This window comes from Pelagerythrobacter sp. Soil_C_18, from assembly GCF_057657235.1.
The window spans coordinates 110,579-165,447 of record NZ_JBDGIU010000004.1; the positions used below are offsets into that span (position 1 = coordinate 110,579).

A 54,869-nucleotide genomic window follows, 5' to 3' on the forward strand; every position below is an offset into this window, starting at 1 on the left:
GGGCATTGCCCGCGGTTATCAGACCTTCGCCAAGGCGCCTTCGCTGCCCGAGGGTGTGCGCGAGATGGACGTTCCCGATCTCGCCAGTTTCGAACCGGCCCAGGGCCGCGAGGAAGAACCGAGCCGGTTCCAGCCACGCATCGCGTTTGAGCGGGACCGCAGTATCGGCCGCGCGCCGCGCACGCTCGAAGGGTTGGGCGATCAGTCCGTCGATCTCGGCGGCGCCTACCGCGTTACCCGCAATCTGGACGTCACTGCGGGCGTGCGGCTGTCGCAGGATCGCGACCGGCTCGCCCCGCTCACCGACATGGAACAGGACAGCCAGGCGGTCTACGTCGGCACGCAGTTCCGCTTCTGACCGTCATCGGCACCTGAATTCGTCTGCAAGACCCCGCTCCCGGCGGGGTTTTTCTTTTGTGTCGCGCAGCCTTCGCGTAGACCTTCGGGACCCACAAAAATCAGGCGGAGAGACAAGTCCATGGCTCGCGTTGCAATCGTCACCGGCGGAACCCGCGGTATCGGCGAGGCGATCAGCCTCGCGCTCAAGGCGCAGGGGCGCACGGTGGTCGCCAACTATGCCGGCAACGACGAGAGAGCGCAGCGCTTTTCCGCTGAGAACGGCATTCCGGTCTACAAGTGGGACGTGGGCGATCACGAGGCATGCCAGGACGGCTGCAGGCGGGTGACGGAGGAGGTCGGGGACGTCGACATCGTCGTCAACAACGCCGGCATTACCCGCGACGGCACGCTGCACAAGATGACGTACGACGACTGGAACGAGGTCATGCGGATCAACCTCGGCGGATGCTTCAACATGGCCAAGGCGTGCTTCCCCGGAATGCGCGAGCGCGGCTGGGGCCGGATCGTCAACATCGGCTCGATCAACGGCCAGGCCGGGCAGTACGGTCAGGTCAACTACGCCGCGGCCAAGAGCGGCATCCACGGTTTCACCAAGGCGCTGGCGCAGGAAGGTGCGCGCTCCGGTGTTACCGTCAACGCGATCGCCCCCGGCTATATCGACACCGACATGGTCGCAGCGGTGCCGGAGCCGGTGCTGGAGAAGATCGTAGCCAAGATCCCCGTCGGGCGCCTCGGCCAGGCGGACGAAATCGCTCGCGGCGTCGCCTTCCTTACCAGCGACGAGGGCGGCTTCGTCACGGGCTCGACGATGAGCATCAACGGCGGCCAGCACATGTATTGACGATGGCGAGCGGCTAGCTCGGCCGGCGGGTTGGCGGCTCTCGAGCCGACAAGCCCGTTCGACGTCACGGCGGCGGCTCGCCATCGCCTTGGCTGGAATTGCCGGCGCTTTCCGACGCGGTACCGTCAGGAAATCCAGTAGCCGACCACCCGCCAGCTCGAACCCTCGCGAACCAGCGTCACGGTTTCCGTGACCTCGGCCTTGTTCGCGAAGCTCGTGCGGAACTTGATCATCTCGTAACCATAAGGCGGCGCCGGCACGCCTTCCTGGCTGATCGGGGTCCGCGAAAGCACTTTGCCCAGCGGGGGCCGGGCCTGCTCGGAAACCGAAGCCCATTTCTCGCTCGTGTTCAGTTCCTTGAAGGCCCGGCCGGTCTCGTTCCAGCTTTCATCCCAGCGCCCCTGATCGACGAGGGTAAGCCATTGCCGCGCCGCCTCCATGATTTCGTCCCCCACTTCCGCAGCGGGAGCGTCGGCATCGGCCGGGGCCGCCTGGCTGCTCCCCGCGGCGGGTTCGGCGACTTGCGACAGGGATGTGAGCGCGAGCGTTGCGAGAACGAGAGACATGAGCATTCCTCCGATGATCCAGAAGCGGCGGGACCTCGCATCGAGACCATTCGCCACTGCTCCATCGTGTCCCACGCCAGGGGCTGGTCCGGCTGCCCCCATTTGCTTGCCCGCAAGAAAATTGGGCCCTTCGCCCTCTTTGTCGAGAAGCATTCGCGCCGCCTCGCGGCTGCTGGAAACTTCCATCTTCCGCCGCGCGTGGCGCAGGCGCTCGTTCACCGTGTGGACGGAAATTCCGAGGCGCCGCGCCAGCGACTTCGCGTCATAGCCGCGGACGATCAACCGCAGCGTCTGCTTCTCTTTTTCGGTGAGAGCCTGATATCCTTCCGACATTCGCTCGCCCGCGTTCGCATGATCTGATCGAGCACGAAGCCTAGGCGGCGCCCGGGGAGGGAACCACCCCAAAAAAATCGTATCGGCGCGCGCATCGGGGCGGCCGGAACTTGACCGCATGCGACGCCGCCGAATACCCAACCGCAATGGAGAACTGTACGATCCGGCCGGTAGATCCATCGGAAGTTGAAGCGCTCGCGGAGCTCGCCCGGCGAACCTTCGCTGCCGCCTTCGCCAGCGGCAATGCCCCCGACGATCTGGCGGCCTATGTAGAACGCGCGTTCGCAGTCGAACGTATGGCAGCGGAGCTCGCGGCACCTGATTCCCATTTCCTCTTCGCGGAAGTCGAAGGCGAACTCGCCGGCTACCTCAAGATCAACACAGGCGACGCGCAGACGGAACAGGTCGACGGCGAAACGCTGGAGGTCGAGCGCATCTATGTAGACGCGCGGCAGCAAGGGCGGGGAGTCGGCAAGGCGCTGCTCGATTTCTCGCTGGAAGAAGCGCGTCGTCGGGGCTGCGATACGGTGTGGCTGGGCGTTTGGGAGAATAACGCCAAGGCGATCGCTTTCTATGAACGGCAGGACTTCGTGCCCTTTGGAAAGCACGACTTCACTGTCGGTACCGATGTCCAGACAGACATTCTGATGCGCTGCGCTCTGCGCTAGCCTTCGCCGCGAAAGTGCATCTCCCTCGCAGCGGCTTTTCGAGGGCCGGGTTTAGGGCTTCTCGTGGAAGCTCTCGCCCCAGATCGTGTAGATGAAAGTGGCCGACCAGGTGATGAGCATGAACCCGGCGAGCGAGAACAGCATCACCACCATCCGGATCGGACCTTCCGTATCCACTTGGGCGAAGCCGAGGGTGACGAACGAGATGCCTGCGACGTAGAGATAGTCCGCCGGCGCCCCTTCGAACGCCGCGCCCAGCGAACCGGCGCCCGGTATCAGGAGCAGAAGCCACAACACCAGCGCCCCGATCGCGATTTCGATGAGGTGGAGAAGGCCGAGGCTCCAGAACGTCACGACGACGCTCATGTGCGGATGACGCCGACGCTCTCGCTTGCCCCAGCCGATCACTCGCAACCCGCCCATATGAAGCGCGCCTAGCAGCGCGAATAGCGCCACGCCGCCGGCGAGAAAGAGGGCTTGGCTTGCGATCATGAAATCTAAGTGAAGAAATGCCGGCGGGCAGGCGCGGGTTCCCTGCGGCGCTGCCAGCTCAAGGCTCCGCGAAGCCCAGCGCGCGGACTTCGAGCCGGTGGCGGCGCGGGTCGTCCTTGAAGAAGAGTCCGGCGTTCCGTGTCGATTCCCCGGGGACGTAATCCACGGTCGCCGTGCTGGTCGTAGCCGTCCCGTCGGATTTGGTAAGCTCTCCTTCGATCTCCACGGCGGCCGCCGTGGCGGACGAACGATTGTGCAGCTCGACCTCTACCACGTAGCCGGCCTGAACGGGCGTGATCCGGCTGACCGTCGCCTCGACCGCGGGCGGCGCACCGTTCGGACCCATCAGCCCCTCCCACGCCAGCGCGCCGAGCACTGTCAACGTCAGCAAAAGCCCGACCGCGGCGGATATCCATTCGAGCAGCGGAGGTTGCGACCGCTGCTTGCGGTGCCGCTTTCCCGATTGCTCCTCGTGTCCGGCCTGCGTCATCGGCTTCCCCTTCAGACCACCAGCCGCGCAATCGCCGCCCCGACTGCTGACGGAAACGCGAGAACCGCCGTCATGGAGGCAATCTGTGTCAGGTCTGCACCATCCATCCGTCCGAAGGTCCACAGCACATAGAGGCTGACGAGCAGCGCGATACCGTACCCTGCAATCGTGTAGCTGATGAAAACCCGCCTGAAGCCGCTCCCTTCAGGCGGCTGTTCCTGCCCGGCGAAGCCGACGCCGTAAACAAAGGCGTGGAGGATCAGAAGCGAGACCAGCACCAGCGCGATGCCGTGCCAGGGCGACATCTTGAAGCCGATCAGGATCATCTCTTCGGTCGGCGCGAGGTTGAAGGCCAGGAACAGCGCCCCGGCCACCATCAGGAACAGCTGCCAGCCATAGCCGCCGCGACGCTCGGCCACGTCGCGCTCCTCGTCCTCCTCCTCGTCCGTCTTGCCTCTCATCTGCTGGCGCGCGATGATCGCGCCAAAGCTGGCCGGAACGCTTTGCACGGCGATCTTGCCGACGATCTCACCCAGCGGCATGCCGGGCAGCAGAATTCCGAAGATAGTGAGGGTGACGGCGGACGCGATCACACCCACCCCGTAGGCGGCGAGCGCATCCAGCAGATCCTCCTTGGAACTCGCCGTCTCCTCGAAGCCGGAGAACCGGGAGAGACCTACCAGGATCGCGAAGTTCACGAGGAGGAAGAGGATCAGGCGCGTGCGGTCGAGATAGAAGCCGAGGAACCACATCTCCATCGTCATCAGGTTCGGCAGGCCGAAGATGATCGCGCCGCCGAACGCGCGGGCCAGCCCGATCGCGTATTTCCTGTTGGGGTGCTCGTTCGCCGCTTGGCTAGCCATGCGAACCCCTGTCGCGGTCCAGGAACATCATTGTAGAGGCAGAACGGGCCGATGGCGTGAGCGGTTCCTCCCGTCATACGCACCTGCGGGCGGGCCTAGAAGCGGGAGAATCCCGCCAACGAGCCCATCACGGGCAGCCGCCCGTCGGGGAAGAAGCGCGTGAGGCCGGCAAGCACATCCTCGCCTGGCTCCCGACTTCGAGCGATGCGACCGTGCAGTTCGCCCCGATGGCTTGCCTGAAAGGTCCGCTGTCGGGCGTGATGGCCATCACGTCGCGGCAAAGAATCTGTTCGGACACGGACTGTTCTCCCGATCACGAAGGGAAGGCCGATCTAGGAAACGCCAAGTCAGGCGAGCAGAGACTTTACGCGCTCGACAGCTTCATCAGGACGAGGCCGCTCAGGATAAGCGCTGCGGCAACGAGGCGGACGGCGGTCACGCTTTCACCCAGAAAGACGATACCCACGACAAAAGCGCCAAGCGCGCCGATGCCGGTCCACACCGTGTAGGCAGTCCCTAGCGGCAGACTGCGCATCGACCATGCGAGCAGTGCGAAACTGGCCGCCATGGCGACGAGCGTGACCAGCGAAGGGCCGAGGCGAGAGAAGCCTTCCGAAAGCTTCATCGAAAAGGCCCAGACGACCTCGAGCAACCCGGCGACAAAAAGTACCAACCAAGCCATAGCAGCCTCCATCACAAGCTGCCGGGGCGTCCCGGTCTTCATCATCCCCATGTTGGGGCGAGGACGTGGCCTCGGGGAGGCTATCTAGGGTGGCGCAGCAGCCGGTCAATGCCTTGGTCACCGCCGGCAACCAGCTGCCGCAGGACGTCCGGGCCTGACTGCGAAGCCGTTCCGCATTCAGACTGAACAGGCACGTCAAGTACGCGCAGACGTGCTAGGCCGGCGCGATGTCTGCTCCTTATCACCCGCCGGTCAAACGCTCGGTCGAGATCGCCGGGCACAAGACATCGATCAGCCTCGAGCCGCTGTTCTGGGACATGCTGCGCGCAGCGGCAGAGCGCGAGGCGGTACCGCTTAATGCGCTCGTGGCGCGAATCGACGAGGAGCGGATCAGGGCCGAGCACCCGCCCGGCCTCGCAGGCGCGATCCGCATTTGGCTGGTGGCATCCACGCGGGACTAGGGCAGGCGAACGCGTCGTCCGCTGCCCGCCTGCCGCACGCCGCCTAGTAGGTCGCTGGCGGATCGCTCGCTGGAAAGCTCTGGTCGCTCGCCTCGTCGGCCTTGCTCCAGCCGCGCTTCGGTTTGTCGCGCATCGACTCGGGCCCGGCGTCACGCACGTTCGCGTTCCCCTGGTTCCCGGCGAAGGCTGCGCGGTCGTCCCCCTTGTGCTTTTCGTAGTACTTGTACCCGGCGTATCCGAGCGCTCCGAGTGCTGCCAACTTCAGTAATGCCATGATCGAACTCCTTTCCCCTGGCCAACGCGGCATCGGGCGGAAAGGTCCGCGGCGCCGAAGCTACTCGTCGCCGATCCGTTCGACCTGCGCGCCGACCAGAGCGAGCTTCTCCTCCAGCCGCTCGTAGCCGCGGTCGAGGTGGTAGAGACGGCGCACCTGCGTCTGCCCTTCCGCTGCAAGGCCGGCGATGACCAGGCTCATCGAAGCGCGCAGGTCGGTCGCCATGACTTCGGCGCCGGTCAGCCGCTCGACTCCATGCACGATCGCGGTGCGGCCCGAGGTCTCGATGTTCGCGCCCATGCGGTTGAGCTCCGGCACGTGCATGTAGCGGTTCTCGAAGATCGTCTCGGTCAGCACGCTGGTGCCTTCGGCGCGGGTGAGCAGCGCCATGAGCTGCGCCTGCATGTCAGTCGCGAGGCCGGGATAAGGCGCGGTCGAGAGATTCACCGCCCGAAGCCGCCCGTTGGCCCCGACGCGCACGCCTTTCGCCTCGCTTTCGACGTGAATGCCGATGTTGCGCAGGGCGTGGAGCGTCGCCTGCATCTCCTCGGCCTTCGCGCCTTCGAGCAGAACGTCGCCCCCGGTGATCGCCGCCGCGCAGGCGTAGGAACCCGCTTCGATCCGATCCGCCATTACGCGATAGGTCGCCCCATGGAGCCGCCGCACGCCGTGGATCGTCAGGTCGGACGTGCCGATGCCTTCGATCTGCGCGCCCATCGCGACGAGCAGGTTGCACAAGTCGACAATCTCGGGCTCGCGCGCTGCATTGAACAGGCGTGAGGTGCCGTTGGCGAGAACCGCCGCCATCAGCGCGTTCTCGGTTGCGCCGACCGAAACGACCGGGAAGTCGAACTCCCCGCCGGGCAGCCCGCCGTCCGGAGCGCGTGCGCGGACATAGCCCTGCGCCAGCTCGATCTCCGCGCCGAACGCCTCGATCGCCTTGAGGTGCAGGTCGATCGGGCGGTTGCCGATCGCGCAGCCGCCGGGCAGCGAGACGGTCGCCTCGCCCATCCGCGCCAGCATCGGGCCGAGCACGAGTATCGAGGCGCGCATCTTGCGCACCAGTTCGTAGGGCGCGACGGTCGAGGTGATCCGCGGCGCTTCCAGCGTCATCACGCGGCCGAAATCCTCGGGCCGCGTTCCCTGGATCGAGGTCGTGATCCCGAACTGGTTCATCAGGTGCTGGAAGCCGTCGATATCCGCCAGCCGCGGCAGGTTGCGCAGCGTCAGCGGTTCTTCGGTCAGCAGTGCGCAGGGGATGAGCGTAAGCGCAGCGTTCTTGGCGCCGGAGATCGGGATCGTGCCCGAGAGCCGCTTGCCGCCTTCGATGATGATCTTGTCCATGGTCGAGCGTTTAGCGTGAATCGATGCTCCCGCAAGTCGCCGGTTGCGCTGGTCCCGCGCGCTACCTATCCAATTGTCATGAGCGCACGAAAACCGATCCGGAAGGCCGTGTTTCCCGTTGCCGGCCTGGGCACCCGCTTTCTCCCTGCAACCAAGGCGATTCCGAAGGAACTGCTGCCGATCGTCGATCGGCCGCTGATCCAGTACGCGGTGGACGAGGCGCGCGAGGCGGGGATCGAGCAGATGATCTTCGTCACCGGGCGCGGCAAGACGGCGATCGTCGAGCATTTCGACACCGCCTTCGAGCTGGAAACCACTATGCGCGAGCGGGGCAAGAGCCTCGACATCCTCGAACCGACGCGCTTCCCGCCCGGCGACATCATCACCGTGCGCCAGCAGGTCCCGCTCGGGCTCGGTCATGCGATCTGGTGCGCCCGCGCGATAGTCGGCGACGAACCCTTCGCGATCCTCCTTCCCGACGAGCTTATGGTCGGCGAACCCGGCTGCATGAAGCAGATGGTCGCGGCTTACGAAGAGGTCGGCGGCAACCTCATCAGCGTGCTGGAAGTGCCGCGCGAGGAAGTATCGAGCTACGGCGTGATCGATCCGGGCGAGGAGCGCGGCACGCTGACGGAAGTCCGCGGCCTGGTGGAGAAGCCGCCGATCAACGAGGCGCCCTCGAACAAGATCGTTTCGGGTCGCTACATCCTCCAGCCCGAGGTCATGCGCACGCTGGAGGATCAGGAGAAGGGCGCGGGGGGCGAAATCCAGCTGACCGACGCCATGGCGCGGATGATCGGCGGCCAACCGTTCCATGCGGTGACCTTCGCCGGCCGCCGTTTCGACTGCGGCAGCAAGACCGGCTTTGTCGAAGCAACGCTCGCCCTAGCGCTCGAACGCGAGGACATGGGCGAGGAAGTCCGCGCGATCGCCAAGCGGTTGCTGGGCTAAGCGTCCTCGCGCGCCGTGGCGGCATATTCGTCGCGCAGTTCGCGCTTGTAGAGCTTGCCGTTCGCCTCGCGCGGGAGGTCGGGGCGGAAATCGAACTGTTTGGGCATCTTGATTCGGGCGAGCTGGGGCGCAAGGAATTCGCGGAGATCGGCCTCGAGCGCCGCGCCCGCATCCGCCATGTCGCGCGGCTGGATCACGGCGACGACCCTCTCCCCCAGATCCGGATCGGGCACACCGATCACTGCCGCATCCATCACTTTGTCATGGGTGACGAGCAGGTTCTCGATCTCCTGCGGATAGATGTTCACCCCGCCCGAGATGATCATGTGGCTCTTGCGGTCGGTCAAGTAGAGGAAGCCGTCGTCGTCCACGTGCCCGATGTCGCCCAGGGTCATCCAGCCTTCGGGATGCATCGCCTCCGCGGTCTTGGCCGGATCGTTGTGATAGGTCGGGATCGTGTCGTTCTCGAAATAGATCAGCCCGTCGGCGCCAGGCGGCAGCTCCTCGCCCTCGGACCCGCACACGTGGATCTTGCCATGGAGCGCCGGGCCGACCGAGCCGGGGTGCGCAAGCCAGGCATCGCTGCGGATCAGCGTCATCCCGATGCCCTCCGATCCGGCGTAGTACTCGACCAGGATCGGCCCCCACCACTCGATCATCGCCTGCTTGACCGGAATCGGACAGGGCGCCGCGGCATGGATGGCGCGCTGATGGCTCGAAAGGTCATAGCGGGCGCGCACGGCATCATCGATTTTGAGCATGCGCACGAAATGGGTCGGCACCCACTGGCTGTCGGTCACCTGGTATTTCTCGATCGCGGCCAATGCGGCCTCAGGATCGAACTTCTCCATGATCACCACTGTGCCGCCGAGCCGGTGGACCGTGCAGCACCAGGCGAGCGGCGCGGCGTGATAGAGCGGCGCGGGCGAGAGGTAGACCAGCTCCCCGTCCGCCGGCATGCCCGGCCCCATCACCGCGAGCATGACCAGCGCGTGCGCCGCCTGAACGTCGTCGTCCTGCGGGCGCGGGGGGCGTATGCCCTTGGGCCGCCCGGTCGTGCCCGAAGAATAGAGCATGTAGAGCCCGGGGCAGGGGTCGGCGATCGGTTCGAACGGCTGGACCGCAATCGCCGCTTCGAGGGCAGCGTCCCCGTCCCCGCCGAGCACGAACACGGGCAGATCGGGGCATTCGCGGCGAACACCCTCGGTCACCTCGGCAAACTGCATCGAGGTGATCAGCAGCTTCGCACCGCTGTCCTTCAGGATGTAAGCGACCTCAGGCGCGGTGAGGCGGGTCGAGACGGGGACCAGCATCGTGCCCGCGCGCTGCGATCCCCACACGAGCTGGAGGTAGAGCGCGTTGTTCTCCATCAGCAGGCCGAATGCGTCATCTCGCCCCAGGCCCTGTGCGCGCAGGAAGTGCGCAAAGCAATTGGCGGTGCGATCGAGCTCGGCATACGTAACCGTCTCGCCGGAGCCTGCGACCACGATCGCGGGGCGGTCGGGACGCGTTTCGGCGTGGGTAATGGGATGCATCGTCGGTTTCTCTCCACTCACGGCGCCCTGCCGGCGTCTCGTTGTGATTCGAAACCTAGCTGCCCGGGCCGCGGCAGCAAGAAAAAAGGCGGCGGGATCGCTCCCGCCGCCTTTTTGTCAGGCATCCTCTCCCATGCCTGCCTCCCGCCCCTCACGCGAGGCGCGAAATCTATTCCTCGCCGCCGCCCATGCCGCCGCGGCCAGTCGCCAGTGCGAAAGCCTGCTGCGCTTCGGTTTCGACCATGTAGGGGATCGGATTGACCGCCTCGCCGTCGATGCGGATTTCGTAGTGAAGGTGCGGGCCGGTCGAGCGGCCGGTCGAGCCGACGTAGCCGATCAAGTCGCCCTTCTTGACCCGCTGACCATCGGCCACGGCGAGCTTCGACAGATGCGCAAAACGCGTCTGGAGCTTCGCACCATGTTCGATCTGGACGTACAGGCCGTAGCTGCTGAACCAGTCGGCGCGGCCGACGATACCATCGGCCGTGGCATAGACCGGAGTGCCGGTCGGAGCGGCAAGATCGACACCCTTGTGCGAACGACGGCCGCCGAGCACCGGATGGGTACGCATGCCGTAATCGCTGGTAAGCTGCGCACCGTCGAGCGGCATGCGCGAGGGGACCGAAATACCGGTGCTTGCGATCGGCTGCGCGGCGCGGTCGCCGTCCAGCGAGCGCCAGCTTGCAAAGAGTTCGCGAAACTGCGCATCCCCGCTCACCGACTTCTGCGCGTCCTGCACGGGCGCGGTCATGTCGGCTGCGGCTGCGGCGCTCGAATTGGCCAGTGCCGGACCTGCGGCGATGGCGAGAAACGCGGCGCCTGCCGCTGCCGCGGCTTTGGCGATCCGCCGATTTCTGAGAGTTGCGACCAAGATCCCGTCCTCTTGTTTGCGACCTTGAGCCGCAGCGATCCGTGCACGCCGGGACCCGTCACCGGCGCGAAATTTTATGCGAGACTTGGGAACCCTCCTCCGTCTCAGTGATTGGGGGCCTAACCGGGGGTGGGTTTAACTGGCAATAGCAGCGTAGAACTCTCGCGATAAACCGGCTGCCGAACGCGCCGAGTCGTTGAATGGTGGCTTCAACGTGCCGCGAAAGTGCCTTTCCACCAGCGTTTTCCAACACTTCTCAGGCATTTCGCCCGCTTCGTCGCAGCTTGCGATAAAGTGCTTTGTGCCGAAGCGGACGTGGCGAATCTCGTCGTCAAGGATTCGCTGGAGGATTCGGGCGCCGTCTTCGTCGCCCTGCGCCCGCACCCGGTCACGCGTTGCCGGCGTGACGTCGAGCCCGCGCGCCTCCAGCACCATCGGCACTACGGCGAGCCGCGCACGCACATCGTGCCGCGTGTCGTGCGCGGCCTGCCACAGGCCCCCGTGCGCCGGCAGCGCGCCGTAATGGCTGCCGAGGCGGCGGAGCTTGCGGTCGAGCAGAGCGAAGTGCATCGCCTCGTCGGCAGCTACCGAAAGGAAATCGCTCACGAATTCCCGGCCCATAGCCGCCCCGAAGCGGCCCGCCATGTCGAGCGCAAGGTCGATCGCGACGAATTCGATGTGCGCCAGCGCATGCCACAGCGCGATCCGCCCGCGCTCCGATCCGGCCTTGCCGCGCTTCGGCATGCGATTGGGCGGGAGCAGTTCGGGCCGTTCCGGCGCAGCGGGGCGTTCGGGCATCGCGGTATCGAAGCGCCAGTCGAGCCGCCCAAGACGCCAGCGGCGCGCGACATCGCGCGCCGCAAAGACCTTGGCGGTCGGCTCGCCGGTCAGCAATGCGCCGCGGATCGCCGCGGCGACCGATTCGCGCCTCTCGCTCAAAGCGCCTTCGCCGCCTCGAGCACGTCCGCGGCGTGGCCCTTGACCTTCACCTTGCTCCAGACGCGGGCGATCTTCCCGTCCGCATCAACGAGGTATGTGCTGCGGACCATCCCAATGAAGGTCTTCCCGTACAGCTTCTTCTCGGTCCAGATCCCGAGCGTGTCGGAGAGGCCGCCTTCCTCCGCGTCGGTCGCGAGCGGGACCTTCAGGTCATGCTTGGCAATGAAGTTGCGGTGCTTCTGCGGCGAGTCCTTGCTCACCCCGAGCAGCGCGACACCGGCCTTCTCGAATTCGCCGGCAAGCGCCGTGAAGTCCTTCGCCTCGGTCGTGCAGCCGGGCGTGTTGTCCTTCGGATAGAAGAACACCACCAGCTTGCGCCCACGATAGTCCGAGGGTTTCACGGTGCCGCCGTCGGGCGTCTCCATCGCGATGTCGGGCATCGATTCGCCGGCTTTCGGAAAGTCGCTCATTGCTGGGTCTCCAGTTTCTCTTCGAACACCTCGCGCCAGGTGGCGGCAACGCATTGCCGCGCCTCTTCCAGCCGGCGCAAGACCTCGTCGAGGCTTTCGCACCGGCAGGCGCGGGCCAGCGCGCGACCGGCGGCTGGCGTGGGCTGGTCGAGATCGGGTGCGAGCAGGCGGCCCGCCACGAGCAGGCGTGTCATCATCCGCTCGGCCTCCGCCATTTCGCCGGGCAGGCTCCCGCGCTCGATCAGGCCGGCGATGGCCTGCCCCAGATCCGGCAGGATGCAGGCCTGGTCGCGCAATTGCAGGTAGTGGATCAGGAACTCCAGATCGACGAGCCCGCCGCGCAGCAGCTTCGCGTCGAGCGGCCCGCGCGGCGGCTTGTTGGCGGCCATCTCGCCGCGCATTCTCAATACGTCCGCGCGCAACTTTTCAGGATCGCGCGGGCGTAGCAGCACGTCCGCGATTGCACTTTCGAGCGCAGCCCGTGCCTCGGGCGAGCCGACCAGTGGCCGCGCGCGGGTGAGCGCCATGTGCTCCCAGGTCCAGGCATCCTCGCGCTGGTAGCGGGCGAAGCTGTCGAGGCTGACCGCGAGCGGCCCCTGTGCGCCCTGCGGGCGAAGGCGCGTATCGACTTCGTAGAGCGCGCCTTGCGCCGTTGGCACGCTCAGCGCGCCGCTGACCCGCTGCGCGAGGCGGTTGAAGTAGAGCGTCGCGCCGAGCGGCCGCGCACCCTCAGATTCGGCGCCGTGATCGCCGGTGAAGAGATAGACGATGTCGAGATCCGACGCATGCGTCAGGGCGCCGCCGCCGAGCCGCCCGAGGCCGAGCACCAGCAGCTCTCCGCCGGGCACGACACCGTGCTTGACCGCGAAATCGTCCTGGGTCGTGCGCGCGGCGATCGCCAGTGCAGCCTCGGCGGTTCGCGACAGCGCGGCTGCGACATCGAGCGGATCGTGCTCGCCCTGGATAAGCTGCACGCCCAGAGCGAAGCGCGTTTCGCCGGTGACCACGCGAATCCGGTCGAGCGCGCGCTCGTAGTCGTCGCCGGTCTCGCCGCGGGCCATGCGCTCCGCCAGCGCGGGAACGTCGCCGGGCAGGTCGAGCGCGCTCTTGTCGATCAGCGCATCGAGCAGCTCGGGTCGCCGTGCGAGCTGCTCGGCAAGCGGCGGCGCCAGCGTCAGCACGCCGACGAGCTGGTCGAGCAGCGCCGGGCGCGCGTCGAGCAGGCGGAACAGGTTGATCGCGCTCGATGCCTTGGCGATCAGCTCCTCCCACAGCAGCAGGGCGCGGCGCGGGTCGGGCGCTTCGGCCAGCGCATCGAGCAGGCGCGGGAGCAGCGCGTCGAACGAGGCGCGCGCCGCCTCGCTGCGCAGCGCGCGGATGTGCCCGTCGCTCCAATTCGCGATCCGTTCGGCGAGCGCCTCCGGCTCCTCGAAACCGAGCCGTTGGAGCCGGGCGGGCAGACTCTCGCTTTCGGCCGGTGATCCACCGCCACCGCCCGGCCGGTCGAGCAGCCGGTCGAACCGCGCGGCGACCTCGGCGCAGAGCGGCGTCAGCTCCGCCAGCAGCGCCGCGCCATCGGCCAGGCCGTCGAGCCGGGCAGCCCGATCGAGCGCTTCCCCGGCGGGCAACGTGTGCGTCTGATGGTCCTCAAGCATCTGCAACCGGTGCTCGACGGTACGCAAGCGGTCGTAGCTGCGGCCGAGAAGCTCGGCGTCCTCGGATGCGATAAGGCCGGCCGCGGCAAGCGCATCGAGCGCGGCACGAGTCTGCCGGATACGCAACGAGCGGTCGCGGCCGCCGTGAATCAACTGGTGCGTCTGCGCGAAGAATTCGATCTCGCGGATCCCGCCCCGGCCTTGCTTGAGGTTGAAGCCGGGCGCGGGCTCCGTCGGGCCCGAATACCGGTCGCGGATGCGCGAGGTCAGCCGGCCGATCTCCTCGATCGCGCCGAAATCGAGACTTCGCCGCCAGACGAACGGGCGAATCGCAGCCAGAAAATCCTCGCCCTGGCCGATGTCTCCCGCCGCGGCGCGCGCGCGGATATAGGCCGCGCGCTCCCACGCCAGCGCAGAGCTCTCGTAATGGCTGAGCGCCGCATCGCACGAAATCGCCAGCGGGCTCACTTCGGAAGCCGGGCGCAGCCGCAGATCGACCCGGAAGACGTAGCCCTCCGCGCTATTGGCCGAGAGCATCTGGACGATCTCGCGGGCATAGCGCTGCGCCGCCTCGCCCGGCTCGTCGCGTGCGCGGCGGGGCAGCGTCGCCGGGTCGTAGAGCAGGATCGGGTCGATATCGGAGCTGTAGTTGAGCTCGCCCGCCCCATGCTTGCCGAGCGCGAGAGCGATGAACCCGGCCGGCGCGGCGCCCTCGACGCGGCGCGCGACCGCCTCCGCTATCGCGCGGTCCAGCGCACGGTCGGCGAGGTCCGACAGTTCGGCCATCACTCGCTCGAGCGGGAAGGCCCCGGCGAGATCGCCGACCGCAAGCGCCGCCGCAAGTCCCAGCCGTTCGCGCCGCAGCGCGATCTCGCAGGTCGGCGCTCCCGCTTCGCGGGCCCAGGCGAGCGCCGCATCGCCGTCTCCATCTCGCAGCAGTGCTTCGAGTTCCGGCTGCCGGTCGAGCGCGCGCGCGAGAAAGGGCGCGTTGGCACGAGCTCGCGCGATCGCATCCTGCCAGTCACCCGTCATTCCCGCTCCCTGCCCGGTGTGCACACCATGCACAAGCACGGGTTGCCGCGGCGCGCGGGACCTGCCAAGTTTTGTGGCAATCGCAGTCTTGAGAGAGTTTTCGCAATGATCCGCCGAATCCTAGCCGCCACCGCCATGCTGGCGCTCGCCGCGTGCAACGTCGCCGTGGGAGAGCCGGAGGGCGACACGTCGCTCGACCTCCCCGAAGTCGAAGTGTCCGAAATCTCCATCGAAACGATGAAGGAGGCGACACGCACCCTTTCGTCGGACGAGTTCGAGGGCCGCCTGCCGGGCACCGCCGGCGAGGAGAAGACCGTCGCCTATATCGCGGAGCAGTTCGAGAAAGCCGGGCTCGAGCCGGGCAACAACGGTAGCTGGTTCCAGGACGTGCCCCTGGTCGAGATCACCGGACGCGATTTCGCGCCGCTGACCGTGAAGGCCGACGGTGAGACGATGAACTTCGACTTCGGCGAGGATTGGGTCGGCGTTTCCTACCGCGAAATGCCGACGACGAAGATCGAGAACAGCGAACTCGTGTTCGTCGGCTACGGCATCAACGCGCCGGAGAAGAACTGGAACGACTATGCCGGGATTGACATGACCGGGAAGACCGCGGTCATCCTGATCAACGACCCGGACTACGAAGCCGAGGCGCTCGAAGGCACGTTCAACGGCAAGGCGATGACCTACTATGGTCGCTGGACCTACAAGTACGAGGAAGCCGCCCGTCAGGGCGCGACGGGGGCCATCATCGTGCACGACACTTATCCGGCGTCCTACCCCTGGACCACGGTCAAGAACAGCTGGTCGGGCCCGCAGGCCTATGCTCAGCGGGAGGGTGGCGGTGCCGACCAGACTGTCATGAACGGCTGGGTGCAGAAAGCGGTCGCCGAGCAAATCCTCGAGGCGACCGGACACAACCTGACCGAACTTTCGGCCGCCGCGAAGAAGGAAGGCTTCAAGCCCGTGCCGCTCGGCGCGACCGTGTCGACCGCCTTCGAGAACGATGCCCGCACCTTCACCTCGAAGAACGTGATCGGCATCCTGCCCGGTGCAGAGCGCCCCGAGGAATACGTGCTCCACACCGCGCACTGGGATCATCTTGGCCGCTGCGCCCCTGGCGAGGAGGACGAGATCTGCAACGGCGCGATCGACAATGCGACCGGCACCGCCGCGCTGATCGCGCTCGCCGAAGCGCACGCCAAATCTGGGCCGGCGGATCGCAGTCTGGTGTTTCTTGCCGTCACCGCCGAGGAGCAGGGCCTGCTCGGCTCCGAATACTACGGCGCGAACCCTGTCTTTCCGCTCGAACAGACGGTCGGTGGGGTGAACATGGATGCGCTCTCGCTCGCCGGCCCGGCGAACGACGTGACCGTCGTCGGCCCCGACAAGTCGCAGCTCGATGACTTCCTCACCGCCGCGCTGACCGCCGAAGAGCGCGTGGGCACGCCGAACCCCTCGCCCGAAGCGGGCTACTACTACCGCTCGGACCACTTCAGCATGGCCAAGCGCGGGCTGCCTATGCTCTACGTCGACGGTGGACAGGATCTGGTCGAAGGCGGCACCGAGGCGGGCGCGGCCTACGAGGCGCGCTACCGCGACACGGCCTATCACGCCGCAGGTGACGAGTACGACGAGAACTGGGACTGGTCGGGCGTCGAGCAGGACCTGCGCCTGTTCTACCGCCTCGGCCGGATGCTCGCGATGTCGACATCGTGGCCCAATTGGCGCGAAGGCGACGAATTCCGCCGCATCCGCGACGAGGCCTGCGCGGCGGACGGCGGCTGCTGACCCCACGCGCCCGTTCGGAGCGACTTTCGATGGCTATCTCGATGCCCCCCGAATGGGCGCCGCAGGCGTGGCTGTGGATCGGCTTCCCCCACGACGCGAACGAGTGGCCGGGCTATCTCGGCCGCGCGCAGGAGCAGATCGCGGCGTTCGCCAACGCCGTGGCCGAAAGCGGGCAGGAGGTTCGCCTGCTGGTGCGCGATGGGGCGAACGAGGCGCGGGCACGCTCGCTCGTCTCGGGCGCGGTCAAGCTCGAGCGCTGCAGCTTCGGCGACGTATGGCTGCGCGATACCGGGCCGCTCATCCGCACCGACGGGTCTGCGCTGCGCTGTCTGTTCAACGGCTGGGGCGGCAAGTACCTGATGGAGGGTGATCAGACGATCGGCGCCGCGCTCGCGAACGAAGCGGGGCTCCCGGTCGTCGGAGCGGACTGGATCCTCGAAGGCGGGGCGATCGACGGGGACGGGACCGGCCTCGTCGTCACGACCGAACAGTGCCTGCTCAACCCGAACCGCAATCCCGAGCTCTCGCGCAAGGAGATCGAGGCACGGCTCGCAGGCGATCTCGGGTTCGATCGCGTGCTGTGGCTCGGCGAGGGACTGATCAACGACCATACCGACGGGCATGTCGACAACCTCGCCCGGTTCGTTGCGCCGGGCCGCCTCGCGCTACCGCGCGCCACGGGCAGCGATGATCCCAACGCCGCGATCTACGCCGATGCGAAGCGCCGGGCCGAAGCTTTCGGCGTCGAGGTGGCAGAGATCCCTTCCCCCGGGCTCATCACCCGGGGCGATCTCGTCGAGCCGGCCAGTTACGCCAACTTCGCGATCACCACGAACCTCGTCGTCGTGCCGACGTTCGGCTCGATCCACGATGCGGACGGCGTCGCTGCTATTGCAGCGCTGTTTCCCGACCGCGCGACGATCGGCCTTCCCGCCGATGCGGTGCTTGCGGGCGGCGGCGGCTTTCACTGCGCCAGCCAGCAGATGCCGGCGCTTTGATCCGGTCTTTAACACTTCCTTAGCGGCCGCGCGCGCACCTTCAGCCGCATGGCATATGCGATCGTTCTCGCCCGCAGGCATGGACACCGCGCGCTCGATGCGCTGCGCGCGGCCGTCGTGGCAGGATGCGCGCTTGCGCTGATCGCGGCCGACGCTGCGCTGCCCGGCCTGCCCCTATAGCAGCTTGACCAGCGCGGCGAGCGCCGCTGCTGCCAGCACCACTGCCACGAAGACCCGCCACACGGTATCTTCGATCCGGCCGAATGCGAGGCTGCCCAGCCAGTTGCCGAGCAGCACGACCGGCAGAAGCAGCGCGCCGAGCGCAAGCTGACGCCAGTGCAACTCTTCAAGGAGCGCGCCCGAAGCAAGCCCGGCCGCCGAGGCGAAGGTGAAGATCAGGATCATCGACGCCTTCGCCGTCGCCCGCGGTATCGCGCGCCCGACGTAGTACGGGACCACAGGCGGGCCCGGCATTCCCGCGAATCCGGTCAGAAACCCGCTCGAAAGCCCGGTCAGCGCGGTCGTCGCCTTGCCCGGAAGATCGGCCGGGCGAGACGGGAGCAGGATGGCTGCGAAGGCGGAGAGCGCGACCAGCGCGATCAGCAGCCGCGCGAGCGGCGCGGGCGTTGCGGACAGCACCGCCAGCCCCGGCAGCGTCGCGAGGAGAACCAGCCCCGCAATGATCCAAGCGGAGCGCTCCGCGTGCTGGCGCAGGCGCCTGAACTCGCTGAGGCCGAGCAGCAGCGAGACGGTGTTGGTCACCAGAACCGCCTCGACCGGCGTGAGTGCCAGCGCGAGCACGGGCACCAGCAGGATCGCCATGCCGAACCCGGTCAGGCCGCGCACGAACGCGGCGCCGAGTCCGCTCGCCAGCGCCACTCCGATCTGCAGCACGGTGAAGTCGGCGATCATCCGTCCCTCGACCCACGATCGCTGCCTCCGGCATAGCGCAACCGAACCAGCGGATAGGGCCGGCCCTGTGGATCGGTTTCCGATCGTCCGATCCGCACGAAACCCCGCGCCTCGTAGAATGGCAGCGCATTGCTGGCCTGCTCGCTTGCCTCGACCGTTGCGTGCGGCGACAGGGTGAGCGCATGCTCGATCAAGGCCGTGCCATAGCCCTGCCCGTGCGCCGCCGGATCGACGAACAGCGCATCGATCTCGTTACGCTCCATCACAAGGAAGCCGAGAACATGTCCGTCGCCATCCTCGGCCAGCCACAGCTCGGCCTGGGGCAGGAACTGCTCCGCCACCATGCGGTCGATCTCGACGCGATCCTCGGGCGTCAGGAAACCATGCGTCGCATCGACCGCGGCGCGCCAGATTTCGAGCGCACGCGGAACGTCCGCTGGCAATCCTTCGCGAACCTTCACCGCAGGTCGGGCGGGGTCGCAGCCTCGCGAAGCATCGCAATCGCTTCGTCGAGCGGCATGACCTTCTGTTGTTGCTCGCCCAGCGTGCGCACCGCGACGGTTCCTTCCTCGGCCTCGCGCTTGCCGACCACCAGCAAGTGCGGAACTTTGGCGAGGCTGTGCTCGCGCACCTTGTAGTTGATCTTCTCGTTGCGAAGATCCGCCTCGACCCGGATCCCTGCCGCTTCGAGCCTGCGTACGGTGTCTTCCGCGTAGGCATCGGCATCGGAGACGATCGTCGCCACGACCGCCTGGGTCGGCGCAAGCCACACGGGCAGGCGGCCCGCGAAATGCTCGATCAGGATGCCGATGAAGCGTTCGTAGGACCCGAAGATCGCGCGGTGGAGCATGATCGGGCGGTGTTTCTCGCCATCCTCGCCGATATAGCTCGCGTCGAGCCGATCAGGCAGCACGCGGTCGGACTGGATTGTGCCGACCTGCCAGGTGCGGCCGATCGCGTCGGTAAGATGCCATTCGATTTTGGGGGCGTAGAACGCGCCTTCGCCGGGCAACTCGCCCCAGCCGTATTCGTCATTGGCGAAGCCCGCTTTGCTCACCGCGTCGCGCAGTTCGCTCTCGGCCAGATCCCATACCTCGTCGCTACCAAATCGCGTCTCTGGGCGCAGGGCGAGCTTGATCTCGTAGGTAAAGCCGAAGTCCTTGTAGACCCGGTCGGCCAGTTCGCAGAACTTGCGCACTTCCTCCACGATCTGGTCCTCGCGGCAGAAGATGTGCGCATCGTCCTGGGTGAACTGGCGCACGCGCATCAGGCCGTGGAGCGCGCCGTGCGGCTCGTTGCGGTGGCAACAGCCGTTCTCGTAGAGGCGCAGCGGCAGGTCGCGGTAGGACTTGATGCCCTGCTTGAAGACCAGCACGTGCGCCGGGCAGTTCATCGGCTTGAGCGCCATCCAGTCGGCCGCGTCGGAGACCAGCGGGCCTTCGTCATCGACGTTCGGCACCTCGTCGGGGATGACGAACATGTTCTCGCGGTACTTGCCCCAATGGCCCGACTGCTCCCACTGGCGCGCGTCCATCACCTGCGGCGTCTTGATCTCGCGGTAGCCGGCACCGTCGATCGCGCGGCGCATATAGGCCTCGAGCTCGCGCCACACGCGGTAGCCCTGCGGGTGCCAGAAGACGCTGCCGTGCGCTTCTTCCTGCAAATGGAACAGGTCCATCTCGCGGCCCAGCTTGCGGTGGTCGCGCTTGGCGGCTTCCTCCAGCCGGTGGAGATGCGCGTCGAGCTGCTTCTTGTTGAGCCAGCCGGTTCCGTAGATGCGCGTAAGCTGCGCGTTGCGCTGGTCGCCGCGCCAGTAGGCGCCCGCGACGCGCATCAGCTTGAAGGCGTTGGGATCGAGCTTGCCCGTGCTGGCGAGATGCGGCCCGCGGCACATGTCGAGCCAGTCCTCACCCGACCAGTAGACCGTCAGTTCCTCATCATCGGGCAGCTCCTTCGCCCATTCAGCCTTGAAGGTCTCGCCTTCGGCTTCCCACTTCTCGATCAGCGCCTGGCGGCTCCAGACCTCGCGCCGCAACGGTTTGTCGGCGCGGATGATCTCACGCATCTTCTCCTCGATCGCCGGCAGGTCGTCCATCGAGAAGGGGTCGCGCGTGTCGGGCGCCTTCACGTCGTAGTAGAAGCCGTCCTCGGTCGCGGGGCCGAACGTGATCTGCGTTCCGGGCCACAGCGCCTGCACCGCCTCCGCCAGCACGTGGGCGTAATCGTGACGGACCAGTTCGAGCGCGTCTTCCTCGTCGCGCGCGGTGATCAGCGCGAGTTCCGCATCGCCTTCGAAGGGGCGCATGATGTCGCGCACTTCCCCGTCTATCCGCGCGGCGAGCGCGGCCTTGGCCAACCCCGGGCCGATCGCGGCGGCGATATCGGCCGGCGTGGTCCCGGGCTCGACCTCGCGCACCGAACCGTCGGGCAGGCTGATCTTGAGCAGTTCCGTCATCGTTTCGTACCGTTCCTTTGGCGCGGCGCTATCGGCGGCGTCCAGTTGAGGGCGCCATGGCACAGCGCGCCCCGCGCTTGAAGAGCGGCGTTGATGTTGATCGCGATTTCAGGAGGAACGCCGCACCGCCCGAAACCGGGCGGCGGCAGATCGCGTCAGACCGCGACCGACCGCCCCCGGAGGGCCCGGGTGGTGGTAGTCGTGGCGGTGATCGGCAGCGCGTTCATGGCGGCCGAGATACCCGCGAAGGGTTAACGGTTCAAGTCGCCACTGGCATGTAAGTCTACCGGCTACCGCTGTGGCAAGCTTGCACGCCATATTGTCGTGGACGCTTGACATTCGGCAGAGCAGCGTCTAGGTTGCTTTACATTCTAGCAACGGAGCTTGACCATGGCCACTCTACGACCGTACCTCTGGGCCCTTGCGGTGATCGCCGTCGGGATTCTCAACATTCTCGATGTCCTGCCCGACTGGACCACCATCGCCGCCGTTCTGACGCTCCCATTCATGGCCGCGACGACGGGCAATCGGTGCGGCACTACCGGAAAGGCCGGATGACCGCCCACCGCACCCGCCACGCTGGCCGTTCACGCTGGTTCTGGGCGGGGCTGATGTTCGCCTCCTTCGGCGCGATTGCCGCGCTCAGGATTACCGATGCGATCGGAGAGACCACCGGATTCATCCTGATGGCATGCGCCATGGTGCTGATCGTTCCCCTCACCCGCGCCGGCCTGGCGCACCAGCGGACCACCGGACACCTCAGCCCCGCCGTGGCGCGCTACACGCGCCGCTTCATGATTGCCTCGCTGGGATACATGCTCGGCCTTGGCATCGCGATCACGCTCAGCGAACGGATGGAACTTTCAGGCGCGGGTGCCTTCGCGATCGCCCTGCTGCCGGTGCTGCCGATCTTCGCCATGATCTGGACCATGGCGCAATATCTGATCGAGGAAGACGACGAGTTCCTGCGCCATCGTGCGACCATGGCGTCGCTGTTCGGCCTGGGCCTGGTGCTCGCCGCTGGCAGCTTCTGGGGCTTTCTCGAGACTTTCGGCGTCGCGCCGCATATCGATGCCTGGTGGACCTTCCCCGTCTGGGCGATCGGCATGGGGATCGCGCAATGCTGGATGAGCTGGCGCGGCCGGGCCGGGGCCGAATCGTGAAGAACCGCCTCAAGGTCCTGCGGGCCGAACGCAACTGGAGCCAGCAGGATCTCGCGCAGCGACTCGAAGTCTCCCGTCAGAGCGTGAATGCAATCGAGACCGGCCGCTACGATCCGTCCCTGCCACTCGCGTTCCGTATCGCGGCATTGTTCGGCATGCCGATCGAAGCTATATTCATGCCGGATTGAGAGAGAGCCATGACGCGTATCGCCACATTGCTGCTCGCCTGTCTCGTCCTTGCGGCGTGCGGCGACCGCGCCGAGGAGCCGCCTGCGCCGTTCGACGTGCCCGAACTCTATTGATCCGGTTGCCATGCTCCACATCTAGGGGGCATGGCTTCGGAAATGAGCGACATCCAGCATCACGCCATGCCCGACGGGCGCCGCATCGCCTTTCGCCTGCATGATGGCGTGGGTCCGGCAATCGTGTTCCTTCCCGGCTACATGTCCGACATGGCGGGCGGGAAGGCGACCGCGGTGTTCGACTGGGCCCGCCGCAACCGGCGCGCCTGCCTGCTGCTCGATTACTCGGGGTGCGGGGAAAGCGACGGCGATTTCGCCGACGGCACGCTCTCGCGCTGGCGGGAGGAAGTGCTCGCCCTGATCGGGGCGAAGATTTCAGGCCGGGTGATCCTCGCCGGTTCGTCGATGGGCGGATGGCTGATGCTGCTCGTCGGCGAAGCCCTCGGCGAGCTGCTTGCAGGCGTCGTCGGTATCGCGGCGGCGCCGGACTTCTCCGACTGGGGCTTCGATGCCGCACAGAAGGCGGAGCTGCGCGAGGGGCGCACGATCTACGAAATGAACCCCTACGGCCCAGAATCGACGCCTACACATGGCGGGTTCTGGCAAGATGCCGAGACGCTGCGCGTGCTCGATCACACGATCGCGATCGATTGCCCGGTGCGCCTGCTCCACGGCCAGCGCGACGCAGACGTGCCGTGGGACGTGAGCCTGCGCACTGCCGACGCTCTGCGTTCCGACGATGTACAGGTGACGCTGATAAAGGACGGGGACCACCGCCTGTCGCGCGAGCAGGATATCGCGCTGCTGCTGCAAACGATCGCCTCGTTCCCCGCCGAATGACTGGATCCCGCGCCTCATGACCCCACTCATCGTTTTCCTGCTCCAAGTCGGTCCGATGCCGACCACCGAGCCGATCTCGCCGATTCCCGACGAGCTCTACGAACAGCGCGAACGCACGCGCGCCCGGCAAAACGCCTATGTCGAGGTTCTTCCGCCGACTAGCCGACTGGCCCAGTGCCTCACCCGCACGCGGCAGGACGCGGGCGGTGCGGCGAACGAGGCCGAAGCCTGGCTGACGGAGGCGAGCGGCGGGGAGCGCGGCGATGCGGCGCAGTGCCTCGGAGTGGCGCAGGCTCAGCTCGGCCAGCAGAGCGCTGCGGCCGAAACCTTCCTGCAGGCGCGCAACGCCACGCCGAGCAGCGACCATCGCGCGCGCGCGCTGCGCGGCGGGCTGGCAGGCGGCGCCCTGCTGGCCCGGGGCGACCCCGCGGGCGCGCTCGCCATTCTCGACGCGGCACGGACCGACGCACAAGCGGCAAGCGGCGAGGCGGCTGCCGGACAGGATGCCATTCTCGGCCAGATCGCGATCGACCGCGCGATCGCACTCGTCGTGCTCAACCGCGTCGACGAAGCCGTAGTCGCGCTGGGCACGGCGCGCACGGCGCTGCCCGACAACGCGCAGGCCTGGCTGCTGTCGGCGACCCTGTCGCGGCGGCTCGGGAACCTCGATGAGGCGCAAGCAAGGATCGAGCGCGCGGCCATACTTGCACCGCTCGACACCGCCGTCGGGCTCGAAGCCGGCGTCATCGCCGCCATGGCCGGGCGCGACGATGCCGCGCGTAAAAGCTGGCGTTCGGTGATCGACGCCTCCCCCGGCAGCGAAGCCGCTGCGACCGCGCAAGCCTATCTCGACCAACTGGACATGCCATGACCGATTTTGCCGTTCTCGATCTCGTTCCCGTGCGCGAAGGCGGCACGCTGGGGGAGGCGTATGCCGCCACCGTCGACCTCGCCCGCGCGGCCGAGGCGGCCGGATGCAAGCGCTTCTGGATTGCCGAACATCACGCGATGGAAGGTATCGCCGGCGGCGCGACTTCGGTCGTGATCGCCCATGTCGGCCATGCGACCTCCAGTATCCGCATCGGCGCGGGCGGCATCATGCTGCCCAACCACAACCCCTTCATAATCGCCGAGCAGTTCGGCACGCTTGCTGCGCTATTCCCGGGGCGGGTCGATCTCGGGCTCGGCCGCGCGCCGGGCGCCGGGCCTGAGCTGCAACGCGCGCTGCGCAAGGATCTGCACCGCGCGGCCGAGCTCTTCCCGCAAGACGTGGTCGAGCTGCGCGCGCTGCTGACCGGCGACCCCGAAGTGCCGATCAGGGCAACGCCTGGGTTCGGCGCCGAGGTGGATCTGTGGATGCTGGGATCGAGCCTGTTCGGCGCACAGCTCGCCGCACGGCTGGGCCTGCCATACGCCTTCGCCAGCCATTTCGCACCGACCCATCTCGACGCCGCGCTGGAGCTCTACCGCCGCGACTTCCGCCCGTCAGAAGCGCTCGAGCGGCCCCACGTCATGGCCGCGATGACCGTGTTCGTCGCCGAGAGCGAGGAAGAGGCCGAGCTGATCGCATCGTCCCAGGCGCAGAGCTTCGTGCGGCTGCGCACCGGCAATCCCGGGCGTCTCCCGCCGCCGGTGCCGGGGTACCGCGACAGTCTGCCTCCGCAGGCACGCGCCATCCTCGATCACATCGGAGAAGCTTCCGCAATCGGAACACCCGAGCAGGCCAGGGCGAAGATCGCGGCGTTCGTGGCCCGAACGGGGGCCGACGAGATCATGATGTCGGGCGCCACGTACGACCCGGCAGCGCGCGTGAGATCGCTCGAACTTCTGGGCGATTTCATGCGTTAGCCGAGGGCGCACGCCTTGTGGTAAAGGGGCGGCCGAGCCGGCTTGCGGCGCGAACGATTTGGGCGTAGGCGCGCAACATTATTGCCGCACGTTGCGGTATGCAGTGGCCGGGCCCCAATGCCCGATGGAGCGATTTCGATGGGTTCCAACGCAGCCGCGTCTTCCGACACACCCCGCCGCCGGCTGGCTGACAGTTCTTCCCTCGCAGAGGCGCTGACCACGCGAATCTGCGAGTCGCTGCTGCCCGGCGACACGCCGTTCGCGACCGACAAGGTGCGCGAAGCCGCGGCCTTCATGCTCGACGCCGCGAGCCGGCGTGCGCCGGGAGAGGTCGCGATCGCGCTTGCCTCGGCCACCGATGGGCGCCGCTTCATGCGCATTGCGCTGATCAACGACGACATGCCGTTCCTGGTCGACTCGGTCGCCGCGACGATCGCGGCGCAGGGTCTCGCGATCGACCGCCTGGTCCACCCGGTGGTCCACGTCCGCCGCGATGACGAGGGCGCGCTGAAGGCGATTGCGGGCGAGCGGGGTGACGACACTCGACGCGAGTCGATGATCTATGTGGAGACGGTGCGTATCGACGCACGCCAGCGCCGCGAACTGGAACGCGCACTGCGCGTCACGCTGACCGACGTCCGCGCCGCCGTGGCCGACTGGCCCAAGATGCGCGAAGCCATGCGCGCCGACGCCGCCCGGATCGACGACGCCGAAGGCGCCGAGCTCCTCCGCTGGCTCGAAAGCGGTATGCTGACCCAGCTCGGCCATGTCACGCGCTACCGCGACGGCAGCCATTCCGACCTGCTCGGCATCTGCCGCAAGAGCGCCAAGCAGATCCTCGCCGACGCTTCCTACGAGCGCGCGTTCGCGTGGTTCGGCGCAGCCGACGACGGGTACGAGCTGCTGATCATCAAGGCCAACCGGGTCTCCAACGTCCACCGCCGCGTGCCGCTCGACCTGTTCATCGTGCCGGTGCGCGAGAACGGGGACCTGGTGGCGCTCTCGATTCATGCCGGCGTCTGGACCAGCGCGGCGCTTGCCGCTGCCCCCACCCAGGTTCCGCGCCTGCGCGAGCGGCTGACCGGACTAATGGAGAAGTTCGACTTCGACGCCGGCGGCCACGCGGGCAAGGCACTGGCCCATGCGCTGACGGCGCTGCCGCACGATCTCGTGATCGGCTTCCCGGACGAGGACATAGAGCGCGTCGCGACTGCGATGATGAGCCTCGTCGATCGCCCGCGCCCGCGCCTCGCGCTGGTCGAGGCGCCGCTAGCGCGGCATCTCTTCGCCTTCGTATGGATGCCGCGCGACATGCTCGCCACCCAGGTGCGGCTTCGTATCCAGGAACTGCTCGAAGAAGGCGCGTGTGCGACCCTGATCGACTGGAGCCTGCAGGTCGAAGGCGGCAATCTTGCCATGCTCCGCTTCGTCCTCGACTTGCGCGGCGGAGAGGTGGCGACGCCCGAGCGCGAGCTCGAGACGCGGCTCCAGACGATGCTGCGCGGCTGGGCCGAAGCGGTCGAGAGCGAGCTCGCCCAGCAGATGGAAGCGGGCCGTGCCGCCGCCATCGCGACGCGCTTCGCCGAAGCGTTCCCGCAGCCCTACCGGAACAAGTACGGCGCGGCCGAAGCCGCGCGCGATATCGCGCGCATGCGGCACCTTTCGGTGACCGACGCCGACGCTCCGAGCGGAGCGGCCACGCAGCGCGATGCGCGCCTCTACACGCTCGACGACGATGCCGAGGGGCATCTGCGACTCAAGATCTACGAGCACGAAGGCGCGCTGCCGCTGTCCGACGCGGTGCCCGCGCTGGAGAACTTCGGCTTCCGCGTCCTCGCCGAAATCCCGACCGCGCTCGACGAGGGGCGGCTCGGCACGATCCATGATTTCACGCTGGCATTGCCGGAAGGCGACACCGCCGCGCCGCTGCTGGCATGGGCGGACGCGATCGAACAGGCGATCGCCGCCGTGCTCAACGGCCGCGCGGAGGACGATTCGTTCAACCGCCTGGTGATCGGCGCCGGGCTCGGTGCCGACGAGGCGAACCTGCTGCGCGCGTTCTATCGCTATCTGCGGCAAGCGGGCGTCAGCTTCACGATCTATACCGTGGTCGACGCGCTCGACCGGGCTCCGACGGTCACTCGCGCGATCGCGAAGCTCTTTGCCGCCAGGCACGATCCCGCCTTCGGCGGCGACCGCGAAGCCGCGGAGAAGGACGCGGCCGCCGCGATCAAGCAGGGTCTCGCGAACGTCGCCGCGATCAACGACGACCGCCTGCTGCGGCTCTATGACGCGCTCGTGCGTGCGATCCTGCGCACCAATGCTTTCGCCCCCGCGGCGCAGGAAGCGCTGGCGTTCAAGATCGATTCGGCGCTCGTCCCGGCGCTGCCCAGGCCCATTCCGTGGCGCGAAATCTTCGTCTACTCGCGGCGGGTGGAGGGCATCCACCTGCGCGCAGGGCCGGTCGCGCGCGGCGGTCTGCGCTGGTCGGACCGGCGCGACGACTTCCGCACCGAGGTTCTCGGCCTGATGAAGGCGCAGCGCGTCAAGAACGCAGTGATCGTGCCGACCGGCGCCAAGGGCGGGTTCTACCCCAAGCAGCTTCCTGCGCCGGAGAAGGACCGTGCCGCATGGGCCGCGGAAGGCCAGGCGAGCTACGAGATCTTCATTCGCACGCTGCTGTCGGTGACCGACAACATCGTGGACGATAGGGTCGTCCATCCCGATGCGGTCTTCATCCGCGACGAAGAGGATCCCTATTTCGTCGTCGCCGCCGACAAGGGCACGGCGCGCTTCTCCGACGTGGCCAACGCGATCGCGCAGAAGCAGGACTTCTGGCTGGGCGATGCCTTCGCCAGCGGCGGTTCGAACGGCTACGATCACAAGGCGATGGGGATCACGGCGCGCGGCGCCTGGGTCTCGGTCCAGCGACACTTCCGCGAAATGGGCGTCGACGTGCAGACCGAACCGGTGCGCGTCGCCGGCTGCGGCGACATGTCGGGCGACGTGTTCGGCAACGGCATGCTGCTGTCGAAGGCTATTCTGCTCGTCGCCGCCTTCGACCACCGCCACATCTTCATCGATCCCGATCCCGATCCGGCCGCGAGTTGGAAGGAACGCAAGCGCCTCTTCGACCTGCCGGCGTCGAGCTGGGAGGACTACGACAAGGCGCTGATCTCCAAGGGCGGCGGCGTCTGGCCGCGAACGATGAAGCGCATTCCGCTGACCGCCGCGGTACGCAAGATGCTCGACATCGATGCCAAGGAGATCGAGCCCGAAGCGCTGATTTCCGCGATCCTCAAGGCTCGGGTGGACCTGATCTGGTTCGGCGGCATCGGCACCTATGTGAAGAGCGCTCTCGAGAACAACGTCCAGGTCGGCGACCCGGCGAACGATGCGCTGCGCGTCAGCGCGGCGGAGATGCGCGCGCGGGTGATCGGCGAGGGCGCGAACCTCGGCGTCACCCAGGCCGGACGGATCGAATTCGCGCTCGGCGGCGGGCGCATCAACACCGACTTCATCGACAACTCGGCGGGCGTCGACTGCTCGGACAACGAGGTCAACATCAAGATCGCGCTTGCCGGCGCGCGCCGTGCCGGCCGTCTGTCGGAACCGAAGCGCAACAAGCTGCTGCTCGAGATGACCGACGAAGTCGCCGCGCTGGTGCTGGAGGACAACCGGCTCCAGACGCTGGCGCTGTCGGTCGCCGAACTCGGCGGCGCCAAGGCGACCGCCTCGCAGGTGCGGCTGATCGAAACCCTGGAAGATCGCGGCTACCTCGACCGGCGCACCGAAGGCCTCGCCGAGGGCGAGACGCTGACGCGGCGCGCCAGCGACGGTGCGGGCCTGACCCGGCCCGAACTGGCCGTGCTGCTATCCTCGACCAAGCTCGTGCTGCAGGATGCGATCGAGCAGAGCGGACTACCCGACGATCCGGTGCTCGAACCCGATCTCCTCGAGTATTTCCCCGCGCCGATGCGGAGCAAGTTCAAGGCGCAGATCCTCGATCACCGGCTCCGGCGCGAGATCATCGCCACCAGCGTGGCGAACCGGATTACCAACCGCCTTGGCTTGGTCAATCCGTTCGAGCTGGCCGAAGAGGAAGGCACCGAGCTGGCTCAGGTCGCAGCGGCGTTCGTCGCGGCCGAGAAGCTGTTCGGGCTGGAAGCCCTGTGGGACCGGCTCGACTACGCGGTCATGCCCGAAGTCGCGCGAATCACGCTGTTCGACCGCGTGGCCGCTGCGATGCGCAGCCAGATGGCAGATCTTCTGCGTGCCGGTGCGGGCCGGGCCGGGCCGTCCAGGATCATCGCCGAACTGTCCAAGGGCGTGGGCGAGCTTTCCTCCGGCACCGAAGGCCTGCTGGCCCCCGAATCGCGCCAGCAGTCGACCAAGATGCGCGCAGCCTTCGTGGAGATGGGCGCGCCCGAGGAGATCGCGGCCGAGGTCGCGCACCTGTTCGACATGGACGGCGCGGTGGGGCTCGCCAGCCTCGCGCGCGATGCCGACATCGGTGCGCGCAAGCTGACCGGCGCCTTCACCGACCTCGGCGCGCGTCTGGGGCTCGATTGGGCGCAGGGGACGGCTGCGCTGATGGATCCGTCGGACGTGTGGGAACGCCTGCTCGTGGCCGGGCTCGCGCGCGATTTCCAGCAGATGCGGCTCGATTTCCTGCGCCGGCTCGCCCGCCGCAAGGATGCGAAGAAGGATCCGGTCGGCGTCGTCGGCGCTTGGGCGGAGGAGAATGCCGCCGCGATCCGGCAATTCCGCGCGATGATCGGACGGGCGCAGGCGCATTCGCCGGTGGCGCCCGCAATGCTGGCGCAGATCGCGAGCCAGGCGCGCAATTTGCTCGGGCGATAGGCGGGATCGTTCTCCGCATACCCCCAAGCGAGGGTTGACCCGGCAGCGTATTTGCCCAAATCCCGCCGGGCATGAAACGCGCTGACATAGTGATCGTCGGCACGGGGCATGGCGGCGCGCAAGCCGCCATCGCCCTGCGCCAGAACGGATTTGCCGGCTCGATCGCGATGATCGGGCGCGACAGCGAACCGCCGTACGAACGGCCGCCGCTGTCGAAGGAGTATCTCGCGGGCGAGAAGCCGTTCGAGCGGATCTGCATCCGCCCGCCGCAGTTCTGGGCCGACAAGGACATCACGCTGCGGCTGCGGACCGCGGTTGTCGCAGTCGATGCCGCAGCGCACGAGATCGTCCTCTCCGATGAAAGCCGCGTCGGCTACGGTCAGCTCATCTGGGCAGCGGGCGGCGATCCGCGGCGTCTGTCGTGCCCCGGCGCCGACCTCGCCGGCGTCCACTCAGTGCGGACCCGTGCCGATGTCGATCGGATGATGGCGGAGCTCGAGGCGGGCGCCCGCCGCGCGGTCGTAGTCGGCGGCGGCTATATCGGACTCGAGGCCGCAGCCGTGCTGCGCAAGCTCGGCTGCGAGGTGACGCTGGTCGAAGCGCTGCCGCGCGTGCTCGCGCGCGTTGCCGGGGAAGAGCTCTCGCGCTTCTACGAAGATGAGCACCGCGCGCACGGCGTCGACGTGCGTCTGGAGGCGGCAGTCGAGCGGATCGAGGGGGACGGCGACAGGGTGACGGGCGTGGGCCTCGGCAGTGGCGAGATCATTCCTGCGGACCTGGTCGTGGTCGGGATCGGGATCGTACCCTCGGTCGGGCCGCTGATCGCCGCGGGTGCGGCGGGTGCGAACGGGGTCGATGTCGACGAGTTCTGCCGCACCTCGCTCCCCGACATCTATGCCATCGGCGACTGCGCCGCGCATGCCAATCCCTATGCCGGCGGCGCGGTGATCCGGCTCGAATCGGTGCAAAACGCCAACGACATGGCGACCACCGCGGCGAAGGCGGTCTGCGGCGATTCGCGGCCGTACAATGCCGTACCCTGGTTCTGGTCGAACCAGTACGATCTTCGCCTGCAGACCGTCGGCCTCTCGATCGACCACGACGAGACGGTGCTCCGCGGCGATCCGGCGGAGCGCAAGTTCTCGATCGTCTATCTCAAGGAAGGCCGCGTAATCGCACTCGACTGCGTCAACGCGACCAAGGACTACGCGCAGGGGCGCAAGCTGATCGAGGCGGGCACGAAGCCGGAGCGCGAGGCGCTGGCCGATCCGGAGATCTCGCTCAAGGCGCTGGTGTAAGCTCGGCTAGCGCCCATTCGGCGGCTTCGGCGACAACGGGATCGGGATCGCCGGTCAACGCCGTCACCTGATCGATCAATCCCGCATCCCCGCTGTTGCCCGCCGCGATCAGGCAATTGCGCACGAACCGGTCCCGCCCGATGCGCTTGATCGGCGAGCCTGAGAAGAGCTGGCGGAACCCTGCGTCGTCGAGCGCAAGCAGTTCGGCAAGCCGCGGCGCGGCAAGTTCGGCGCGCGGCAGAAACGCAAGATTGCGCGCCGCCGCGTCAGCAAACTTGTTCCACGGACACACCGCAAGACAGTCGTCGCAGCCGTAGATGCGGTTGCCGATGGCTTTGCGGAAAACTTTAGGAATGTTGCCCGTGTGCTCGATAGTGAGGTAAGATATGCAGCGGCGGGCGTCGAGGCGGTAGGGCTCCGGGAAGGCCGCGGTCGGGCAGGCATCCTGGCAGGCGCGGCAGGAGCCGCAGCGGTCGGAATGCGGCGCGTCGGGGGCGAGTTCCACGGTGGTGTAGATCGCGGCGAGGAACAGCCAGTTGCCGTGCTCGCGGCTGACGAGATTGGTGTGCTTGCCTTGCCAGCCAAGCCCGGCCATCTGCCCGAGCGGCTTTTCCATCACCGGGGCGGTATCGACGAAGACCTTGAGCTCGGCCCCCGGCGCCCGCGCCACCAGCCAGCGCGCGAGCGCCTTCGCAGCCTTCTTCACCGTGTCGTGATAGTCGCGCCCCTGCGCATAGACCGAGATCCGCGCGCGGTCATGCGCCTCCGCCAGCTCCAGCGGATCGGCCGCGGGCGCATAGCTCATGCCGAGCGCGATCACGCTCTTCGCCTCGGGCCACATCGACTGCGGCCCCTGCCGCACTTCGGCGCGATCCTCCATCCAGCCCATCGAGCCGTGATGCCCGGCGGCGATCCATTCGGAGAGACGCCGCGCGCGCAGCGGATCGTCCGCGGCCGGCGCGATGCCGACCGCGACGAAGCCCAGCCGCCGGGCCTCCGCGATCAGGTCCTCGCGCAGCGGGTCGTTTTCTCGCGCGTCGGCCACGCTTTGACTTGCTCCTGCATAGGCCCGGGCGCTACCGCCCGGGCATGGACACCGCGCTAGGCGATCAGCCCCGCACGAGCAACGATGCCGCGATCGCCGGCGGCCCGCTGGCGATCGCGGCCCGCGGCCTGGTCAAGCGGTTCGAGGGCACTACCGCAGTCGACGGGATCGACCTCGCCGTGCCCCAAGGCGCGATCTACGGCATTCTCGGGCCCAACGGCGCGGGCAAGACGACCACGCTGCGCATGCTGCTGGGGATCATCGACCCGGACGAGGGCGTGCGCCGCGTGCTCGGCCGCGAGGACCCGCACGACATCGCGCGGCTGATCGGCTACCTGCCCGAGGAGCGCGGGCTCTATCCGGCGATGAAGGCGGTCGAGGCGATCGCCTTCATGGGCGCGCTGCGCGGCGTGCCGCTCGCCGAAGGGCGCCGCCGCGGACGCGAGCTGCTCGACGGCCACGGCCTCGGCCATGCCGCCGACAAGCAGATCCGCCAGCTTTCCAAGGGCATGGCGCAGACCGTCCAGCTCCTCGGCACGCTGGTCCACCGCCCGCGGCTGGTGGTCCTCGACGAGCCCTTTTCCGGCCTCGACGCGATCAACCAGGGCAAGCTGGAGACCCTGATCCGCAACCTAGCCGCCGAGGGCACGACCGTGATCTTCTCGACCCACGTGATCGCCCATGCCGAGCGACTATGCGAGCAAGTGGCGATCATCGCCGGGGGCAAGGTCCCCTACGCCGGATCGGTCGATGCGGCGCGCGACCGCATCCCGGCGCAGGTCCGCCTGGAAACCCGCGCGCGCGAGGGCCGCTGGCGCGACGCGCTCCCCGCCGACGCGCGGCGCGAGGGCGACTACTGGTACTTCCCCCTGCCCGAAACGGGCATCGAGCCGCTGCTGCGCGCGCTGATCGAAGGCGAGGCGGGCATCCTGTCGCTCTCGATCGAGCGCGCCGGGCTGCACGACGCCTTCGTCGACATCGCCGGCGAGGCCGCGGCGCGCGCGCTTGCCGAGCAGAGCCCGGCGGAGGCCGTGCAATGACGCCGGCCGATTCGCGGGCGAAGGCCCGTCTCCCGCTAGCCCGCGCGGCTTTCGTGATCGCACGTCGCGATTTCACCGCGATCCTGTTCAGCAAATCGTTCCTGTTCTTCCTGCTCGGCCCGCTGTTCTTCCTCGCGATCGGCGGCGTCGCCGGCCTGCTGAGCTCGCAGGCGGCCCGCAGCGCCGACAACCCGCGACTGGCCGTGGCGATGGCGCCTGGCGATTCCGCCGCCTTCGCCGCGGCGCACGCGCGCCTCGCCGATCTCGTCGACCTGCCCGATATCGAGACGGTCGAACCGAGCACGGCGGACGACGCCGGCGCGCTGCTCGGCGATAGCGAGCGGAATTTCGGCGCGGTCCTGAGCGGCACGCTGGCCGCCCCGCGCCTGAGCGGGACGCAAGATCGCATCGAACGCTGGCGGGGGCCGGTCGCGCTGGTCGCCGCCGAAGCCGGATCGGCGGGCGCGGCCGACTTTCCGCAAGTCGCGCTCGTCCCGACAGCGACGAGCGTGGCGCAGGAACGCAGCGCCAATGCGGCGACCGCCACGGCCGCGGTCACGCTGCTGTTCCTCCTCTCGATGCTGCTGGCGGGCATGGTCATGTCCAACCTCGTCGAGGAGAAGGCCAACAAGATCATCGAGATTCTCGCCGCCGCCGTGCCGATGGATGCGGTCTTCTTCGGCAAGCTATTCGCGATGCTCGCGCTCAGCTTCGTCGGCATCGCGGTGTGGGGCGGCGTCGGGGGGGCGATCGTGCTCGCCGGCAACCTGCTGGAACAGATGCCGGCGCCTGCAATCGGCTGGCCGGCCTTCGCCGTGCTGTTCCTCGTCTATTTCGCGATGGCCTATCTGCTGATCGGCTCGATCTTCCTCGCCATCGGATCGATGGCGCCGACCGTGCGCGACGTGCAAACCCTGTCGATGCCGGCAACGATCCTCCAGTTGCTGGTCTTCTTCCTCGCCAGCTATGCGATGACCGACCCGGGATCGCCGGTCGAGCTGTTCGCGATCGTGTTCCCCCTCAGCTCGCCCTACGCGATGATCGCGCGCGCCGCGCAGGAACCGGCGCTGTGGCCACACGCGCTGGCGATCGTCTGGCAGATCGCGGCAGTGGCCCTGTTCGTGCGCCTGGGCGCGCGGCTGTTCCGCAAGCGGGTGATGAAGTCGGGGCCTGCGCCCGCGACGAAGCGCCGCTTCTGGCAGCGCACGACGGAGACGGCGGCAGACTAGGCTCGGGGGCTGTTACCCTCGCCCGTCATCCCAGCGAAAGCTGGGATCGCTCTCCGCCTGGTCGGACTTTGCTGCCCGCGATCCCAGCTTTCGCTGGGATGACGGCGGATGGGGAAACACTGGGTGACAGGTGGCCCGCCGCAGAGATAAGTCGCAAATCGCAACGCACTATTGACATCCCGGTAAGCAAGGGCAGGATGGCCCCACGCCACGCGCTGCGAAAAGACGTGCGGGCGGAGGAGAGATAGCCCATGGCAACGCAGATCGCCCAGCAGCCTGCAACCTATCGCCGTTCGCCGATCGCGGTCGACGCCTTGCGCGCGCACCTGGCCGAGCATCCCGAAGAGAAGTGGAGCCATACGCACCCCTACGACGTCAGCCGCAGCGACATCTATTACGAGGACCGGTGGCAGCCGATCTTCGCAGACATGCGCGCCAAGGGGCCGCTGCACTGGGTCGACGAGAGCCCGGTGGGCCCGTACTGGAACGTCGTCAGCCACAAGGCGATCAGCCATGTCGAGGCGCTGCCCGAGCTGTTCTCCTCCAGCTGGGAGCACGGCGGGATCACGATCCTCAACAAGCTGGACGAGGAACAGCTCGCCGCGCAGGGCAAGGAGCGGTTCGAGCTGCCGATGTTCATCGCGATGGACCGGCCCAAGCACACCGGCCAGCGCCGCACCGTCGCCCCGGCCTTCACCCCGGCCGAGATGAAACGGCTGGACGACGATATCCGCCACCGCACCGGCGAGCTGCTCGATTCGCTTCCGCGCGGCCAGGTGTTCGACTGGGTCGACAAGGTTTCGATCGAGCTGACCACCGGCATGCTCGCGATCCTGTTCGGCTTCCCGTGGGAGGACCGCCGCCTGCTGACCTTCTGGTCCGACTGGGCGGGGGATACGGAGATCGCCATGGTGCGCGATCTCGACGAGATGCGGCACGAGATCCTGCGCGAGATGGCGGCTTATTTTCAGACATTGTGGGCCGAGCGCGCGAACAAGGAGCCGGGGCCCGACCTGATCTCCATGATGATCCACTCGCCGGCGATGAACCAGATGAGCCCGCAGGAATTCATGGGCAATCTGGTGCTGCTGATCGTCGGCGGCAACGACACGACCCGCAACACGATGAGCGGGATCATCCACGGGTTCGACAAGTTCCCCGACCAGCGCAAGCTGTTCGAGGAGAACCCCGACCTGATCCCCAACGCGGTGCAGGAATGCATCCGCTATCAGACACCCCTGGCGCATATGCGCCGCACCTGCACCGAGGATACCGAGCTGTTCGGGGAGCAGGTGAAGGCGGGCGACAAGCTGGTGCTGTGGTATCTATCGGGCAACCGCGACGAGGAAGTGTTCGAGAACCCCGACAAGCTCGATATCACGCGCGAGAACGCGCGGCGGCACCTGGCGTTCGGCTACGGCATCCACCGCTGCGTGGGGGCGCGCCTGGCCGAGCTGCAACTGCGGGTCCTACTGGAGGAGATGCACAAGCGGCGGCTGCGGGTGCATGTCGCCGGCGACGTCGAGCGGGTGCGCGCGAACTTCGTCCACGGCTTCCGCAAGCTCGAGGTAGAAGTCACCACCTTCTAGCCCGCGCCGCGATCGCCCGGCCTATACGGGTGCGGAGAGCAGGCGCGGGCACTGCAGCCGCGCCGCGAGGAGCGCCAGCTCGCGCAGGTTGAACGTGGTGTCGAACGCGAGCCCGTAGCGCTCGCCGTCGCGCCAGCGGACCTTGGCCTCGATCTCGGGCAGGCGGTCGGACATCAGCCACAGCGGCTGGCCGAGGGCGAGGAAATGGTCGCAGACGATCCGTGCGCCCTGCTGCGAGAGGTTGACCAGGTCGGCCTCGATCCGCTCCCCGCCCCACTGGAGGTGGAGCGGCAGGTCGAGATCGAGCCGCAGGGGGCGCTTGGGATATTCGCCGGTTTCGGCGATCACGTTGCCGACCTCGACCGGGGCGGCGAAGCGGTAGCCCGAATCGAGCCCGCGGCTCCACACGCGCTCGATCGCTAGCCGGTCGCCGGTCTGGAGCTCGAGCAGCAGGGGATCCCCATCGGGAAGCGGGTGGAAGCCGCGGAGGCTGATGCCGGTGGCCGAAACGTCGCGGATCACGCACAGGAACTGGCCTTCGGGCGCGATGAGCTTGGCCGAACGGATCAGCAGCGTGAAGCGCGGTGCGGCGCGCTCCTCGGCCCGCGGGCCGTCGTTCATCGCAGTGTCGCCTGCCGACTGTTCCATCGTTGCCTTCCGAGAGCAGGGGCCCACGCGAACCGCCGCCCCCGCCCGACTGGCAGGTCTTTATCGGTAAATGGTTACCGCGCGCCTAAGGGTAAAGACGGGGCTAACGAGCGGGCGGGGATCTGGAACCGGACGGAGCACGCGCTTGTCGATCTCTGTGGCGGATGATCTGGTGCGGGCGGCGGGACTCGAACCCGCACGAGCAAAGCTCAGGGGATTTTAAGTCCCCGGCGTCTACCATTCCGCCACGCCCGCGCACTGCGGCCCGTCGGCCGCCGATCCGCCAAGATTGGCCCCGGCGCGCGGGGCGTCAATCGGTGTTGAGACGCTCGCGCATTTCCTTGCCCGGCTTGAAGTAGGGCACGCGTTTGGCGGGCACTTCGACCGGGTCGCCGGTGCGCGGGTTGCGCCCGGTCCGGGCCTGCCGCTCGCGGGTGGAGAAGGCGCCGAAACCGCGCAGCTCGACCCGGCCGCCCTCGGCCAGGCGCGCGGCGATCTCTTCGAAGAAGATGTCGACCACCTGCTCCACTTCCTCGGCGCGTAACTCGGGATTGTCCTTGGCCAGAGCCTGCAGCAGTTCGGATCGTATCATTCCTACCCTCCCGGCACATGGCCCGGCTAACCCAAGGGGCATGCAAGGCGCTGATTTGCAACGCCGCCGTCGCGGCAGCCTAGTGCGACCTTGGGAAATTTCCAATGCCAGATGTGCGCCAATCGTGCAATCGCGACGCGAAACAGCGCGCTGCACCGGGGGTGCGCCGCATCAGCTATGCGCGAGCAGCTCCGCCGGATCGATGCCGAGACGCTTCATGCGGACCCTGAGCTCGGGCCATTCCGTGGCCAGGAACTGCTCCCGCTCGCTGCGCCGCAGCTTTTCCGCCGCGCCGGGGACGACGTACATGCCGACCCCGCGCTGCACTTCGACCAGGCCGTCCGCCTGGAACTGCTGGTAGGCCTTGGCGACGGTCAGCGGATTGGCGCCTTGCTCCGCCGCGAAGGCCCGGACCGACGGCAGCATGTCCCCTTCGGCATAGACGCCCTCGATGATCGCCGCCGCGATCTGGTCGCGCAGCTTGAGATAGACGGGGCGGCTCTGCTGGGTCATTGCGTAGTCGGTCCTCGCGCGCGGCGGCGCTGCTCAAGGTGCATCAGTGACATAATACAGCGCGGCGCGCAAGGTTCCCGGTTCACGGCGGCGAACACCAGCGGCCCCCGTTTCGCCTGTAACTAATACTTCACAAGGCAATTTGAGGCGCTAGGGTGCCCGCATTCGGCGACGAGCCGCACGGAGTTGGGAAGGGTTCGCATGAAAGACTTGGCTTTGTGGAACGAGGGCGACTGGATCGTCGCCATTGCCAGTTGCATCCTGGCGCTATTTCTGATGGCTGGCGCCTACGCCGTGACGCGCAAGCAGCCCGAAGTGGGAGGCCATCCCAAGGGCCTCTACATCCTGTTCTTCGCCGAAATGTGGGAGCGCTTCTCCTACTACGGCATGCGCGCGCTGTTGATCTTCTATTTAACGCAGCATTGGCTGTTCAACGACAGCGCTTCAAACATCGTCTATGGTGCCTATGTCAGCCTGGTCTACATCACACCGGTGCTCGGTGGCTGGCTCGCTGACCGATATCTGGGCCAACGCAAGGCCGTCGCGTTTGGCGCGGTGCTCCTGACCTTCGGCCACTTCTTGATGGCGTTCGAGGGGACGGGCGGGCAGAACGATCCGACGATCAACGTGTTCTGGCTCGCGCTTAGCTTCATTATTGTTGGCTCGGGCTTCCTCAAGGCGAACATCTCGGTCATCGTTGGGCAGCTCTATCCGCGCACCGACGTCCGCCGCGACGGCGCCTACACGATCTTCTACATGGGGATTAACGTCGGCGCGGCGATCGGCACGATTATCGCCGGTTATCTGGGCATCACCCTCGGCTGGGCCTATGGCTTCGGCGCGGCCGGCGTCGGCATGTTGCTCGGCCTCGTGGTGTTCATCCTCGGCAAACCGCTACTGCTCGGCCAGGGCGAACCGCCCAAGCTGCTCGAGAAGAACCGCGAGTATATGCTCTATGCCGTTAGCCTCGCCGCCGTGGCTGTGATGTGGGTGCTGATCCAGTATCAATCGGTTGTCGGCGGCCTGATGTTGCTCTCGGGCGTGGCGCTGCTCGCCTACGTTCTATTCGAGGCGTTCAAGCTCGAGAAGGAGCCTCGCGAGCGGATGTTCGCTATCCTGTTCCTGATCGCGCTCCAACCGCTGTTCTGGGGTCTGTTCGAGCAGGCGGGCGGCTCGCTCAATCTGTTTACCGATCGCTATATCGACCTGGGCGGCGTTCCGGCGCCTATTTTCCAGTCGATCAACCCGATCTACATTATCCTGCTGGCCCCGATCTTCGCGTGGTTGTGGACCTTTCTCGGCCGTCGCGGGCTCGAGCCTTCGACGCCGGCCAAGTTCGGCCTTGGCCTCGTCCAGCTCGGCTTCGGCTTCCTCGTGCTGGTCTGGGGCGCGGCGAGTGTCGGTCCGGAGGCGCTGGTGCCGGTGATCTTCCTCTTCGGCATCTACTTCTTCCACACCACGGGCGAGCTCTGCCTCAGCCCTGTCGGCCTTTCGGCGATGAACCGGCTTTCGCCGCGCCATCTCGCCAGCTTGATCATGGGCGCCTGGTTCTTCGCCACAGCGGGCGGCAACTATGTTGCCGGCATGATCGGCGCCGCAACCGGTGGCGAAGAAGGGGAGATGACCCGTGCCGCGACGATGGAGATCTACTGGACCATCGGCCTTATTGCGATCGTGGTCGGCGTGGTCGTCATCCTGATCTCGCGCTTGGTGAAGAAACTGATGCACCTCGATACCCTGCGCGACGACAATGTCGGCGACGACCTCGAAGGCCAGGCAGAAGCCGGGATCGAGGCGCAGGAAGCCGGCATTCACCCGACGACCCGTCCGAGGGGCTGATCTTTCAAACAACCGGGGCGCGGCGCGATTCGCGCCCCTTCTTCATCCAGTTCTGGGGGGCATCCGAATGAGAGCAGCCATCCGCGTCCTTCTCGCGGCGACCGCCACGGCGGCGCTGGCCGCGTGCGCGACCACCGAAGGATCAGGCGATTCCGCGAAGTCCGCGAGCGCCTACGACTATCCCGACACACCCTATCCCTCGACCTACAGGCCCTATCCGGGCGCGCCGACCGCGCTGGTCGGCGCGACGGTCTATGACGGGGCCGGCGGGCGGATCGACAACGGGACGGTGCTGTTCGCCGACGGCAAGGTTATCGGCGTAGGCGGCGCGGATCTCGCGATCCCGGCGGGCTACACACGGGTGGACGGCACCGGCAAGTTCGTCACCCCCGGGGTGATCGACATCCACAGCCACCTGGGCGACTACCCGACCCCGTCGGTCGACGCGCACTCGGACGGCAACGAGGCGACCGACCCAACCACCCCGGAAGTCTGGGCCGAACATTCGGTCTGGCCGCAGGACCCGGGCTTCACCCGTGCGCTCGCGAACGGGGGCGTCACCTCGCTGCAGATCCTGCCCGGTTCTGCCAACCTGATGGGCGGCCGCTCGGTCACGCTCAAGAACGTGCCGAGCCGCACCGTCCAGGGGATGAAGTTCCCCGGTGCGCCCTACGGCCTGAAGATGGCCTGCGGCGAGAACCCGAAGCGCGTCTACGGCGGCAAGGGCCGCACGCCTTCGACCCGCATGGGCAACTTCGCGGTCAACCGGCAGATCTGGATCGACGCGCACGAATATGCCGCGGGCGACCGCGACGAACGCGATCTCGGCAAGGAAACGCTCGCCGGCGTGCTCGACGGCGAGATCCTGATCCACAACCACTGCTACCGCGCCGACGAGATGGCGCTGGTGATGGATATGGGCAAGGAGATGGGCTACCGCGTCACCGCGTTCCACCACGCGGTCGAAGCCTACAAGATCGGCGACCTGCTGCGCGAGAACGACGTGTGCAGCGCGATCTGGTCCGACTGGTACGGCTTCAAGATGGAAGCCTACGACGGCATCCCGGAAAACGCCGCGCTGCTCTATCAGGCGGGCGCCTGCGTCGTGATCCACTCCGACAGCGAGAACGGCATCCAGCGCCTCAACCAGGACGCCGCCAAGGCCCAGGCCGCGGGCGCGCGCATGGGCATCCAGATTCCCGATGCGGAGGTGGTCGGCTGGTTCACGCTCAACGCCGCCAAGGCGATGGGGATCGACGACGTGACCGGCAGCCTCGCGGCCGGCAAGATGGCCGACGTGGTGCTGTGGAACGGCGATCCGCTGTCGGTCTATTCGCGGCCCGAGAAAGTCTGGGTCGACGGCGCGCTGATGTTCGACGCCAATGACCCGCAGCGCCGGCCGGTGAGCGACTTCGAACTCGGCCAGCCCGGCGAAGGAGACGTGAAATGATCGGGCGCACGCTTCTCGCCGCCACCGCCGCCCTGGCTCTTGCAGCACCCGCGGCGGCGCAGGACTTCGCCATCACCAACGCCACCGTCGCGACCGGCGACGGCAGCGCGCCGATCGAGAACGCTACCGTCGTCGTGCGCGGCGGCAAGGTCGTCGCCGCCGGCGCGAACGTGCAGGTGCCCGCGGGCGTGCCGGTTTCCGACGGGAGCGGGACCTGGGTCACCCCCGGGATCTTCGCCACCGTCACCGACCTCGGCCTGGTGGACGTCGGCGCCGTGGGTGAGAGCAACGACACGTCGGCGCGCAACTCGCCGTTCAGCGCGGCGCTCGATGTCGCGACCTCGATCAATCATCGCTCGCAGCACATCCTGGTCAGCCGGGCGGCGGGGATCACCCGCGCCGCGGTGGCGCCGTCCGCCGCGAGCTCGATCTTCGCCGGACAGGGTGCGATGATCGACCTGGGCGACGATCCGCAGGCACTCGACCGCGCGCGCGCGTTCCAGTTCGTGGAGCTCGGCGAAACGGGCGGGCGCCTGGCCGGCGGCAGCCGCACGGCGGCGCACACCCTGCTCCGCAACGCGCTGCGCGAAGCCTCGCGCTTCGGTGAGGAATCCGGCCTCGCCGGAGGCCCGAGCCGCCCGGCCGAGGTGAGCACGGGCGATGACATCCTGATCGACCCGCGCCTGGTCGAAAGCGATGCCGAGCGCGCGACCGACGTGCTGCTGACCCGCTTCGATGCCGCGGCCCTGGTGCCGGTGGTGGCGGGCCGCCAGCCGCTCTACGTCCATGTCGAGCGCGCGGCGGACATCCGCTCGGTCCTCGCGCTGCGGCAGGAATTTCCGCGGCTCGACGTCGTCATCGTCGGCGCCAGCGAAGGCTGGATGGTCGCGGACGAGATCGCGGCTGCGGGCGTTCCGGTGATCGCCGACGCGCTGACCGACCTGCCCGCGCGGTTCGAGCAGCTCGCCTCCACCCAGAGCAACATCGGCCGCATGCAGGACGCCGGGGTGAAAGTGGCGATCAATGCCGCCGCCATGGAGCAGCCGCGCTATCTGGCGCACTTCGCGGGCAATTTGGTGGCGCTCGCCTCCGTTCCCCGGGCCACCGGGCTGAGCTGGGGCGAGGCGCTGGCGAGCATCACCTCGATCCCGGCCGAGATCAGCGGCTTCGGCGGCCGGCTCGGCGTGCTGAAGCCCGGCGCGGCCGGCGACGTGGTGGTGTGGGACGGCGACCCGCTCGAAGTCTCCTCGGCCCCGGTGCGGGTCTACGTCGACGGTGTCGAGCAGCCGCTCGAGAACCACCAGACCGGCCTGCGTAACCGTTACCGCGACCTGGACGAGAGCGAACTGCCGAAAGCCTATGACTGGTAAGGCCCATGGCTGACAAGCCTCAACCGCGCCCGGCGGGCGCTTCCGCCACGCTGGGCGCGCTCGGCGCGGCGGCGCTGGCCGTCGCGACTTGTGCGCTCGTCCCTGCGCTGGCGCAGGACGCGGCGCCGGACCGGTCGCAGGATGCCGCCTGGCACAACGAGCAGCAGGCCGCACTCGCCCGCCTCAAGGCGGAGGACGGGTGGGGCACCCTGCCCGGCGGCCTGCGCATCCGGCGCGTGGCCGGCGGCGGCACCGGGCCGCATCCGACGGTGGAGGACACGGTGACCGTGCACTATGCCGGCACTCTGACCGACGGCACGACCTTCGACAGCTCCTGGGACCGCGGCGAGCCCGCGACGTTTCCGCTCGGCAAGCTGATTCCCGCGTGGAAGCTGGCGATCCCCGAGATGGGCGTGGGCGACACGATCGAGATCGCCGCACCGGCCGATCTCGCTTATGGCCCCAAGGGCAAGGGCCCGATCCCCGGCAATGCGACGCTGCTGTTCAAGATCGAGCTGATCGCGATCGGCGAGGGACAGATTGCGGAATAGGTTTTTATTTGCTACTGAAATGACGTTTCGGGGAGAAATGTCGTGAATGAAGCCCTTCTGTCGCTGAGCGCCGCCGCGATCGCTTTCGTCGGCACGCATTTCGCGCTGTCCCATCCCTTGCGTGCGCCGCTGGTGCGTGCCTTGGGGGCGGGGCCGTTCCTCGGCCTCTATTCGCTGGTGGCACTGGCGACCTTCGCCTGGATGGTCCTGGCCTTCCGCGCCGCGCCGCCGGCCGACCTCGGCGGATCGGGGCAGATCGGCTGGATCGCCGCCACCGTGCTCACGCTCCCAGCGCTCGTGCTGTTCCTCGGCTCGCTGCGCAAGAACCCGGCGCTGCCCGACCCGCGGGCGGAGGCGATGACGAGCCGCGAGGCCGGCGGCATCTTCGCCGTCACGCGCCATCCGATGATGTGGGGCTTCGCACTCTGGGCCATTTCGCACATCGCGCTGTGGTGGAGCGTGCGCACGCTGATCGTCGCGGGCGCCGTGCTGTTCCTCGCCCTCGTCGGCGCGCACATGCAGGACCGCAAGAAGCGCTCCCTGATGGGCGAGGCCTGGAGTGCGTGGGAAGCACGGACGGCCTATTGGCCCCGCTGGACGGCGCTCCCGCGCGCCGGGTGGCTGCTGTGGCTCACCGCGCTGGTGCTATGGCTGGTGATCACCTGGTCGCACATCCACGCGGCCGGCGTTCCCGCCGGCGTATGGCTGTGGATACAGTCGTAGGTCGGGATCTCAGGCCCGCGCCTCCGCCACGCCGGCGCTGTTGTGGCGTAGCGCCTTGAGTACCGTCTCGACGATGTGCGGCGCGTTGAGGCGGGCCTCGTCGTACTGCTTCGCCGGATCGTCGTGGTCCTGGAACAAGTCGGGCAGGCGCATGGTGCGGATCTTGAGCCCTGCGTCGGTCAGCCCCTCGTCACTGGCGAAGGTGAGGACGTGGGCGCCGAGGCCGCCGATCGCAGCTTCCTCGATCGTCACGACCACTTCGTGCGTGCGCATGAGCTTCTCGATCAGGGCGGTATCGAGCGGCTTGGCGAAGCGCATGTCGGCGACGGTGGTGGGCAAGCCCTTGGCCTCGAGCTGGTCGGCCGCCTTGAGCGCTTCGTGCAGGCGCGTGCCGAGGCTGAGCAGTGCAATCTTGCTCCCCTCGCGCACCAGCCGGCCCTTGCCGATCTCGAGCTTCTCGGGCGTCTCCGGCAGCGGCACGCCAATGCCGGCGCCGCGTGGATAGCGGAAGGCGATGGGTCCCGCGTCGTATTCGGCGGCGGTGTAGGTCATGTGGACCAGTTCCGCCTCGTCCGCCGCGGCCATGACGACGAAGTTGGGCAGGCTCGCCAGATAGGTCACGTCGAACGAGCCGGCGTGCGTTGCCCCGTCCGCCCCGACCAGCCCCGCGCGGTCGATTGCGAAGCGCACCGGCAGGTTCTGGATCGCGACGTCGTGCACGACCTGGTCGTAGGCGCGCTGGAGGAAGGTCGAATAGATCGCGGCGAAGGGCCGCATGCCCTGCGCGGCGAGCCCGGCGGCGAAGGTGACGCCGTGCTGCTCGGCAATGCCGACGTCGAAGGCGCGCTCGGGGTGGGCCTTGGCGAACCGATCGACCCCGGTACCGCTCGGCATGGCGGCGGTGATGGCGCAGATGCGCGGATCGGTCTCGGCGAGCTTCGCCAGCGTGTCGCCGAACACGTTCTGGTAGGCGGGCGGTCCGCCGCTCGACTTCTTCTGCTCGCCGGTGATGACGTCGAACTTGGCGACGCCGTGGTACTTGTCGGCGCTGTCCTCGGCCGGGCCGTAGCCCTTGCCCTTCTTGGTCACGACGTGGACCAGGATCGGCCCCTGCTCGCTGTCGCGCACGTTCTCGAGCACCGGGATCAAGTGGTCGAGATCGTGCCCGTCGATCGGGCCGACGTAGTAGAAGCCGAGTTCCTCGAACAGCGTGCCGCCGGTGACCATGCCGCGGGTGTATTCCTCGGCCTTCTCCAGCCCCGAATGGACCCTGCGGCTGAGCTTCTTGGAAATGCGCGAGGCGAGGCTGCGCAGGCCGAGGTACTCGCTCGAGGAAACCATGCGCGCGAGATAGGCCGAGAGCCCGCCCACGGGCGGCGCGATCGACATGTCGTTGTCGTTGAGGATCACGATCAGCCGGTTTCCGGCCTGTTCGGCATTGTTCATCGCCTCGTAGGCCATGCCGGCACTCATCGCCCCGTCGCCGATCACCGCGATCGCCTTGCCCGGGCGGTCGTTCAGCTTGTTGGCCACGGCGAAGCCGAGACTGGCGGAGATCGAGGTCGAGGAATGCGCGGCGCCGAACGGGTCGTACTCGCTCTCGCTGCGCTTGGTGAAGCCCGACAGACCACCGCCCTGGCGCAGGGTGCGGATGCGATCGCGCCGGCCGGTCAGGATCTTGTGTGGGTAGGCCTGATGGCCGACGTCCCAGATCAGCTTGTCGTCGGGCGTATTGAAGACGTAGTGAATGGCGACGGTCAGTTCGACCACGCCGAGCCCCGAGCCGAGATGCCCGCCGGTGCTGCCGACCGCATCGATCATCTCGGCGCGCAGTTCGTCCGAGAGCTGGCGCAGGCGGCTCTTGTCGATCTGGCGGAGGTCCTGCGGTGTGGCGACCGTGTCGAGCAGGGGCGTATCGGGACGTTGACTCATGGCAAAGCTTTACACGGGCGAAGCGTGACTGTCGATGAACGCGTGCGATGAACGGGTGGCTAGGCCGGGCGTCAGCCGGCGCAGGTCTCGCACAGGCCGCGCACCTCGATGATCGGGCGGCGCGTCTGGAAGCGGCTGGCCTTCGCCACGCCGCGAACCCCGCCGGAGACGGTATCGTCATCGACGTGGGTCGCTTCCCCGCATTCGTCGCAGACGAGGAAGATGCAGTCGTGCTCGCACCCCGGGTGGGTGTTGGCGAGATAGGCGTTCGCGCTTTCGACCCGCATGGCGAGGTTGTTCGCCACGAACAGGTCGAGGATGCGGTAGACGCTGTTGGGCGCCACTCGCTTGCCGCGCGCGGCCGAGAGGTTGTCGGCTATGTCGTAGGCGGAGGCTGGGCGTTCGTGGCGTGCGAGTTCCTCGAACACCGACTCGCGCATTCCGGTCCACTGCTCGCCCGCCGCAACGAGCGCGTCGCGCGCTGCGGTGATGAGGTCGCTGCCACTGTGTTCGTGGTGTGAGTGCTTATGCTGGGTCGCCATACTTGCGGATATAGCGATTGCGCGGCCCGCGCGCCACTCAATCGCGTACGAAGCCGGTGCGGTAGAGGCGGGGATAGAGCCGCTCGAGGGCGGCGATCCGGGGCCGATCCCAGCGCAGGACGTATCCGTGGCCCGGATTGCGGGCCGCGAAGTCCTGATGGCGATCCTCGGCGGGATAGAAGGTCCGGTGGGGTTCGATCGCGGCGACAATCGGCTCGCCCCACAGGCGCGAGGCTTCCATCTGATCGAGATAGGCGGCGGCGACCGCGCGCTGCTCCGCATCGATCGGAACCAGCGCCGTGCGGTAGTGCGCGCCCTTGTCCGGCCCCTGGCGGTTGCGGAGCGTCGGGTCGGCCACCACGGAGAAGAAGATGCGCACCAGTTCGTCGTAGCGAACTTCCGTGGGATCATAAGTGACCGCCACCGCTTCGGCATGGTCGGTCAGGCCGGTGGCGACGAGATCGTAGCGGGCCTGCCGCTCGGTGCCGCCGTGATATCCGGAGACCGCGCCGGTCACGCCTCGCACATGGCTGAAAACGCCTTCGACACCCCAGAAGCAGCCGCCGGCGAAGATCGCAGTCTTCAGGCCGGGGCTTTCGCGCGCCACGCGCTCGGGTGTCGGGGCTTCGACGATGCTTTGCGCCAGATCGGCGGGTTGCTGACAGGCACTCAGCGCCAGCAGACCTGCACCGAGGGACGCGAAAGCGGGCTTCACTTCAAGACGGCGGCCTCGGCCTGCGGCAGGACGGCACCGACGATGTCGGGCGACGCCTGCAAGGCGACGATCACGGCGCCCGCGGCGAAGCCGATGGCGAAATTGCGGAAGAGATCGGTCTTGAACGGGTTCATCGGCTTCGTCTTTTTCAGCGGTACTTCTTGCCACGCGGTCTAGCAGGCCGCGCTTGCGGGTGACTGAACATGGTGTTCGGGATCGGTTTACGAAAGGGGCGGGCGCGAGGCCCCGCGCCAACTTTGCGTTTACACCCTAGTGGCGAAAATGTCGCATTCCGGTGAAGACCATCGCCAGGCCCGCCTCGTCCGCTGCGGCGATCACTTCCTCGTCGCGGATCGAGCCGCCGGGCTGGATCACCGCCGTTGCGCCGGCTTCAGCCGCGGCGAGCAGACCGTCGGCGAAAGGGAAGAACGCATCGGACGCGACCGCACTGCCCGCCGTGCGCGGCGCGGCCCAGCCGTAGGTCTCCGCCGCTTCGATTGCCTTCGCCGCGGCGATCCGGCTCGAATCGCGGCGGTTCATCTGGCCCGCACCAATGCCGGCGGTCGCGCCGTCCTTCGCATAGACGATGGCGTTCGACTTGACGTGGCGCGCCACCGTCCAGGCGAACAGGCAGTCCTTCAGTTCCTGCTCGGTCGGCTCCCGCTCGGTGACCACCTTGAGATCGGCCAGGGCGATCGCCCCGTCGTCGCGGCTCTGCACCAGCAGCCCTCCGGTAATCGGCTTGACCGACAGGCCGCCGCGGCGCGGATCGGGCAGTTCGCCGGTGACGAGCAGACGCAGGTTCTTCTTCTTCGCGAAGGCCGCGCGCGCCTCCTCGCTCACCGCGGGTGCGATCACGACTTCGGTGAAGATGTCGCAGATCGCCTCCGCCGTCGGCCCGTCGAGCTCGACATTCACGCAGACGATCCCGCCGAAAGCGGAGACGCTGTCGCAGGCGAGCGCTTCGTTCCACGCATCCAGCAGCGAGCCGCGCTGGGCGACGCCGCAGGGGTTCGCGTGTTTGACGATCACGACTGCCGGATCGCCGCCCGCAAACTCGGCGCAGAGCTCGAGCGCGGCGTCGGCGTCGTTGTAGTTGTTGTAGCTGAGCTCCTTGCCCTGGAGCTGCTCGGCCTGCGCGATGCCGCGCGCGTGCGGACCCACGGGCGTATAGAGCGCAGCCTTCTGGTGCGGATTCTCGCCATAGCGCAGCTCGGTCACGCGGCGGCCGTTGATCGCCAGCATGTCGGGAAAGGTCTGTCCCTGATCGGCGAAGGCGAACCACTGGCTGATCATCGAATCATAGGCAGCGGTCGCGGCGAAGGCCTTGGCCGCCATCTGGCGGCGGAATTCGAGCGACGTGCCGCCGTCGTGACCGGCGAGCTCGTCCAGCAGATCGTCGTAGTCGGCCGGATCGGTCACGATGGTGACGAACTGGTGGTTCTTCGCCGCGGAGCGGACCATGCTGGGCCCACCGATATCGATGTTCTCGATGATCTCCTCGCGCTCGGCGCCGCGCGCGACGGTCGCCTCGAACGGATAGAGATTGACCACGACCAGATCGATCGCGCCGATTTCGTGCGTTTCCATCGCCGCGGCATGTTCGGGGTTGTCGCGCACCGCCAGCAGGCCGCCGTGGACCATCGGGTGCAGTGTCTTGACCCGCCCGTCCATCATCTCGGGAAAGCCGGTGAGGTCGGAGACGTCGCGCACGGCCAGCCCAGCCTCGCGCAGAGCACGCGCGGTGCCGCCGGTGGAGACCAGCTCGACGCCGCCCTTGGCCAGCTTCGCGCCCAGATCCACCAAACCGCTCTTGTCGGACACCGAAAGCAGTGCCCGCTTGATCGTCACGTCGCTCACTTGAATTCTATCCCATCTTCTTGAGCAGCCAGGAGAAACTTCCCCCGCTGCGCGATGTCATCCCTTGAATGACCAGTTGTTCGATCGGATGGGGCTTGCCCAGTCCGTCGATCCACAGACTTTCCTCGATCGCCAGATCGCCCGCCCCGTCGCCCTGGGGCAAGCGGAACTGCCAGTAGCTGCCGTCGGGCAGCGCGAGGCCGGCTCCCTTGCCGTCTTCCGACAGGCGCGCCTCGACCCCGGGGCCGAGGTGGAAGCGAATCGCGAAAGCTATCTTGCCGCGCTTGCCAGTCTTGCCAGCGGGCAGCAACACGTCCTCGCCGCGCAATTCGTGGCCGTTGTCGCGCAGGATCAGGATGCGGCGGTGCATCAGGCCGTAGCGTGCGGCATAGCCGTCGTGGCTCGCCTCCACCCGCGTCGCGCTGCCACCGTTGAGGTCGAGCATGCGGCGGTCGACCTCGACTTCGTTGACCCCGCTGCCGAGCTTGCCGCCGAGGAGGATGGCGGTCGAGTTCGCTTCGTCGAGCACAAGCGTCGAGTGCGCCGCGGTCGCGCGCAGGCCCTGCTCGATCCGCACGGGCACCTGCCCGCCGGCAAAGGCGGCCCCGCCGCAATTGACGACCAGCCGCTGCCCGTCGACCGAGAATTCAAACGCCAGCGTCGAGGCGCAGCCGGCGCGGGCGTGACGCGGCAGCGCCGGAGGCGCGGTGTCGACGATCAGGACCGACTTGTGCGCGGCGACCCGCTGATAGCCCCACTGGCGCGGTTCCTTGAGCGGCCGCGTGCGCACGCGGCTCGCCTCGACCAGGGCGGCGACGCGATCGGCGCCGATCGCGCCCGCGCCCTGCCAGTTGCCGAGCCCCCCATCCCCGTGCAGCAGCGAGAGCAGCGGCGGCACGAGCAGTTGCAGCATCGTCTCGAGCACCTGCGGCGGATTGCGCTTCACCGCCTCGTAGCAGGCGCGCAGGTCCACCAGCGCAGCGATCGCGTCCATCTGCGCCAGCGGGCTGCGCGAGAGGACCCCGCCGTCCTCCGCCACCAGCTCGCCCAGCGCGCGCGCGAGCCCGGCTTCGGCATAGAGCCGGCGCGGCTTGCCGTCGGGCAACAGCAGCCCGGCGGCGGTGAGCGCCGTCCAGCCGGCCACGGCGCCAGGCCCGTCCTCCGCCCTCCCGACCTTGCGGTCAAGCCAGCGCGCGGTCTCCGCGATAGCGGCGAGCGTCTGCCCGCGGAGCTGCGTCCCTTCGCCGGACAGGATCAGCGGCGCGAAGACGAGCCAGTTGCGCAGGCGGTTGCCGACGTGCTCGACCTGCCAGGCGGCCCCCTTGCCGGGCGCGGGATTGGCCTCGAGCCAGGCGCGGAGCAGGCGCTCGGCCGTGGCGAGGCACTGTTCGCGCGGCGCGCTGGCGGCCAGATCGCGCAGCCAGCCGAAGCCGTGGACCGTCCGCTCGAACGGCGGCGTCAGCCGCGCGACCGAATCGAACTCCATCTGCGCGATCGGCGCCTTGACCCCGTAGATCAGGAAATGCCCGGCGCGCAGCGCGACACCGGCCGCGCGGTCACCGGCATAGGGGCTCTCGACCGTGCCGAGCAGGCGTGGCTTGGCCGGCTTGGCGAACGGCGCGGTGAGCGTCGATCCCGAAACGCCCATGCCGTAGGCGAGGCGGATCAGCCGCTCGCCGGCACCGAGCCGGGGCGGCGCGAGATCGGAAAGGACCAGCGAACGGCCCGGTTCGAGCACTTCGCGTCTGTCTCTTTCGTGCCGGGTCTTCTCGCGCCGGACCAGATCGTCGCCCGTATCCGCGTGCAGCGGCAGCGCAGGCTCCACCCAGTCGCGATCGTCGGCGTCGCGGGCGCCTCTATCGGCGAGCGGCGCCACGCGGTCCATCAGCCTTCCCCCCTCAGGGCGGCGATATTGGCGGCATAGCGCCCGGGCCCGCCCTTGAACGTGGCGGAGCCGGCGACGAGCACGTCGGCCCCGGCGGCGACGCAGAGCCGCGCGGTCTCCTCGTTCACGCCGCCGTCGACCTCGAGCCGGATGTCGCGTCCGCTGGCGTCGATCATGCGGCGGATCGCCTCGGTCTTGCGCAGCTGGCTGTCGATGAAGCTCTGCCCGCCGAAACCGGGATTGACGCTCATCACCAGTATGAGATCGGCGAGGTCGAGCAGGTATTCGAGCGCGTCGGGCGGCGTGCCGGGATTGAGCACGACCCCGGCCTTCTTGCCCAGGCCGCGGATCGCCTGCAGCGTGCGGTGGGTGTGCGGGCCGGCTTCGGGATGGACGGTGATGATGTCGGCGCCGGCGTCGGCGAACGCCTCGAGATAGGCGTCGACCGGGCTGATCATCAGATGGACGTCGAACGGCTTGTCGGTGTGCGGGCGGAGCGCCTTCACCACGGCCGGGCCGATGGTGATGTTGGGCACGTAATGCCCGTCCATTACGTCAATGTGGATCCAGTCCGCGCCGGCGGCGTCGATCGCACGCACTTCCTCGCCCAGACGCGCGAAGTCGGCGGACAGGATGGACGGGGAGATAAGCGGCGCGGCCATGGTCGATCGCATTGCAAAGGGCGGGAAACTCCGCCTAGAGCGCGACCGGAATCGCGACAAGCGCGCACCGCCACCTTTTCCACATAGTGTGCACGAGGCGAGTCGTTCCGGCGATGAATGGTTGTCCAGCGGCGAATTCAGGGCCAATTAAGGCCGCCCGCCGCAGATGCATTGCCAAGACAGGGAGCCGGCCATCGCCGTACCCCGGCGGCATGAATTGCCGCTCGACCTCCCCCCGCAGCAACGATGGACCGCAGCAGACGATGACTCTCAGGAAAACCCTCGGAATTGCCGCCGGCGCGATGCTCACGGCCGGCATGCTGGCGACCGCGCCGGCACAGGCCTATCAGCAGAAGATCTCAAACGACCTCGGCCGGTGCAGCGCCGGCAGCGGCCCGGCTGTCAAGGTGACGGTGACCGGCGTCAAGTCCTCCCGCGGCACGATACGGGTGCAAACCTATCGCGGCACCAGTTCCGAATGGCTCAAGAAGGGCAAGTGGCTCCACCGTGTGGAAGCCTCGGCGCAGCGCGGCACGATGACCTTCTGCCTGCCCGTGCCCTCTGCCGGCACCTATGCCGTGGCTGTGCGTCACGACATCAACGGCAACGGCGACACGGACCTGCGTGAAGACGGTGGCGGTATGTCCAACAACCCGAGCATCAACATCTTCAATCTCGGCAAGCCGAGCTACACGAAGACGGCATTCCCGGTTGGCGACGGCGTGAAGTCGATCACGATCAACATGAAATACTGGGGCTGACGCCGCCCAGAGTGTCGAGCAGGGCCCGCCATTCGGGCGAGTTGTCGCCGCCCCGCGTCGCCCGGTCGATCCGCGACAGGAACTCCGTTGCCGACCGGCCTGCATGGACCGGGCCCTGACCGGCGAGGAGGATACGCCGCACGAGGCGGCACTCAGCACCGGTGATACGGGGCGCGCCGCGCCGCCCGCCGACCCGCGTTGGCCCCGTGCCGGTCAGCACCGTCGTCTCGATCGCAGCCAGCGCATAGCACCGCAGGGTCTCGGGCGCCCGCTCGGCGCGTTCGATGACGCGCACGAGCAACTCGAGCTCGGCCATCGTCGGCACCCCGCCCAGAGCGTCGAGCGCGCCGGTCAGCCAACGCGCTGCGTCCTCGCTGCAACGGTCGCGCGCGGCGCTGCCGTCAAGCAGGTAGGCGCTCAGCGTCTCTACGAAGAAGTCGGTCCACTCCCCGCTGGGGCGCGATAAGGTGCGGTTGAGCGCGAGGATCTCCTCGGCGTCGTCGCGGCTGATCCGCCCCGCGTCCCATTCGAGCTGACGCAGGGCAAGCAGGTGCGGAGCGGAGATCTCGCCTTCAGCCACGGCTGTACGTGCGATGTCGGTGAACTGGATGGTCATGGCCTCGCCCTCCTGCCGGTTCGAAGGCGAGTTTCCGGCTCCAATGGTTAAGGGCGGGTTACGAGCGGGCTCGGCCTGCCGCTCACCTGCGGCGCAGTGCCGCAACGCAGGCCGCGCGGTCGACGTCGAGCCCGTCGGACGAGCGGCGGGCGTCGACGTAAGTCGCCGTCGGCTCGGCGCCCGGACGCAGCGGATAGAGGTAGATGTCGAGCACGCAGGGCTCGCCGCTGTATTGCAGCTTGCGCACGTCGCCTTCCCGCACGTCGAGCCGCGCGATGCCGAACACGCGCTGGAGCGCCTCCGCGTCCGCACCGATGACGCCTTCGAGCCCCGGCATGTTCATGACGCGCGGTGCGCGAAAGCCCCCCCCGCCCTGCGGCGGCGCCGGCCGGGTCGGCGGCGGGGCCGACGGGCGCGCGGATGGCGGCGCGGTGCCGCCGGGCGCAGGGGCTTCGGGAATGGCGGTGACGCACGCGCCGAGCAGCGGCAGCAGTGCGAGAGCGAGTATTCTATGCTGCAATGGAGCCTTCCTTGCGGCGATGGACGAGGTGGACGGCTGCGGCCGCGCCGAGCACCGGCGCGAGCAGGTTGACGAACGGCACGGCGAGCAGGCCGGCGACCACGCCGCCGAGCAGGAATCGCTCTGGGGCGCGGATCGGCGCTTCGGCCCCCCGCGTGTGGCGATGCCGGGCCCAGGCGAGATCCTGCAGCTCGCGCCCGAGGAGCCAGGCATTGACCGCCCAGAACAGCACGGCAGGACCGATCGCGGTAAACAGCAGCGGGATCGCGAGCACCAGCGCCACGAGATTGGCGAGCACGGCGCGCAGGGTGGCCCGCGCGCTCATCCCCAGCTCCTCGCGCCAGCCCGGATCGCGCGCGTTCGCACGCGCCTGCGGATAATGCTTCAGCTCCACCGCGCGGACGACCTCGTCGGCGAAGAACTGCAGCACCGCCAGCGCGACGATGCGGAACAGCAGCCAGCCGCCCACGAGCATCAGGACCAGCCCCACCAGCGCGCCGATCTCGTCGCTGCCGGCGATCTCCCACCGCGCGAGCAGCGCCTCGATCCCCGCCGCCGCGCCGATCCCGAGCGCGAGGAAGATCGCCAGCGTCACCGCGATCGACTTGGCCAGCACGCGCAGCACGGCGGGATCGGTCAACTGACCGGCCGCACGGCCCAGGGCTGAGGGAAGCGAAAGCATCGCGCGAGGGAATGGGCCGGGCCGGAGGGCCAAGTCAATCGCAAAGCCTTGGCGCGAGAACCCGCAGCGGCTAGGCGCGGCGCTTTCCCGGACAATCAGGATTCGCCGTGACTCAGCAGACGCCCGAACCGCGCTACGACGTAATCGCCATCGGCAATGCCATCGTCGACGTGATGGCCCCGTGCAGCGAGGACCTGATCGACGAGCTCGGCCTCAACAAGGGCGGGATGACCCTGGTCGACACCGCCCGCGCGCAGGAGCTCTACGACGCGATGGGGCCGGCACGAGAGATCTCGGGCGGATCGGCGGCCAACACGCTGGCGGGCCTCTCCGCGCTTGGCGCGCAATGTGCGTTCATAGGCCAGGTCGCCGACGATCAGCTCGGCGAGGTCTTCGCGCACGACATCCGCGCGGTCGGGATCGATTTCGACACCCCGCCGCGCCGGGGCGACCCGCCCACGGCGCGCTGCCTGATCTTCGTCACGCCCGACGCGCAGCGCACGATGAACACCTTCCTCGGCGCGAGCCAATATCTCCCCCCGGCAACGCTCGACGCCGAAGCCGTCGCGGCGGCCAGGATCCTCTACCTCGAAGGCTACCTGTGGGATCCGGAGGAGCCGCGCGCGGCCATGCGCCGGGCGATCGAAGCCGCGCGCGCCGCGGGGCGGAAGGTCGCGTTCACGCTTTCCGAGGTGTTCGTGATCGAGCGCCACGGCGACGATTTCCGCGCGCTGATCGACGACGGACTGATCGACATCCTGTTCGCCAACCACCTCGAACTCGCCGCACTGACCGGCGAGAACGACCTCGAGGCCGGGATCGCCGCGCTCAAGGACAAAGTGCCGACGCTGATCGTGACCTGCAGCGC

Annotated in this window: 55 protein-coding genes and 1 tRNA gene (2 of these 56 running past the window's edge); 26 read left to right on the top strand and 30 right to left on the bottom strand. The window is 67.9% G+C overall.

All coding sequences use genetic code 11. The annotated features are described in order from the left end of the window. On the top strand, nucleotides 1-358 hold the 3' end of the coding sequence (locus tag AC3A5N_RS10750; RefSeq protein WP_487737318.1) for a hypothetical protein. It extends 398 nt beyond the left edge of the window; only the last 358 of its 756 coding nucleotides appear in the window; its start codon lies off the left edge, out of view; its stop codon occupies nucleotides 356-358. 120 nt (nucleotides 359-478) lie between these two features. Then, entirely contained in the window at nucleotides 479-1,201 is a 723-nt protein-coding gene (gene phbB, locus AC3A5N_RS10755; RefSeq protein ID WP_487737319.1) for an acetoacetyl-CoA reductase, read from the top strand. A 125-nt stretch (nucleotides 1,202-1,326) separates the two neighbouring features. Here the strand turns inward: phbB and AC3A5N_RS10760 are convergent, their stop codons facing one another. Further along, nucleotides 1,327-2,100 (bottom strand): helix-turn-helix domain-containing protein, encoded by a 774-nt coding sequence (locus tag AC3A5N_RS10760; protein WP_487737320.1) that lies wholly within the window; start codon nucleotides 2,098-2,100, stop codon nucleotides 1,327-1,329. A 146-nt stretch (nucleotides 2,101-2,246) separates the two neighbouring features. On the opposite strand from AC3A5N_RS10760, the gene AC3A5N_RS10765 reads away from it, so the two are divergent. Beyond that, nucleotides 2,247-2,768: a GNAT family N-acetyltransferase gene (locus tag AC3A5N_RS10765; RefSeq protein WP_487737321.1), complete on the top strand. Its 522-nt coding sequence runs from the start codon at nucleotides 2,247-2,249 to the stop codon at nucleotides 2,766-2,768. A gap of 51 nt (nucleotides 2,769-2,819) precedes the next feature. Here the strand turns inward: AC3A5N_RS10765 and AC3A5N_RS10770 are convergent, their stop codons facing one another. The 4 genes from AC3A5N_RS10770 to sugE form a co-directional block, all read right to left on the bottom strand. After that, a complete protein-coding gene (locus AC3A5N_RS10770) occupies nucleotides 2,820-3,260 on the bottom strand; it encodes a hypothetical protein (RefSeq protein WP_487737322.1) in 441 nt (146 codons plus the stop codon). 58 nt (nucleotides 3,261-3,318) lie between these two features. Beyond that, nucleotides 3,319-3,750, bottom strand: a complete 432-nt coding sequence (locus tag AC3A5N_RS10775; RefSeq protein WP_487737323.1) for a hypothetical protein — start codon at nucleotides 3,748-3,750, stop codon at nucleotides 3,319-3,321. Between the two features lie 11 nt (nucleotides 3,751-3,761). Next, on the bottom strand, nucleotides 3,762-4,613 hold the full coding sequence (locus tag AC3A5N_RS10780; protein WP_487737324.1) for a TIGR02587 family membrane protein: 852 nt from the start codon (nucleotides 4,611-4,613) through the stop codon (nucleotides 3,762-3,764). 364 nt (nucleotides 4,614-4,977) lie between these two features. After that, the gene (gene sugE / locus AC3A5N_RS10785) at nucleotides 4,978-5,295 is read right to left on the bottom strand and encodes a quaternary ammonium compound efflux SMR transporter SugE (RefSeq protein ID WP_487737325.1); all 318 of its coding nucleotides are present in this window, start codon (nucleotides 5,293-5,295) and stop codon (nucleotides 4,978-4,980) included. 227 nt (nucleotides 5,296-5,522) lie between these two features. On the opposite strand from sugE, the gene AC3A5N_RS10790 reads away from it, so the two are divergent. Further along, nucleotides 5,523-5,756, top strand: a complete 234-nt coding sequence (locus AC3A5N_RS10790) for a ribbon-helix-helix domain-containing protein (protein WP_487737326.1) — start codon at nucleotides 5,523-5,525, stop codon at nucleotides 5,754-5,756. A gap of 43 nt (nucleotides 5,757-5,799) precedes the next feature. Here AC3A5N_RS10790 and AC3A5N_RS10795 read toward each other — a convergent pair whose 3' ends face one another. After that, a complete protein-coding gene (locus AC3A5N_RS10795; RefSeq protein WP_487737327.1) occupies nucleotides 5,800-6,030 on the bottom strand; it encodes a hypothetical protein in 231 nt (76 codons plus the stop codon). 60 nt (nucleotides 6,031-6,090) lie between these two features. Continuing rightward, a complete protein-coding gene (murA, locus tag AC3A5N_RS10800; RefSeq protein ID WP_487737328.1) occupies nucleotides 6,091-7,374 on the bottom strand; it encodes a UDP-N-acetylglucosamine 1-carboxyvinyltransferase in 1,284 nt (427 codons plus the stop codon). A 78-nt stretch (nucleotides 7,375-7,452) separates the two neighbouring features. On the opposite strand from murA, the gene galU reads away from it, so the two are divergent. Next, on the top strand, nucleotides 7,453-8,325 hold the full coding sequence (galU, locus tag AC3A5N_RS10805) for a UTP--glucose-1-phosphate uridylyltransferase GalU (protein ID WP_487737329.1): 873 nt from the start codon (nucleotides 7,453-7,455) through the stop codon (nucleotides 8,323-8,325). Here the strand turns inward: galU and AC3A5N_RS10810 are convergent. The 5 genes from AC3A5N_RS10810 to glnE form a co-directional block, all read right to left on the bottom strand. Then, nucleotides 8,322-9,860 carry an acyl-CoA synthetase gene (locus tag AC3A5N_RS10810; protein WP_487737330.1) on the bottom strand — a complete coding sequence of 513 codons (1,539 nt, stop codon included), beginning with the start codon at nucleotides 9,858-9,860 and terminating at the stop codon, nucleotides 8,322-8,324. The genes galU and AC3A5N_RS10810 overlap by 4 nt on opposite strands. A gap of 169 nt (nucleotides 9,861-10,029) precedes the next feature. Beyond that, on the bottom strand, nucleotides 10,030-10,731 hold the full coding sequence (locus tag AC3A5N_RS10815) for a M23 family metallopeptidase (protein ID WP_487737331.1): 702 nt from the start codon (nucleotides 10,729-10,731) through the stop codon (nucleotides 10,030-10,032). Nucleotides 10,732-10,866: 135 nt separating this feature from the next. Beyond that, nucleotides 10,867-11,670, bottom strand: a complete 804-nt coding sequence (locus AC3A5N_RS10820) for a ferritin-like domain-containing protein (RefSeq protein WP_487737332.1) — start codon at nucleotides 11,668-11,670, stop codon at nucleotides 10,867-10,869. After that, nucleotides 11,667-12,140 carry a peroxiredoxin gene (locus tag AC3A5N_RS10825; RefSeq protein ID WP_487737333.1) on the bottom strand — a complete coding sequence of 158 codons (474 nt, stop codon included), beginning with the start codon at nucleotides 12,138-12,140 and terminating at the stop codon, nucleotides 11,667-11,669. Before AC3A5N_RS10825 ends, AC3A5N_RS10820 begins: the two co-directional genes overlap by 4 nt. Continuing rightward, nucleotides 12,137-14,827 (bottom strand): bifunctional [glutamate--ammonia ligase]-adenylyl-L-tyrosine phosphorylase/[glutamate--ammonia-ligase] adenylyltransferase, encoded by a 2,691-nt coding sequence (gene glnE, locus AC3A5N_RS10830; protein WP_487737334.1) that lies wholly within the window; start codon nucleotides 14,825-14,827, stop codon nucleotides 12,137-12,139. Before glnE ends, AC3A5N_RS10825 begins: the two co-directional genes overlap by 4 nt. Nucleotides 14,828-14,932: 105 nt before the next feature. On the opposite strand from glnE, the gene AC3A5N_RS10835 reads away from it, so the two are divergent. Genes AC3A5N_RS10835 through AC3A5N_RS10845 form a run of 3 tightly spaced genes read left to right on the top strand, consistent with a single transcriptional unit; the run spans nucleotide 14,933 to nucleotide 17,796 of the window. Next, the gene (locus AC3A5N_RS10835) at nucleotides 14,933-16,618 is read left to right on the top strand and encodes a M28 family metallopeptidase (protein ID WP_487737335.1); all 1,686 of its coding nucleotides are present in this window, start codon (nucleotides 14,933-14,935) and stop codon (nucleotides 16,616-16,618) included. A gap of 41 nt (nucleotides 16,619-16,659) precedes the next feature. Further along, entirely contained in the window at nucleotides 16,660-17,616 is a 957-nt protein-coding gene (locus AC3A5N_RS10840; RefSeq protein WP_487737336.1) for an agmatine deiminase family protein, read from the top strand. 48 nt (nucleotides 17,617-17,664) lie between these two features. Then, on the top strand, nucleotides 17,665-17,796 hold the full coding sequence (locus tag AC3A5N_RS10845; protein WP_487737337.1) for a hypothetical protein: 132 nt from the start codon (nucleotides 17,665-17,667) through the stop codon (nucleotides 17,794-17,796). On the opposite strand, the gene AC3A5N_RS10850 is transcribed toward AC3A5N_RS10845, so the two are convergent. The 3 genes from AC3A5N_RS10850 to thrS are packed head-to-tail and all read right to left on the bottom strand — an operon-like array spanning nucleotide 17,791 to nucleotide 20,983. After that, nucleotides 17,791-18,528, bottom strand: coding sequence for a TSUP family transporter (locus AC3A5N_RS10850; protein WP_487737338.1), 738 nt, complete (start codon nucleotides 18,526-18,528; stop codon nucleotides 17,791-17,793). The two genes, AC3A5N_RS10845 and AC3A5N_RS10850, sit on opposite strands and share 6 nt — an antisense overlap. Then, the gene (locus tag AC3A5N_RS10855; RefSeq protein WP_487737339.1) at nucleotides 18,525-18,989 is read right to left on the bottom strand and encodes an acetyltransferase; all 465 of its coding nucleotides are present in this window, start codon (nucleotides 18,987-18,989) and stop codon (nucleotides 18,525-18,527) included. Before AC3A5N_RS10855 ends, AC3A5N_RS10850 begins: the two co-directional genes overlap by 4 nt. After that, on the bottom strand, nucleotides 18,986-20,983 hold the full coding sequence (thrS, locus tag AC3A5N_RS10860) for a threonine--tRNA ligase (protein WP_487737340.1): 1,998 nt from the start codon (nucleotides 20,981-20,983) through the stop codon (nucleotides 18,986-18,988). The genes AC3A5N_RS10855 and thrS overlap by 4 nt, the downstream gene beginning before the upstream one ends. Before the next feature lie 390 nt (nucleotides 20,984-21,373). Between thrS and AC3A5N_RS10865 the strand changes: the two genes are divergently transcribed. The 8 genes from AC3A5N_RS10865 to AC3A5N_RS10900 all read left to right on the top strand — a co-directional run bounded on the left by AC3A5N_RS10865 (nucleotide 21,374) and on the right by AC3A5N_RS10900 (nucleotide 31,237). Then, nucleotides 21,374-21,541 carry a hypothetical protein gene (locus AC3A5N_RS10865; protein WP_487737341.1) on the top strand — a complete coding sequence of 56 codons (168 nt, stop codon included), beginning with the start codon at nucleotides 21,374-21,376 and terminating at the stop codon, nucleotides 21,539-21,541. After that, nucleotides 21,538-22,146, top strand: a complete 609-nt coding sequence (locus tag AC3A5N_RS10870) for a hypothetical protein (protein WP_487737342.1) — start codon at nucleotides 21,538-21,540, stop codon at nucleotides 22,144-22,146. The genes AC3A5N_RS10865 and AC3A5N_RS10870 overlap by 4 nt, the downstream gene beginning before the upstream one ends. After that, nucleotides 22,143-22,334, top strand: coding sequence for a helix-turn-helix transcriptional regulator (locus AC3A5N_RS10875; RefSeq protein ID WP_487737343.1), 192 nt, complete (start codon nucleotides 22,143-22,145; stop codon nucleotides 22,332-22,334). The genes AC3A5N_RS10870 and AC3A5N_RS10875 overlap by 4 nt, the downstream gene beginning before the upstream one ends. Nucleotides 22,335-22,490: 156 nt before the next feature. Then, nucleotides 22,491-23,228, top strand: coding sequence for an alpha/beta hydrolase (locus AC3A5N_RS10880; protein WP_487737344.1), 738 nt, complete (start codon nucleotides 22,491-22,493; stop codon nucleotides 23,226-23,228). A 16-nt stretch (nucleotides 23,229-23,244) separates the two neighbouring features. Then, entirely contained in the window at nucleotides 23,245-24,099 is an 855-nt protein-coding gene (locus AC3A5N_RS10885; protein WP_487737345.1) for a tetratricopeptide repeat protein, read from the top strand. Next, nucleotides 24,096-25,076, top strand: coding sequence for an LLM class flavin-dependent oxidoreductase (locus AC3A5N_RS10890; protein WP_487737346.1), 981 nt, complete (start codon nucleotides 24,096-24,098; stop codon nucleotides 25,074-25,076). Before AC3A5N_RS10885 ends, AC3A5N_RS10890 begins: the two co-directional genes overlap by 4 nt. A gap of 138 nt (nucleotides 25,077-25,214) precedes the next feature. Beyond that, nucleotides 25,215-29,939, top strand: a complete 4,725-nt coding sequence (locus AC3A5N_RS10895) for an NAD-glutamate dehydrogenase (RefSeq protein ID WP_487737347.1) — start codon at nucleotides 25,215-25,217, stop codon at nucleotides 29,937-29,939. Between the two features lie 71 nt (nucleotides 29,940-30,010). Then, nucleotides 30,011-31,237, top strand: a complete 1,227-nt coding sequence (locus tag AC3A5N_RS10900) for an NAD(P)/FAD-dependent oxidoreductase (RefSeq protein ID WP_487737348.1) — start codon at nucleotides 30,011-30,013, stop codon at nucleotides 31,235-31,237. On the opposite strand, the gene queG is transcribed toward AC3A5N_RS10900, so the two are convergent. Next, nucleotides 31,221-32,282, bottom strand: a complete 1,062-nt coding sequence (queG, locus tag AC3A5N_RS10905) for a tRNA epoxyqueuosine(34) reductase QueG (RefSeq protein WP_487737349.1) — start codon at nucleotides 32,280-32,282, stop codon at nucleotides 31,221-31,223. The genes AC3A5N_RS10900 and queG overlap by 17 nt on opposite strands. A gap of 44 nt (nucleotides 32,283-32,326) precedes the next feature. On the opposite strand from queG, the gene AC3A5N_RS10910 reads away from it, so the two are divergent. The 3 genes from AC3A5N_RS10910 to AC3A5N_RS10920 all read left to right on the top strand — a co-directional run bounded on the left by AC3A5N_RS10910 (nucleotide 32,327) and on the right by AC3A5N_RS10920 (nucleotide 36,140). Continuing rightward, complete coding sequence (locus AC3A5N_RS10910; RefSeq protein WP_487737350.1) at nucleotides 32,327-33,322, top strand: ABC transporter ATP-binding protein; 996 nt, start codon at nucleotides 32,327-32,329, stop codon at nucleotides 33,320-33,322. Beyond that, the gene (locus AC3A5N_RS10915; RefSeq protein WP_487737351.1) at nucleotides 33,319-34,551 is read left to right on the top strand and encodes an ABC transporter permease; all 1,233 of its coding nucleotides are present in this window, start codon (nucleotides 33,319-33,321) and stop codon (nucleotides 34,549-34,551) included. Before AC3A5N_RS10910 ends, AC3A5N_RS10915 begins: the two co-directional genes overlap by 4 nt. Before the next feature lie 251 nt (nucleotides 34,552-34,802). After that, complete coding sequence (locus AC3A5N_RS10920; protein ID WP_487737352.1) at nucleotides 34,803-36,140, top strand: cytochrome P450; 1,338 nt, start codon at nucleotides 34,803-34,805, stop codon at nucleotides 36,138-36,140. Nucleotides 36,141-36,161: 21 nt separating this feature from the next. Here AC3A5N_RS10920 and AC3A5N_RS10925 read toward each other — a convergent pair whose 3' ends face one another. The 4 genes from AC3A5N_RS10925 to AC3A5N_RS10940 all read right to left on the bottom strand — a co-directional run bounded on the left by AC3A5N_RS10925 (nucleotide 36,162) and on the right by AC3A5N_RS10940 (nucleotide 37,893). Continuing rightward, complete coding sequence (locus AC3A5N_RS10925; RefSeq protein ID WP_487737353.1) at nucleotides 36,162-36,788, bottom strand: PilZ domain-containing protein; 627 nt, start codon at nucleotides 36,786-36,788, stop codon at nucleotides 36,162-36,164. A gap of 170 nt (nucleotides 36,789-36,958) precedes the next feature. Beyond that, nucleotides 36,959-37,043, bottom strand: a tRNA-Leu gene (locus AC3A5N_RS10930). A 55-nt stretch (nucleotides 37,044-37,098) separates the two neighbouring features. Further along, nucleotides 37,099-37,380 carry an integration host factor subunit beta gene (locus AC3A5N_RS10935; protein ID WP_487737354.1) on the bottom strand — a complete coding sequence of 94 codons (282 nt, stop codon included), beginning with the start codon at nucleotides 37,378-37,380 and terminating at the stop codon, nucleotides 37,099-37,101. Between the two features lie 171 nt (nucleotides 37,381-37,551). Next, complete coding sequence (locus AC3A5N_RS10940) at nucleotides 37,552-37,893, bottom strand: GntR family transcriptional regulator (protein WP_487737355.1); 342 nt, start codon at nucleotides 37,891-37,893, stop codon at nucleotides 37,552-37,554. Nucleotides 37,894-38,094: 201 nt separating this feature from the next. Between AC3A5N_RS10940 and AC3A5N_RS10945 the strand changes: the two genes are divergently transcribed. The 5 genes from AC3A5N_RS10945 to AC3A5N_RS10965 all read left to right on the top strand — a co-directional run bounded on the left by AC3A5N_RS10945 (nucleotide 38,095) and on the right by AC3A5N_RS10965 (nucleotide 43,826). Then, on the top strand, nucleotides 38,095-39,732 hold the full coding sequence (locus AC3A5N_RS10945) for a peptide MFS transporter (RefSeq protein WP_487737356.1): 1,638 nt from the start codon (nucleotides 38,095-38,097) through the stop codon (nucleotides 39,730-39,732). A 67-nt stretch (nucleotides 39,733-39,799) separates the two neighbouring features. Further along, entirely contained in the window at nucleotides 39,800-41,182 is a 1,383-nt protein-coding gene (locus AC3A5N_RS10950; RefSeq protein ID WP_487737357.1) for an amidohydrolase, read from the top strand. Continuing rightward, complete coding sequence (locus tag AC3A5N_RS10955) at nucleotides 41,179-42,552, top strand: amidohydrolase family protein (RefSeq protein WP_487737358.1); 1,374 nt, start codon at nucleotides 41,179-41,181, stop codon at nucleotides 42,550-42,552. The genes AC3A5N_RS10950 and AC3A5N_RS10955 overlap by 4 nt, the downstream gene beginning before the upstream one ends. Nucleotides 42,553-42,557: 5 nt before the next feature. Next, complete coding sequence (locus AC3A5N_RS10960; RefSeq protein WP_487737359.1) at nucleotides 42,558-43,103, top strand: FKBP-type peptidyl-prolyl cis-trans isomerase; 546 nt, start codon at nucleotides 42,558-42,560, stop codon at nucleotides 43,101-43,103. A 42-nt stretch (nucleotides 43,104-43,145) separates the two neighbouring features. Beyond that, entirely contained in the window at nucleotides 43,146-43,826 is a 681-nt protein-coding gene (locus AC3A5N_RS10965) for an NnrU family protein (RefSeq protein ID WP_487737360.1), read from the top strand. Between the two features lie 9 nt (nucleotides 43,827-43,835). Here AC3A5N_RS10965 and dxs read toward each other — a convergent pair whose 3' ends face one another. From dxs to rpe, 7 genes are all read right to left on the bottom strand, one after another. Then, on the bottom strand, nucleotides 43,836-45,758 hold the full coding sequence (gene dxs, locus AC3A5N_RS10970) for a 1-deoxy-D-xylulose-5-phosphate synthase (protein ID WP_487737361.1): 1,923 nt from the start codon (nucleotides 45,756-45,758) through the stop codon (nucleotides 43,836-43,838). A gap of 71 nt (nucleotides 45,759-45,829) precedes the next feature. Beyond that, nucleotides 45,830-46,300, bottom strand: a complete 471-nt coding sequence (locus AC3A5N_RS10975) for a Fur family transcriptional regulator (protein WP_487737362.1) — start codon at nucleotides 46,298-46,300, stop codon at nucleotides 45,830-45,832. 37 nt (nucleotides 46,301-46,337) lie between these two features. After that, the gene (msrA, locus tag AC3A5N_RS10980; RefSeq protein ID WP_487737363.1) at nucleotides 46,338-47,015 is read right to left on the bottom strand and encodes a peptide-methionine (S)-S-oxide reductase MsrA; all 678 of its coding nucleotides are present in this window, start codon (nucleotides 47,013-47,015) and stop codon (nucleotides 46,338-46,340) included. Continuing rightward, a complete protein-coding gene (locus AC3A5N_RS10985) occupies nucleotides 47,012-47,149 on the bottom strand; it encodes a hypothetical protein (protein WP_487737364.1) in 138 nt (45 codons plus the stop codon). The genes msrA and AC3A5N_RS10985 overlap by 4 nt, the downstream gene beginning before the upstream one ends. A 136-nt stretch (nucleotides 47,150-47,285) precedes the next feature. After that, nucleotides 47,286-48,875 carry a bifunctional phosphoribosylaminoimidazolecarboxamide formyltransferase/IMP cyclohydrolase gene (gene purH / locus AC3A5N_RS10990; RefSeq protein ID WP_487737365.1) on the bottom strand — a complete coding sequence of 530 codons (1,590 nt, stop codon included), beginning with the start codon at nucleotides 48,873-48,875 and terminating at the stop codon, nucleotides 47,286-47,288. Nucleotides 48,876-48,882: 7 nt separating this feature from the next. After that, entirely contained in the window at nucleotides 48,883-50,760 is a 1,878-nt protein-coding gene (locus AC3A5N_RS10995; RefSeq protein ID WP_487737366.1) for a heparinase II/III family protein, read from the bottom strand. Continuing rightward, nucleotides 50,760-51,422 (bottom strand): ribulose-phosphate 3-epimerase, encoded by a 663-nt coding sequence (gene rpe / locus AC3A5N_RS11000; protein ID WP_487737367.1) that lies wholly within the window; start codon nucleotides 51,420-51,422, stop codon nucleotides 50,760-50,762. The genes AC3A5N_RS10995 and rpe overlap by 1 nt, the downstream gene beginning before the upstream one ends. Nucleotides 51,423-51,685: 263 nt before the next feature. Here rpe and AC3A5N_RS11005 point away from each other — a divergent pair, with 263 nt between their 5' ends. After that, nucleotides 51,686-52,183 (top strand): DUF2141 domain-containing protein, encoded by a 498-nt coding sequence (locus tag AC3A5N_RS11005; RefSeq protein WP_487737368.1) that lies wholly within the window; start codon nucleotides 51,686-51,688, stop codon nucleotides 52,181-52,183. Here the strand turns inward: AC3A5N_RS11005 and AC3A5N_RS11010 are convergent. The 3 genes from AC3A5N_RS11010 to AC3A5N_RS11020 all read right to left on the bottom strand — a co-directional run bounded on the left by AC3A5N_RS11010 (nucleotide 52,161) and on the right by AC3A5N_RS11020 (nucleotide 54,001). Beyond that, nucleotides 52,161-52,799: a hypothetical protein gene (locus AC3A5N_RS11010; RefSeq protein WP_487737369.1), complete on the bottom strand. Its 639-nt coding sequence runs from the start codon at nucleotides 52,797-52,799 to the stop codon at nucleotides 52,161-52,163. The two genes, AC3A5N_RS11005 and AC3A5N_RS11010, sit on opposite strands and share 23 nt — an antisense overlap. Nucleotides 52,800-52,881: 82 nt before the next feature. After that, complete coding sequence (locus tag AC3A5N_RS11015; protein WP_487737370.1) at nucleotides 52,882-53,319, bottom strand: hypothetical protein; 438 nt, start codon at nucleotides 53,317-53,319, stop codon at nucleotides 52,882-52,884. Continuing rightward, nucleotides 53,309-54,001, bottom strand: coding sequence for an EI24 domain-containing protein (locus AC3A5N_RS11020; RefSeq protein ID WP_487737371.1), 693 nt, complete (start codon nucleotides 53,999-54,001; stop codon nucleotides 53,309-53,311). The genes AC3A5N_RS11015 and AC3A5N_RS11020 overlap by 11 nt, the downstream gene beginning before the upstream one ends. Nucleotides 54,002-54,108: 107 nt before the next feature. On the opposite strand from AC3A5N_RS11020, the gene AC3A5N_RS11025 reads away from it, so the two are divergent. Beyond that, nucleotides 54,109-54,869, top strand: the 5' portion of a protein-coding gene (locus tag AC3A5N_RS11025) for an adenosine kinase (protein WP_487737372.1). The gene runs 250 nt beyond the window's last position; the window shows 761 of its 1,011 coding nt (coding positions 1-761); the start codon lies at nucleotides 54,109-54,111; the stop codon falls past the right edge of the window.

Bases quoted from the DNA above. Each gene is read 5' to 3' on its own strand.
- AC3A5N_RS10950 (WP_487737357.1), top strand. From the start codon at position 39,800: ATGAGAGCAGCCATCCGCGTCCTTCTCGCGGCGACCGCCACGGCGGCG.
- AC3A5N_RS10915 (WP_487737351.1), top strand. From the start codon at position 33,319: ATGACGCCGGCCGATTCGCGGGCGAAGGCCCGTCTCCCGCTAGCCCGC.
- AC3A5N_RS10945 (WP_487737356.1), top strand. From the start codon at position 38,095: ATGAAAGACTTGGCTTTGTGGAACGAGGGCGACTGGATCGTCGCCATT.
- glnE (WP_487737334.1), bottom strand. From the start codon at position 14,827: ATGACGGGTGACTGGCAGGATGCGATCGCGCGAGCTCGTGCCAACGCG.
- rpe (WP_487737367.1), bottom strand. From the start codon at position 51,422: ATGGCCGCGCCGCTTATCTCCCCGTCCATCCTGTCCGCCGACTTCGCG.
- AC3A5N_RS10870 (WP_487737342.1), top strand. From the start codon at position 21,538: ATGACCGCCCACCGCACCCGCCACGCTGGCCGTTCACGCTGGTTCTGG.
- AC3A5N_RS10985 (WP_487737364.1), bottom strand. From the start codon at position 47,149: ATGAACCCGTTCAAGACCGATCTCTTCCGCAATTTCGCCATCGGCTTC.
- AC3A5N_RS10920 (WP_487737352.1), top strand. From the start codon at position 34,803: ATGGCAACGCAGATCGCCCAGCAGCCTGCAACCTATCGCCGTTCGCCG.
- AC3A5N_RS10940 (WP_487737355.1), bottom strand. From the start codon at position 37,893: ATGACCCAGCAGAGCCGCCCCGTCTATCTCAAGCTGCGCGACCAGATC.
- AC3A5N_RS10825 (WP_487737333.1), bottom strand. From the start codon at position 12,140: ATGAGCGACTTTCCGAAAGCCGGCGAATCGATGCCCGACATCGCGATG.
- AC3A5N_RS11020 (WP_487737371.1), bottom strand. From the start codon at position 54,001: ATGCTTTCGCTTCCCTCAGCCCTGGGCCGTGCGGCCGGTCAGTTGACC.
- AC3A5N_RS10935 (WP_487737354.1), bottom strand. From the start codon at position 37,380: ATGATACGATCCGAACTGCTGCAGGCTCTGGCCAAGGACAATCCCGAG.
- AC3A5N_RS10790 (WP_487737326.1), top strand. From the start codon at position 5,523: ATGTCTGCTCCTTATCACCCGCCGGTCAAACGCTCGGTCGAGATCGCC.
- AC3A5N_RS10925 (WP_487737353.1), bottom strand. From the start codon at position 36,788: ATGGAACAGTCGGCAGGCGACACTGCGATGAACGACGGCCCGCGGGCC.
- galU (WP_487737329.1), top strand. From the start codon at position 7,453: ATGAGCGCACGAAAACCGATCCGGAAGGCCGTGTTTCCCGTTGCCGGC.
- AC3A5N_RS10960 (WP_487737359.1), top strand. From the start codon at position 42,558: ATGGCTGACAAGCCTCAACCGCGCCCGGCGGGCGCTTCCGCCACGCTG.
- AC3A5N_RS10845 (WP_487737337.1), top strand. From the start codon at position 17,665: ATGGCATATGCGATCGTTCTCGCCCGCAGGCATGGACACCGCGCGCTC.
- dxs (WP_487737361.1), bottom strand. From the start codon at position 45,758: ATGAGTCAACGTCCCGATACGCCCCTGCTCGACACGGTCGCCACACCG.
- AC3A5N_RS10795 (WP_487737327.1), bottom strand. From the start codon at position 6,030: ATGGCATTACTGAAGTTGGCAGCACTCGGAGCGCTCGGATACGCCGGG.
- AC3A5N_RS10995 (WP_487737366.1), bottom strand. From the start codon at position 50,760: ATGGACCGCGTGGCGCCGCTCGCCGATAGAGGCGCCCGCGACGCCGAC.
- sugE (WP_487737325.1), bottom strand. From the start codon at position 5,295: ATGGCTTGGTTGGTACTTTTTGTCGCCGGGTTGCTCGAGGTCGTCTGG.
- AC3A5N_RS10850 (WP_487737338.1), bottom strand. From the start codon at position 18,528: ATGATCGCCGACTTCACCGTGCTGCAGATCGGAGTGGCGCTGGCGAGC.
- AC3A5N_RS10880 (WP_487737344.1), top strand. From the start codon at position 22,491: ATGAGCGACATCCAGCATCACGCCATGCCCGACGGGCGCCGCATCGCC.
- AC3A5N_RS10890 (WP_487737346.1), top strand. From the start codon at position 24,096: ATGACCGATTTTGCCGTTCTCGATCTCGTTCCCGTGCGCGAAGGCGGC.
- murA (WP_487737328.1), bottom strand. From the start codon at position 7,374: ATGGACAAGATCATCATCGAAGGCGGCAAGCGGCTCTCGGGCACGATC.
- AC3A5N_RS10840 (WP_487737336.1), top strand. From the start codon at position 16,660: ATGCCCCCCGAATGGGCGCCGCAGGCGTGGCTGTGGATCGGCTTCCCC.
- AC3A5N_RS10895 (WP_487737347.1), top strand. From the start codon at position 25,215: ATGGGTTCCAACGCAGCCGCGTCTTCCGACACACCCCGCCGCCGGCTG.
- AC3A5N_RS10910 (WP_487737350.1), top strand. From the start codon at position 32,327: ATGGACACCGCGCTAGGCGATCAGCCCCGCACGAGCAACGATGCCGCG.
- AC3A5N_RS10775 (WP_487737323.1), bottom strand. From the start codon at position 3,750: ATGACGCAGGCCGGACACGAGGAGCAATCGGGAAAGCGGCACCGCAAG.
- AC3A5N_RS10770 (WP_487737322.1), bottom strand. From the start codon at position 3,260: ATGATCGCAAGCCAAGCCCTCTTTCTCGCCGGCGGCGTGGCGCTATTC.
- AC3A5N_RS10975 (WP_487737362.1), bottom strand. From the start codon at position 46,300: ATGGCGACCCAGCATAAGCACTCACACCACGAACACAGTGGCAGCGAC.
- AC3A5N_RS10765 (WP_487737321.1), top strand. From the start codon at position 2,247: ATGGAGAACTGTACGATCCGGCCGGTAGATCCATCGGAAGTTGAAGCG.
- AC3A5N_RS10760 (WP_487737320.1), bottom strand. From the start codon at position 2,100: ATGTCGGAAGGATATCAGGCTCTCACCGAAAAAGAGAAGCAGACGCTG.
- phbB (WP_487737319.1), top strand. From the start codon at position 479: ATGGCTCGCGTTGCAATCGTCACCGGCGGAACCCGCGGTATCGGCGAG.
- AC3A5N_RS10885 (WP_487737345.1), top strand. From the start codon at position 23,245: ATGACCCCACTCATCGTTTTCCTGCTCCAAGTCGGTCCGATGCCGACC.
- AC3A5N_RS10865 (WP_487737341.1), top strand. From the start codon at position 21,374: ATGGCCACTCTACGACCGTACCTCTGGGCCCTTGCGGTGATCGCCGTC.
- AC3A5N_RS11010 (WP_487737369.1), bottom strand. From the start codon at position 52,799: ATGACCATCCAGTTCACCGACATCGCACGTACAGCCGTGGCTGAAGGC.
- thrS (WP_487737340.1), bottom strand. From the start codon at position 20,983: ATGACGGAACTGCTCAAGATCAGCCTGCCCGACGGTTCGGTGCGCGAG.
- AC3A5N_RS10835 (WP_487737335.1), top strand. From the start codon at position 14,933: ATGATCCGCCGAATCCTAGCCGCCACCGCCATGCTGGCGCTCGCCGCG.
- AC3A5N_RS10810 (WP_487737330.1), bottom strand. From the start codon at position 9,860: ATGCATCCCATTACCCACGCCGAAACGCGTCCCGACCGCCCCGCGATC.
- AC3A5N_RS10900 (WP_487737348.1), top strand. From the start codon at position 30,011: ATGAAACGCGCTGACATAGTGATCGTCGGCACGGGGCATGGCGGCGCG.
- AC3A5N_RS11005 (WP_487737368.1), top strand. From the start codon at position 51,686: ATGACTCTCAGGAAAACCCTCGGAATTGCCGCCGGCGCGATGCTCACG.
- AC3A5N_RS10955 (WP_487737358.1), top strand. From the start codon at position 41,179: ATGATCGGGCGCACGCTTCTCGCCGCCACCGCCGCCCTGGCTCTTGCA.
- AC3A5N_RS10780 (WP_487737324.1), bottom strand. From the start codon at position 4,613: ATGGCTAGCCAAGCGGCGAACGAGCACCCCAACAGGAAATACGCGATC.